The sequence below is a fragment of the Cohnella sp. CFH 77786 genome (assembly GCF_019400745.1).
Lineage (GTDB): Bacteria > Bacillota > Bacilli > Paenibacillales > Paenibacillaceae > Cohnella.
The window spans coordinates 57,672-115,342 of sequence record NZ_WJIB01000017.1 but is presented as its reverse complement, the minus strand read 5'-3'; the positions used below and the strand labels follow the sequence as shown (position 1 = coordinate 115,342).

Annotated in this window: 42 protein-coding genes and 1 pseudogene (1 of these 43 only partly in view); 33 read left to right on the top strand and 10 right to left on the bottom strand. The window is 59.2% G+C overall.

Annotated features, from left to right (window positions below; all coding sequences use genetic code 11):
* Nucleotides 1-230: 230 nt before the first annotated feature.
* Nucleotides 231-905, top strand: a complete 675-nt coding sequence (locus GE107_RS21480) for a GntR family transcriptional regulator (RefSeq protein ID WP_219642773.1) — start codon at nt 231-233, stop codon at nt 903-905.
* Nucleotides 906-1,003: 98 nt separating this feature from the next.
* Nucleotides 1,004-2,539: a gluconokinase gene (gene gntK / locus GE107_RS21475; RefSeq protein ID WP_219642757.1), complete on the top strand. Its 1,536-nt coding sequence runs from the start codon at nt 1,004-1,006 to the stop codon at nt 2,537-2,539.
* Between the two features lie 81 nt (nt 2,540-2,620).
* On the opposite strand, the gene GE107_RS21470 is transcribed toward gntK, so the two are convergent.
* Entirely contained in the window at nt 2,621-3,154 is a 534-nt protein-coding gene (locus GE107_RS21470; RefSeq protein ID WP_219642754.1) for a CBO0543 family protein, read from the bottom strand.
* Between the two features lie 208 nt (nt 3,155-3,362).
* Here GE107_RS21470 and rpoN point away from each other — a divergent pair, with 208 nt between their 5' ends.
* Nucleotides 3,363-4,670 (top strand): RNA polymerase factor sigma-54, encoded by a 1,308-nt coding sequence (gene rpoN, locus GE107_RS21465; RefSeq protein ID WP_255570735.1) that lies wholly within the window; start codon nt 3,363-3,365, stop codon nt 4,668-4,670.
* Here the strand turns inward: rpoN and ablB are convergent.
* Nucleotides 4,648-5,511, bottom strand: a complete 864-nt coding sequence (gene ablB / locus GE107_RS21460; RefSeq protein WP_219642749.1) for a putative beta-lysine N-acetyltransferase — start codon at nt 5,509-5,511, stop codon at nt 4,648-4,650. The genes rpoN and ablB overlap by 23 nt on opposite strands.
* Before the next feature lie 173 nt (nt 5,512-5,684).
* On the opposite strand from ablB, the gene GE107_RS21455 reads away from it, so the two are divergent.
* From GE107_RS21455 to GE107_RS21440, 4 genes are read left to right on the top strand one after another with little or no spacing between them, the layout of a single operon-like run.
* Nucleotides 5,685-7,019, top strand: coding sequence for an aspartate aminotransferase family protein (locus GE107_RS21455; protein ID WP_219642746.1), 1,335 nt, complete (start codon nt 5,685-5,687; stop codon nt 7,017-7,019).
* Nucleotides 7,016-7,735 carry a CoA transferase subunit A gene (locus tag GE107_RS21450; RefSeq protein ID WP_219642743.1) on the top strand — a complete coding sequence of 240 codons (720 nt, stop codon included), beginning with the start codon at nt 7,016-7,018 and terminating at the stop codon, nt 7,733-7,735. The genes GE107_RS21455 and GE107_RS21450 overlap by 4 nt, the downstream gene beginning before the upstream one ends.
* The gene (locus tag GE107_RS21445; RefSeq protein WP_219642741.1) at nt 7,678-8,346 is read left to right on the top strand and encodes a 3-oxoacid CoA-transferase subunit B; all 669 of its coding nucleotides are present in this window, start codon (nt 7,678-7,680) and stop codon (nt 8,344-8,346) included. The genes GE107_RS21450 and GE107_RS21445 overlap by 58 nt, the downstream gene beginning before the upstream one ends.
* Before the next feature lie 30 nt (nt 8,347-8,376).
* Nucleotides 8,377-9,645, top strand: a complete 1,269-nt coding sequence (locus GE107_RS21440; protein WP_219642844.1) for a peptidase — start codon at nt 8,377-8,379, stop codon at nt 9,643-9,645.
* Between the two features lie 757 nt (nt 9,646-10,402).
* Here the strand turns inward: GE107_RS21440 and kamA are convergent.
* The 3 genes from kamA to GE107_RS21425 all read right to left on the bottom strand — a co-directional run bounded on the left by kamA (nt 10,403) and on the right by GE107_RS21425 (nt 15,520).
* Nucleotides 10,403-11,827 carry a lysine 2,3-aminomutase gene (gene kamA, locus GE107_RS21435; protein ID WP_219642841.1) on the bottom strand — a complete coding sequence of 475 codons (1,425 nt, stop codon included), beginning with the start codon at nt 11,825-11,827 and terminating at the stop codon, nt 10,403-10,405.
* Between the two features lie 270 nt (nt 11,828-12,097).
* The gene (locus GE107_RS21430) at nt 12,098-13,573 is read right to left on the bottom strand and encodes a sigma-54 interaction domain-containing protein (protein WP_219642738.1); all 1,476 of its coding nucleotides are present in this window, start codon (nt 13,571-13,573) and stop codon (nt 12,098-12,100) included.
* Between the two features lie 105 nt (nt 13,574-13,678).
* Nucleotides 13,679-15,520, bottom strand: a complete 1,842-nt coding sequence (locus GE107_RS21425) for a lysylphosphatidylglycerol synthase domain-containing protein (RefSeq protein WP_219642735.1) — start codon at nt 15,518-15,520, stop codon at nt 13,679-13,681.
* A gap of 159 nt (nt 15,521-15,679) precedes the next feature.
* Here GE107_RS21425 and GE107_RS26765 point away from each other — a divergent pair, with 159 nt between their 5' ends.
* The 4 genes from GE107_RS26765 to GE107_RS21410 all read left to right on the top strand — a co-directional run bounded on the left by GE107_RS26765 (nt 15,680) and on the right by GE107_RS21410 (nt 17,709).
* Nucleotides 15,680-15,814, top strand: coding sequence for a hypothetical protein (locus tag GE107_RS26765; protein WP_255570728.1), 135 nt, complete (start codon nt 15,680-15,682; stop codon nt 15,812-15,814).
* Nucleotides 15,815-15,956: 142 nt separating this feature from the next.
* Complete coding sequence (gene glsA / locus GE107_RS21420) at nt 15,957-16,901, top strand: glutaminase A (RefSeq protein ID WP_219642732.1); 945 nt, start codon at nt 15,957-15,959, stop codon at nt 16,899-16,901.
* 107 nt (nt 16,902-17,008) lie between these two features.
* A complete protein-coding gene (locus GE107_RS21415; RefSeq protein WP_219642730.1) occupies nt 17,009-17,386 on the top strand; it encodes a MerR family transcriptional regulator in 378 nt (125 codons plus the stop codon).
* A complete protein-coding gene (locus tag GE107_RS21410; RefSeq protein WP_219642726.1) occupies nt 17,383-17,709 on the top strand; it encodes a thioredoxin family protein in 327 nt (108 codons plus the stop codon). Before GE107_RS21415 ends, GE107_RS21410 begins: the two co-directional genes overlap by 4 nt.
* Nucleotides 17,710-17,874: 165 nt before the next feature.
* Here the strand turns inward: GE107_RS21410 and GE107_RS21405 are convergent, their stop codons facing one another.
* Nucleotides 17,875-18,441 (bottom strand): DUF1259 domain-containing protein, encoded by a 567-nt coding sequence (locus GE107_RS21405; RefSeq protein ID WP_219642723.1) that lies wholly within the window; start codon nt 18,439-18,441, stop codon nt 17,875-17,877.
* A gap of 292 nt (nt 18,442-18,733) precedes the next feature.
* Between GE107_RS21405 and GE107_RS21400 the strand changes: the two are divergent.
* A pseudogene (locus GE107_RS21400) lies at nt 18,734-19,426 on the top strand (NAD-dependent epimerase/dehydratase family protein); the annotation flags it as partial.
* A 45-nt stretch (nt 19,427-19,471) separates the two neighbouring features.
* Here the strand turns inward: GE107_RS21400 and GE107_RS21395 are convergent.
* Nucleotides 19,472-20,293, bottom strand: coding sequence for a DUF2935 domain-containing protein (locus tag GE107_RS21395; RefSeq protein WP_219642716.1), 822 nt, complete (start codon nt 20,291-20,293; stop codon nt 19,472-19,474).
* A 388-nt stretch (nt 20,294-20,681) separates the two neighbouring features.
* On the opposite strand from GE107_RS21395, the gene GE107_RS21390 reads away from it, so the two are divergent.
* Nucleotides 20,682-22,874 (top strand): ABC transporter transmembrane domain-containing protein, encoded by a 2,193-nt coding sequence (locus GE107_RS21390; protein WP_219642714.1) that lies wholly within the window; start codon nt 20,682-20,684, stop codon nt 22,872-22,874.
* Nucleotides 22,874-23,395 carry a DUF1854 domain-containing protein gene (locus tag GE107_RS21385; protein ID WP_255570727.1) on the top strand — a complete coding sequence of 174 codons (522 nt, stop codon included), beginning with the start codon at nt 22,874-22,876 and terminating at the stop codon, nt 23,393-23,395. Before GE107_RS21390 ends, GE107_RS21385 begins: the two co-directional genes overlap by 1 nt.
* Before the next feature lie 421 nt (nt 23,396-23,816).
* On the opposite strand, the gene arfA is transcribed toward GE107_RS21385, so the two are convergent.
* Nucleotides 23,817-25,325, bottom strand: a complete 1,509-nt coding sequence (arfA, locus tag GE107_RS21380) for an arabinosylfuranosidase ArfA (protein WP_219642712.1) — start codon at nt 25,323-25,325, stop codon at nt 23,817-23,819.
* Between the two features lie 182 nt (nt 25,326-25,507).
* Here arfA and GE107_RS21375 point away from each other — a divergent pair, with 182 nt between their 5' ends.
* The gene (locus GE107_RS21375) at nt 25,508-26,425 is read left to right on the top strand and encodes an ArsR family transcriptional regulator (RefSeq protein WP_219642709.1); all 918 of its coding nucleotides are present in this window, start codon (nt 25,508-25,510) and stop codon (nt 26,423-26,425) included.
* Nucleotides 26,426-26,567: 142 nt separating this feature from the next.
* Here the strand turns inward: GE107_RS21375 and yyaC are convergent, their stop codons facing one another.
* On the bottom strand, nt 26,568-27,125 hold the full coding sequence (gene yyaC, locus GE107_RS21370; RefSeq protein ID WP_219642707.1) for a spore protease YyaC: 558 nt from the start codon (nt 27,123-27,125) through the stop codon (nt 26,568-26,570).
* A gap of 168 nt (nt 27,126-27,293) precedes the next feature.
* Between yyaC and GE107_RS21365 the strand changes: the two genes are divergently transcribed.
* Nucleotides 27,294-27,893 carry a hypothetical protein gene (locus GE107_RS21365; RefSeq protein WP_219642704.1) on the top strand — a complete coding sequence of 200 codons (600 nt, stop codon included), beginning with the start codon at nt 27,294-27,296 and terminating at the stop codon, nt 27,891-27,893.
* A 118-nt stretch (nt 27,894-28,011) separates the two neighbouring features.
* Here GE107_RS21365 and GE107_RS21360 read toward each other — a convergent pair whose 3' ends face one another.
* Nucleotides 28,012-29,502, bottom strand: a complete 1,491-nt coding sequence (locus GE107_RS21360) for a DHA2 family efflux MFS transporter permease subunit (protein ID WP_219642703.1) — start codon at nt 29,500-29,502, stop codon at nt 28,012-28,014.
* Between the two features lie 162 nt (nt 29,503-29,664).
* Between GE107_RS21360 and GE107_RS21355 the strand changes: the two genes are divergently transcribed.
* The 17 genes from GE107_RS21355 to GE107_RS21275 all read left to right on the top strand — a co-directional run.
* Nucleotides 29,665-30,534 (top strand): TetR/AcrR family transcriptional regulator, encoded by an 870-nt coding sequence (locus GE107_RS21355; RefSeq protein ID WP_219642688.1) that lies wholly within the window; start codon nt 29,665-29,667, stop codon nt 30,532-30,534.
* 314 nt (nt 30,535-30,848) lie between these two features.
* A complete protein-coding gene (locus tag GE107_RS21350; RefSeq protein WP_219642684.1) occupies nt 30,849-31,517 on the top strand; it encodes a hypothetical protein in 669 nt (222 codons plus the stop codon).
* A gap of 492 nt (nt 31,518-32,009) precedes the next feature.
* Entirely contained in the window at nt 32,010-33,866 is a 1,857-nt protein-coding gene (locus GE107_RS21345) for a cache domain-containing sensor histidine kinase (RefSeq protein WP_219642681.1), read from the top strand.
* Between the two features lie 99 nt (nt 33,867-33,965).
* Nucleotides 33,966-35,591 (top strand): response regulator, encoded by a 1,626-nt coding sequence (locus GE107_RS21340; RefSeq protein ID WP_219642678.1) that lies wholly within the window; start codon nt 33,966-33,968, stop codon nt 35,589-35,591.
* Between the two features lie 110 nt (nt 35,592-35,701).
* Complete coding sequence (locus GE107_RS21335; RefSeq protein WP_219642676.1) at nt 35,702-37,087, top strand: ABC transporter substrate-binding protein; 1,386 nt, start codon at nt 35,702-35,704, stop codon at nt 37,085-37,087.
* Between the two features lie 80 nt (nt 37,088-37,167).
* On the top strand, nt 37,168-38,061 hold the full coding sequence (locus GE107_RS21330) for a carbohydrate ABC transporter permease (RefSeq protein ID WP_219642671.1): 894 nt from the start codon (nt 37,168-37,170) through the stop codon (nt 38,059-38,061).
* Nucleotides 38,058-38,894, top strand: coding sequence for a carbohydrate ABC transporter permease (locus GE107_RS21325; RefSeq protein WP_219642669.1), 837 nt, complete (start codon nt 38,058-38,060; stop codon nt 38,892-38,894). The genes GE107_RS21330 and GE107_RS21325 overlap by 4 nt, the downstream gene beginning before the upstream one ends.
* A gap of 117 nt (nt 38,895-39,011) precedes the next feature.
* Nucleotides 39,012-42,587 carry a polysaccharide lyase family 8 super-sandwich domain-containing protein gene (locus GE107_RS21320; protein ID WP_219642667.1) on the top strand — a complete coding sequence of 1,192 codons (3,576 nt, stop codon included), beginning with the start codon at nt 39,012-39,014 and terminating at the stop codon, nt 42,585-42,587.
* Between the two features lie 280 nt (nt 42,588-42,867).
* On the top strand, nt 42,868-44,058 hold the full coding sequence (locus tag GE107_RS21315; RefSeq protein ID WP_219642836.1) for a glycoside hydrolase family 88 protein: 1,191 nt from the start codon (nt 42,868-42,870) through the stop codon (nt 44,056-44,058).
* A gap of 52 nt (nt 44,059-44,110) precedes the next feature.
* On the top strand, nt 44,111-44,992 hold the full coding sequence (locus GE107_RS21310) for a carbohydrate ABC transporter permease (protein WP_219642664.1): 882 nt from the start codon (nt 44,111-44,113) through the stop codon (nt 44,990-44,992).
* 12 nt (nt 44,993-45,004) lie between these two features.
* The gene (locus GE107_RS21305) at nt 45,005-45,835 is read left to right on the top strand and encodes a carbohydrate ABC transporter permease (RefSeq protein ID WP_219642661.1); all 831 of its coding nucleotides are present in this window, start codon (nt 45,005-45,007) and stop codon (nt 45,833-45,835) included.
* A gap of 17 nt (nt 45,836-45,852) precedes the next feature.
* Complete coding sequence (locus GE107_RS21300) at nt 45,853-47,418, top strand: response regulator transcription factor (RefSeq protein ID WP_219642659.1); 1,566 nt, start codon at nt 45,853-45,855, stop codon at nt 47,416-47,418.
* The gene (locus GE107_RS21295) at nt 47,415-49,145 is read left to right on the top strand and encodes a sensor histidine kinase (protein ID WP_219642656.1); all 1,731 of its coding nucleotides are present in this window, start codon (nt 47,415-47,417) and stop codon (nt 49,143-49,145) included. The genes GE107_RS21300 and GE107_RS21295 overlap by 4 nt, the downstream gene beginning before the upstream one ends.
* A gap of 2 nt (nt 49,146-49,147) precedes the next feature.
* Nucleotides 49,148-52,336, top strand: coding sequence for an alpha-L-rhamnosidase-related protein (locus GE107_RS21290; protein ID WP_219642653.1), 3,189 nt, complete (start codon nt 49,148-49,150; stop codon nt 52,334-52,336).
* Nucleotides 52,337-53,345: 1,009 nt separating this feature from the next.
* On the top strand, nt 53,346-54,809 hold the full coding sequence (locus GE107_RS21285) for an ABC transporter substrate-binding protein (RefSeq protein ID WP_219642650.1): 1,464 nt from the start codon (nt 53,346-53,348) through the stop codon (nt 54,807-54,809).
* Nucleotides 54,810-54,905: 96 nt separating this feature from the next.
* A complete protein-coding gene (locus GE107_RS21280) occupies nt 54,906-56,750 on the top strand; it encodes an ADP-ribosylglycohydrolase family protein (protein WP_219642646.1) in 1,845 nt (614 codons plus the stop codon).
* A gap of 16 nt (nt 56,751-56,766) precedes the next feature.
* A protein-coding gene (locus GE107_RS21275; protein ID WP_219642643.1) for a cellulase family glycosylhydrolase crosses the window boundary here: on the top strand, nt 56,767-57,671 show its 5' portion. It continues 1,222 nt past the right edge of the window; only the first 905 of its 2,127 coding nucleotides appear in the window; its start codon is at nt 56,767-56,769; the stop codon falls past the right edge of the window.

Here is a 57,671-nt window from a genome sequence, read left to right as displayed (position 1 = left end):
ATTTTAAGAGGTTTCCCCTTTCCGGTCCCTTTCGCGCTGGAAGCCGTACGAACGTTACTCGGCCGTCAAAACGTGACGACTAGATCCGTCGTACGCATTTCCTGATTCAGATAAGGGCTTCTGACAATGAGGTATACAGATCCGTCGGGAAGCGGTATGATGGGATAGCAAACTTGTATACAAGTATACACAGGCCGCCACGAATCGGATTTCACGGGAGCGCGTTATGGATGAGGCAATATCCGAAAGCATGGCTGCAGGGTGCGTCCTTCGGCGAATCGATCGCTTGCCAGCTGCGGCTGCAGATCATTGACGGTACGATCAAGGCCGGCGAAGTGATTTCGGAAAATAAAGTGGCCGCCGATTTCGGCATGAGCCGTTCGCCGGTCAGGGACGCTTTGAAAACGTTGTCGAACGAAGGGCTCATCCGCCTGGAGAGAATGGGCGCCATCGTGCTCGGCATGAGCCTGGGGGACGTCGAGGAACTGTATGACGTGCGCTATTTGATCGAGAGCTTCGCCCAGCAGCGGATCGCTGGCGAAGACAATGCGAAGCTGTTGGCTTTACTGCGGCAAACGATCGACAAGATGGAATTGGCCGTCAAGCATCAGGACGCCGAGACGTTTTCCTATTTGGATTTCAGCTTCCATGAAGCAATCGTCAAAGAGGCGAAGCATCGGAGAGTCCAGCATCTTTGGAACAGCATCCGGCAGATCGTGCTGACGGTAATGCTGATCACGACGGAAGAGGTATTCTCAGAGGGCGAGGCCCGGATCCTGTCGGTTATCGATAAGCACAGGACGATCCTCCGCGCGCTCGAGACCCGGGACGTGGGCGTGATCGGGCAAGTGGTGCGGGAATATTTCGCGGATTCCCGGGTTACTCTGCACATCAGTTTTCAATAATCAAGTCCTCGCCGCATGGCAAAATTTGCAGATAAGTATACAAATCGCTGAGCTTCGTCATGTAAGGAGCCCGGCTTGCGGGAAAGAAGGAATCAGCCATGTATATGATCGGAGTCGATATCGGCACGACCAGCACGAAGTCCGTGCTGTTCGAAGCAAGCGGCAAGGTCGTCGCCAAGGCGGACGAAGGGTATCCGCTGTTCACCCCGGCACCTTCGGTGGCGGAACAGGACCCGAACCAAATATTCGGCGCGGTCGTCCACACGTTAAAAGGGGTCATGACGCAAAGCGGAGCGAATCCGAACGACGTCCTGTTCGTCTCGTTCAGTTCGGCCATGCACAGCGTCATCGCCGTAGACGCGGAGGGCACGCCCTTGACCCGCTGCATGACGTGGGGGGATAACCGAAGCGCGGCGTGGTCCGACCGGCTCAAACGGGAGCTGAACGGGCACGAAATCTATATGCGGACGGGAACGCCCATCCATCCGATGTCTCCCCTTGCCAAGCTGATGTGGCTTCGCCATGAGTATCCCGAGCTGTTCCGTCCGGGGAACAAGTTTATTTCCATTAAAGAGTACGTATTCGCCAAGCTGTTCGGGCAATACGTGATCGACCATTCCATCGCTTCGGCCACCGGTCTCCTGAATTTGGAGAAGCTCGACTGGGACGATGAGGCGCTTCGGATCGCCGGCGTCTCCCGGGACCAACTCTCGCAGCTGGTACCTACGACGCACGCGCTTACGGGCATGAACCCCGGGTATTCGGCGCAAACGGGGCTCGGCAACTCGACCCCGTTTATCGTCGGCGCGAGCGACGGCGTGCTCTCGAACCTGGGCGTGAACGCGATCGCGCCGGGTGTCGTGGCGGCGACGATCGGCACGAGCGGGGCGATCCGGACGGTCGTCGACCGGCCGATGACGGATCCGAAGGGCCGGATCTTCTGTTATGCGCTTACCGGGAAGCATTGGGTCATCGGGGGGCCGGTCAACAACGGCGGCGTCCTGTTCCGCTGGGTCCGGGACGAGTTCGCGGCCGCGGAAGTGGAGACGGCGAAGCGTCTCGGTTCGGATGCCTACGATCTGCTTGCGCAGATCGCGGAGCAGGTGCCGGCGGGCGCTGAAGGCTTACTCTTCCACCCTTATATGACGGGGGAAAGGGCTCCTTTGTGGAACGCCAACGCGCGCGGCTCTTTCTTCGGCTTGACGCTGCATCATAAGAAGGAGCATATGATCCGCGCGGTGCTGGAAGGCGTCATTTTCAATCTGTACACGGTGCTGCTGGCGATGGAAGAGAAGATCGGCCGTCCCCGCAAAATTCACGCGACCGGGGGTTTCGCCCGATCGCCGCTGTGGCGCCAAATGATGGCGGACATTTTCGACCAGGAAGTGATCGTGCCCGAAAGCTTCGAGAGCTCCTGCCTCGGAGCGGCCGTGCTCGGCCTGAACGCGATCGGCCGGGCGGACAGCCTGGATATCGTCTCGGGCATGGTCGGCGCCACGCACGCGCACAAGCCGAATCCGGAGAACGCCCGCATTTATCATCAGCTGCTTCCGATTTTTATTTCCATTTCGAGGAAACTGGAAGAAGAGTACGAGGCCATCGCGCGTTTCCAGCAGAAATTGAGCCTCGGTTGATCGCAGCATCGAAGAGAGCCGGGATCCCGCGTGAGGGACTCCTGCTCTTTTCGTCTCCGCCCCGTCGCCCGGAGAGCGGTCCTACGGAGCGGATTGTTCGAACACGACCGGGAGCTTGAACAGCAGGCAGAACATCAACGTAAACAGGATAAAGGCGATGACGCCCCATAGCGGCCTTTTTTGATGCAGCCGCAGGAAGGGGAAAATGATGAGATCCAGGAACAAGGACCATCCGAAACCCCAGTTTCGGTGATGTTCGAATACGCCCAGCCAATCCGCCAGCCACTCGTGGGAAATAAAAATCGAGGAAAAAAGCAGGTTGTACAGAATTTGTTTGATCCGTCCGTTATCCGGATAACGGCTGAGAAAAATCATGACCACGAGCGGGTAGATGCAAATCGCGACCGTTGCATTCATGAGATTGTGCGCAAGATGGAGGGAAGGAGATTCGTAAGTCCAGAGATGGCGGGACTCCGTTAAATGGTTATAAAGGAAATCGCCCACCAACATCACGTAGATGGTCGCCCGGAATTCCGTGAAACGCCGCCAATCCGCCCATTTCAGCGCGGCGAGCAACCACCCGGCAAATCCGATCACGTAAATAATTTCAACCATAAGACCCATCCTGATCTCGCCTGAGGGCATGTAATCGTTAACGTTTAACATTCTCCCATAACAGGAAAATTATGCTTGATTTTGCGGGTGGCGCGAGTCTTCTCCCCGGACGGTTTCGCTTTGGCGGAATCCGAATTGGCACGAAACTTGCTAGGCTAAGGATGGACCATGCATAGCATGGAAGAAGGAACCGAAACGGGTGATCGCCATGTGCCCAGGATACGGCTACGGCATGCTGCTGCAGCAAGCCGCCAAATTGCATATGACGCCGAAGCTGCGGCAGGCGATTCGGATTCTCCAGCTGCCGACGCCGGATCTTCTGGAGACCATCCGTCAGGAGCTGGAGCAGAATCCGGTTCTGGAGGCCGTGGATTTGCCTTGGATCCCGGTCCGTCGCGGGCCGTCCGGTTTCGATCCGCTTCAACACGCCGCCGTTCCCGCGAAACCGACTTTGGAGCGGCATTTGGAGGAGCAGCTGGGGACGCTAAGCGGGATCGCTCAACCGCTCAAGCGGATCGTCCGATATCTGATCGGCAACGTCGATCCCAACGGCTATCTCGTGCTTCCGCTGGAGCGGATCGCCGAAGACCTGCGGATCGACCTCCGGCAGGTGGAGACCGCTCTGCGGATTCTGCAGGGCTTCGAACCGGCGGGCGTGGGCGCCCGAAGCTTGGCGGAATGCCTGCTGCTTCAGGCGCAAGCGATGCCCCGTTGCCCGGAACTGGTGACGCTGCTCATCCGAAATCATCTGGAGGACCTGGCGAAGCTCGGCCCGGCGGTCCTGGCCAAACGGCTGGAAGTGCCGCTTGCGGATTTGCGGGCTGCATACGGGATGATCCGAAGCCTGAACCCCCGCCCCGGGGACGCTTTCCAGCCTGCCGACATTTCTTACGTGATGCCCGATGTCCGCATCGAGCGGGACGGGGAGTTTTTCTCCGTCACCGTACTCGATGCGGCGGCACCCCGGTTGACTGTCCATGAAAGGTACCGCGCCATGGCACGGGAGAACGGAACGCCCCCGGAAGCGCGCAAATTCCTCGCGTCCAGCTTGAACTCCGCGTCCTTCCTTATCAAGTGCATCGAGCGGAGGCGGCAGACGCTGTGGCGGGTGACCCGGGCTATCGTGGAAGAGCAGGCCGATTTTTTCCACTATGGCGTTTCCCGGCTCAAACCGCTCGTCCTGAGGCAAATCGCCGACCGGGTCGGCATGCATGAATCCACGGTCAGCCGGGCGGCCGCGGGAAAATACGCCCAGACCCCGTGGGGAGTATTCGAGCTGGGCGATTTCTTCCCGTCCGGCTTCAACCAGGGGAGAGAGGACGCCGCTTCGGCGGCAAGCGTCAAAGAGCGGATCCGCGAGCGGATTCAAGCCGAAGACGTCCGCGCCCCCTTTTCCGACCAAGCGCTGGCGGATCTTCTGGCGGAAGAGGGAATCCCGGTGGCCCGCCGCACGGTGGCCAAATACCGGGAAGAGCTCGGCATCGCGAGCTCGGTCAGACGGAAGGCAAAATTTTGACCCACAGATTCATGTCTTCGAATTGGCCGCCGATGTCGCAGTTTTTCGTCAGCCGGCCGGAATACCGGTAGCCCGATTGCCGAAGCGCCGCGTTCATGCCGAAAGACATGGCCCTGGACAACGAATACGCGGAGCGGATGCGGCGCTCCGTGAGCTCCTCTTCCAGTGCACGGATCAGCAGCCGCATCAGCCCTTTGCCCCGGTAAGCCGTCAGGGTCGCGCAGTCCGTGATCTCCGCGTTGCGGCAGCTCGCGTTGATTTCCGCCGAAGCCGCGCTCACGATCCGCCCTTCGTGTTCATACACGTAAAAGACGGCTTTCCCGCCGACCGCTTTCGCGACATAGGCGGGATCCATGATCGGCGTAGGATACGTGCCGAAGACGCTGGCGTACAACGAGGCGAGCGTTTGCGCGTCCTCCTTCTCGGCTTTTCGCAATCGGCAGCCTGCTTCCGGCGCGTTCGGCTCCGGCTTGGGAGAGAGGGACATCACCCGTTCCAGGATCCGGTCTTCCTCGATCCAGCTGCCGCTCGTTCTGCGCTCCGCATCCAGGTAACAGGCCATGCAATAGGCGTCCCGCCCGTCGAAATACGCCTCGTAAATTCCCTCCAGCATATATCCCCGCGACAACAGCATCCTCCAATCCTCTTCGCGGGTTTTGATGAAAATTTTGGTGAACCCGTGCTCGCGCGCGAGATCGATCATCCTTCCGCAAATCGCTTCCAGGTTTCCCTCGTAGTCGTCCACCCGGAGCCTCAAGCTGACGGCATCGAGGCAATAGTGCAAGGCGTAGTCGCTCCCCGTCTCCCTGCAGTCGGTCAATCCCGCCGGTTTCGAAGCCATTCCGATCCCTCCTCATTTCCGCCGGGCTGGTTCCGCCCTCGGTCTTCTCTCTCCAATACGTGATTCTGCTGCCTATCGGATACGCAAAAACGGTGCCAGTCGATCGCCGCAAGCTGGCATAGTTTTTGCTAGATCCCATGGTCGAAGGGAGACCATGAATCGGGGGCGTTTCCATGGAACGGGAGCATCTGATCAAGCCGCTGTTGGATCGCCGGTATCCGAAGGTACGGTATGGCCAAGGCGCGTATCTGTACGACGAAGACGGCAAGCCGTATCTGGACGCTTGCTCCGGGGCGGTGACGGCGGGGATCGGGCACGGGGTAGAGGAAATCGTCGAGGCGATGCGGGAGCAAGCGGGGAAAGTCTCCTTCGTCTACCGCTCCCAATTCACGAGCGAACCGGCGGAACGGCTCGCGAAGCGGCTGAGCGACGCGGCCCCGGGCGGGGGCTACTGGTCGTTCTTCGTCAACAGCGGCTCGGAAGCGACGGAGACGGCCATGAAAATCGCCATCCAGCATTGGCAGGAGCGGGGGAAACCGGAGAAAACGGTAATTTTGTCGCGGCGGATGAGCTATCACGGGATTACGCTCGGCGCGTTGTCCATGTCGGGCCATCCGGTCCGGAGAAGGCGGTTTGAGCCTCTGCTGGAGGAGTGGCCGCTGGTCGCGCCCCCCTATTGCTATCGCTGCCCGATGGGCCGTACGTTTCCGGAGTGCATGCTGGCCTGCGCCGACGATTTGGAAGCCGCGATCCGGCGAATCGGCTCCGAGCATATCGCGGCGTTCATCGCGGAGCCGGTCGTCGGGGCGGCAGGCGGCGCGGTGGTCCCTCCCGACGGCTACTACCGGAAGGTGAAGGAGATCTGCGAGCGGAACGAAATCCTGTTTATCGCCGATGAGGTGATGACCGGAATCGCGAGGACCGGCAAGCTGTTCGGGATCGAGCATTGGGGCGTGGAGCCGGATCTGATCGCGCTCGGCAAGGGGCTGACCGCGGGATACGCCCCGATGGCGGCGGCCATGGCGAAGGACGGGGTGATCGAGCCGATCCTGCGGGGCTCCCGAGTCGTCATGTCCGGCCACACGTTCAGCGCGAACCCGTTGTCGGCGGCCGTCGCCCTCGCGGTTCTGGATTACGTGGAGAAGCATGATTTGGTGCAGGCGGCGAGGGAGAAGGGGGAGCGGTTGTTCGGGCGGCTGCGGGAAATGGCGGAGCGATGCGAAATCGTCGGCGACGTGCGGGGGCGGGGCCTTCTGCTCGGCATCGAGTTCGTGGCCGACCGCGGAACGAAGCGGATGTTTCCGCCGGAAGCGGGAATAACCGCCAAGGTTGTCGAGGTTGCGTTCGGGAAAGGTTTGCTCGTCTATCCCGCCGCGGGCGGCGCCGACGGAGCCGGAGACGCCGTCATCGTCGCTCCGCCGTTTACCGTGACGGGGGAGGAGCTGGATATCGCGGTTCGCCTGCTGGAGGAGACGATTCTGGAGGTGGCGAGGGAGGTGCGGGGATGAACAAGGTGAGAACGCTGGAAGAGGTGCTCGAATGGATCGAGGACGGCTGCGCCTTGATGTACGGCGGGTTCGGCGGCATCGGCACGCCTCCTGCGCTGGTGGATGGAATTCTGAAGAAAGGGGTCAAGGACCTGACCCTGATCGGCAACGACACCGGCTTCCCGTGGATCGGCATCGGCCGGCTCGTGACGGAGGGCCGGGCGCGCAAGGCCATCACGTCCCATATCGGCTCGAATCCGAACGCCGGCCGGCAGATGGAGGAGGGGACGCTTGCGGTCGAGTTCCATCCGCAAGGCACGCTTGCGGAGAAAATCCGGGCCGGGGGCGTCGGACTGGGCGGCATTCTCGTCGACGTCGGCGTCGGCACGATGCTGGAGGAAGGCAAAGGGAAGGTGGAAATCGACGGCCGCACGTATCTGATAGAGCCGGCGCTGACGGCGGACGTGGCGATCGTCCATGCGAGCCAGGCGGATCCGTTCGGCAACCTCGTCTACGACAAGAGCGGCCGAAACTTCAACCCCCTGGTCGCGATGGCCGGACGGCTGACGATCGCGGAGGCCGACGAGATCGTGCCGCTTGGCTCGCTTGACCCGGAGCGCATCGTCACGCCGGGCATTTTCGTGGATGCGGTCATACCGGGCAAAGGGGTGAATTGGATATGGGCATGGGAGAAGCAAGCCGCGACAGGATCGCGGAACGCGCCGCACGGGAACTGAAGGACGGCATGGTCGTCAATTTGGGCATCGGCATTCCGACGCGGGTCGCGGACTTCATCCCGTCAGGCGTCCGGGTCGTTTTCCATGCCGAGAACGGCATTCTGGGCGCGGGTCCGTCGCCCGTGCCGGGCGAAGAGGATCCGTTCCTCTGCAACGCGGGCGGATTCCCCGTCACCCTCGCGGAAGGAGCTTCCTATTGCGACAGCGCTATCGCATTCGCCATGATCCGGCGAGGCTGCATCGACATGACGGTGCTCGGGGCGCTGGAGGTCAGCCAGAGGGGGGATCTCGCCAACTGGATCGTGCCGGGCAAGCGGGCCGCGGGGATCGGGGGCGCGATGGAGCTCGCCCAGAAAGCAAAGAAGGTCGTCGCGGTGATGAATCACGTCAACCGCGACGGGGAACCGAAAATCCGCAAGCGGTGCGCTTTGCCCCTGACCGCGCGGGAATGCGTCGATCTTATCATCACGGACATGGCGGTGATCGCGGTGACCCCGGAAGGGCTCGAGCTGCGGGAGATCATGTCCCCTTATACGCTGGAGGAAGTGGTCAGCCGAACGGATGCGGAGTTGCGGATTCCGGAACCGGAGCGCATCGTGTATCTCCCATAGGGGAGGGGAGAGGTTGAGTTGAGCTGGAAAATGAGGATTCACGATTGGCTTGCGGCACATCGGGCGGAGGGGACGGAACTGCTTCGGCAGCTCGTTCGTATCCCTTCCACTCAGGGAAACGAGCTGGAGGTTCAGCGGCTCGTGGCGGAGCGGCTCCTTGCGGATCCGGGATGGGAAGTGGACGTATGGGAGCCGGACGGGGAGACGCTGACGGAGCACCCGGATTTCTGTTCGGAGCGGAATCGGTTCGACGGCAGTCCGAACGTCGTCGGGGTGCTGAGGGGAACGGGCGGGGGACGGTCGATTCTGCTGAACGGGCACGCCGACGTCGTGCCGGAAGGAGACCGGCAGCAGTGGCGGCGTGACCCGTACGGCGGCGAAGTCGCGGCCGGCAGGCTCTACGGTCGGGGCGCCTCGGACATGAAAGGCGGCACCGTGTCGCTGCTGCTCGCGGTCCGAGCGATCCGCGAGCTGGGGATCCGGCTCCGGGGAGACGTCATCTTCGAGAATGTCATCGAGGAAGAGAGCGGAGGTGCCGGAACGCTGGCGGCGATCGTCCGGGGGTACCGGGCCGACGCCGCTTTGATTCCCGAGCCGACGAACATGCGGATTTTCCCGAAGCAGCAGGGCTCCATGTGGTTCCGCATCACCGTCAAAGGGCGGTCCGCTCACGGGGGGACGAGGTACGAAGGCGTCAGCGCCATCGAGAAAAGCATGGCGGTGATCGCGAGTGTCCGCGAGCTGGAGCGGGCAAGGAACGCGAGAATCGCCGATCCGCTGTACGCCGGCAACCCGATCCCGATTCCGATCAACATCGGCGTTATCGAAGGAGGCAATTGGCCGTCCTCCGTGCCGGACAGGGTGAAGCTGGAAGGGCGGATGGGCGTCGCCCCGGAGGAGTCGCTCGGGCAAGCCCGGCAGGAGATGGCTCGGTGGCTGGCAGGATTGGCGGCGTCAGACCCCTGGTTCGCGGCGCACCCCCCGGTGTTGGAGTGGTTCGGCGCCAGGTGGATGCCGGGCAGCCTGGATCCGGGGCACGAGCTCGTTCGCGTGCTGTCGGACCAGTATCGCGAGGTGTTGGGGACGGAGCCTGTCATCGAGGCGTCCCCTTGGGGGACGGACGGCGGTTTGCTGACCTCGCTTGGCGGAACGCCTTGCGTCGTGTTCGGGCCCGGCCTCGCCCGGAAGGCCCACCATCCGGACGAGTACATCGAATTGGACCGGGTCTTCGAGGCGGCAGAAATCATCGCTTTGACGATCCTCCGCTGGTGCGGAACGGAAGAAGGCCTTGCCCGCTGAGCGATCGGCGGCAAGGCCGTTTTGTTGAAGCGGGGGCAGGCATTCTCACGATGATGCGCTGCAGAAACGGGAAGTCAACTTGGTCTTTTTCGGCGTATGGTCGCGTCAATATGATTTAGAAGGAAAACCTGCCGCTAATCTTCGCGTTTACGGGCGATTGGGGCGATTACAGGGAAAAATGCCCTCTAATTTCGATAAAACTGATTCAAATTAGAAGATAGACCAAATTTAGTTGTAATTTTTCCATCTAAATGGATGTCGGGACAAGATCATCTCATACTAGAGGGAGATTTTCCGTTTAATTTGGAGAGGGACGGTTTTCCGAGCGATTCTGCGATTTCGTTCCAACCTTACTGCGTGCACCGAATCCGGCTGTTTGTTCAAGCGATCGATTCAGATGGTGCTAAATTCACGATCCGAGTGCCATTCTCGATTCATGGGAGGAACGTCTTCGGGAAGCATGCAGCGCTTTAAATCGCTCCGCAAGACGCTCAGACCGTTTTCGGGAAGCGCCCGCAGCGCGCGAAACCGCTCCGCAAGACGCTCAGACCGTCTTCGGGAAGCCCGCAGCGCGCGAAACCGCTCCGCAAGACGCTCAGACCGTCTTCGGGGGAAGCCCGCAGCGCTTTAAATCGCTCCGCAAGACGCTCAGACCGTTTTCGGGAAGCCCGCAGCGCGCGAAACCGCTCCGCAAGACGCTCAGACCGTCTTCGGGAAGCCCGCTGCTCCCCACCGCCCCGCCGCGAGCCCGCCCGCCTTATTCCGCCGAAGGAGCTTGCTCCGCCAGCCTTGCTTTCATCAGCCGCTGCTTCATGGCGTCGCGCTTGCCCCGCAGGTCCTTCAGCGACGTATGGCCGTCCTCTTGCTCGTAAACCTTTCTCCTCCCCATCCGCCGCAAATTTTCCGGCACCAGGTTGAATTTTTCGTCTTTCATGAGGGAAATGATGCCCGTGCTTTCGGGTTCGCGCTCGATGCCGTATATTTCGTTGAAATAGGCGTCCGCGCGACCCGGCACGTAATGCTGGGGTTCGGGGTATCCGACGATGACGCCCTCGTAGTTGCGCAAGATGACCTTATCCTGGCTCTGGGAGATCAAATAGTTGGGCTGAAGGGCGATTTTGCCGCCGCCTCCGGGCGCGTCGACGACGAACGTAGGCACGGCGTAACCGGACGTGTGCCCCCGCAGCGACTCGATGATTTCCAGGCCTTTGGAGACGGGGGCACGGAAATGGCCGATCCCTTCGGACAGATCGCACTGGTAGATGTAGTAGGGACGGATGCGGATTTTCACGAGTTCGTGCATGAGCCGTTTCATGACGTGCGTGCTGTCGTTGATGCCCGCGAGGATGACGGACTGGTTGCCCAGCGGGACGCCCGCGTCGGCGAGCATGGCGCAGGCTCGTTTCGCTTCCTCCGTGATTTCGAGCGGATGGTTGAAATGGGTGTTCAGCCAGACCGGATGGTATTTGCGGATAAGGCTGCACAGATTCTCGGTGATCCGCTGCGGGAATACGACGGGGGCGCGCGTCCCGATGCGGATGATCTCGACATGGGGAATCTCCCGCAAATGTTTCAGGATATACTCCAGAATGTTGTCGTTGATCAAGAGCCCGTCCCCGCCCGACAGCAGCACGTCGCGCACCTCCGGCGTCCGGCGGATGTAATCGATCGCGTCGTCCATTTGCTTTTTGGGCACTCCCATCCCGACTTGGCCGGAGAACCGGCGCCGCGTGCAATACCGGCAATACATCGAACATTGGTTGGTCACGAGAAACAGCACGCGGTCGGGATAGCGGTGGGTCAGTCCGGGCGTCGGCGAATCTTCGTCCTCGTAGAGCGGGTCCTCCAGGTCGTATTTCGTTTTCAGAAGCTCGGCGGAAATGGGGACGGACTGCATGCGGATCGGGCAGCGCGGATCGTCCGGATGCATGAGCGACGCGTAATACGGGGTGATGTTCAGCGGGATCGTCTGCGTGGAGATGCGGACCCCTTCTTCCTCGTCGGGGGTCAAGTTCACGACTTGCTTGAGCTCATCCAGCGTTTTGATCGTATGCGTGAGCTGCCAGATCCAATCGTTCCATTGTTCGTCCGCCACGTCCTTCCAGAGCGCAACCTGTTTCCAATGCCTTTTGCTGCTAAGGGGGACCTTACGGGCTTCCCCCTGCACTTCATCGATGGACATGCTCATCTTGGAACACCTCCGGCGTGTTTGCCTGTTCATTCTCCGTAAATGCAAGAAGCGTGCCACATCCGGAGGTACGGGTACGAAAAAAAGGCTCCGAAAGGAGCCGAGGCGCGAAAAAGCGGAAAAACCGGAAAAACCGGGTTAGAGCGCGAGAATTGCGACCAACACCTGCTGCAGCCCGGAAAAACCGGGTTAGAGCGCGAGAATTGCGACCAACACCTGCTTCAGCCCGGAAAAACCGGGTTAGCGCGTATAGAGATGTCTAGGTTACGTGGGCAACTTGTCTCCCGCCGGTCTTCTGGAGATGCCGTAGCGGCCCAGCTTGTATTGCAGAGACTGGCGCTTGATCCCGAGGGCGTTGGCGGCCGCGCTGACATTGTATCCGTGGGATTCGAGCGCATGGACGATCGCTTCTTTCTCCATCCGCTGGATCCGGTCCGCCAGATTGACGCCCGCGGCTCCGGAAACCGGACCCTCCTGCGAGCGCGGAACCGCGGCGGAGAAAGGCTCGCCGGCCGAAGAGGCGCCAGTCCGCAGATAGGCCGGCAGATGGCACTCCTCGATGATGTCCGCGTCGAGCTCGACCATGTTGAAGGCCGATTCGATCGCGTGGCTGAGTTCCCTCACATTGCCGGGCCATGCATACGCAAGCATCCGATCCAACGCGGACGGGGAGATGCCGGCGATCCGGGTCCCGAACATCGGGTTTAACTTCTCGATGAAATGCTCCGCAAGCAGCGGGATATCCTCCTTGCGTTGGTGCAGGGGGGGAAGATGGAGGCTGATCACGTTCAGCCGGTAATACAGGTCGTGCCGCAGCAGCCCGCGCTCGAGCGCTTCCTTCGGGTCCGTGTTGAGCGCGGTAATGATCCGGACGTCGGTCTGCTGCTCCGACGTGCCGCCGATCCTCCGGACCATGCCGTCCTGAAGGACGCGCAGCAATTTGGCTTGCAAGTGCAAATCCAGGCTGTTCAATTCGTCCAGGAACAGGGTGCCTCCGCTGGCTTGCTCGAACAAGCCCGGACGGTCGATCGCCCCGGTGAAGGCGCCGCGGGCGGTGCCGAACATGATGCCTTCGAGCAAATCGCCCGGAACGGCCGCGCAGTTCTGCGCGACGAAGGGACGGTGGCGGCGGGCGCCGGCATTGTGGATGCTCTGGGCGAACAGCTCCTTGCCGGTCCCGGTCGGTCCGCAGATCATGACGGGCGAGCCGGTGCGGGACGTTTTTTTGGCGAGCGCCAGCGCCTCCGCGAACGGAGGGCTTCTCCCGATCAGATCGCTGAACTCGTAGCGCGCGGTTCCTTTCGTTTTCGTATCTTTCTGCTTGACTTGGTAGAGCTGGTGCCGAAGGTCCAAAATTTGGTCGTGCAGGTGGACGATCCCCGTGATGTCCTTGGCGACTTCGACGGCCCCGACGATTTCGCCCTTCTCGAAGAGCGGGTACGTGCGGTTGATGGTCGTGATCCGCTTGCCTGCGACGTTGTAGTAAGTTTGGATATGCTCAGGAAGCTCCTGGCCCGACCGCAGCGCTTTGGCGAGCGTGCTGGTCTCCTGGGTCAAGGAAGGGTAGAGGCGGAAAATGTTCTGTCCCAGCACCTGCTCGCGGTCGAAGCCGTCCATTTCCCCCATCTTCTCGTTGTAGAAAACGGTGTTTCCTTCGCGGTCGATGAAGTGGACGCCTACGTCCACGATGTTCAGAATCTTCTCGAAATAAGGGGTTACGAAGCCGTTCCGATCGGACATCCTGCCACCTGCTTTCGCTGACGTAAGGATCGTGGACTGGCTGAAAATACCGATTCTAGCTGCTAACTGTCATTATACAACATCGGGGCCCGGACGCGCATGCGGTCAGGGCTCTTCCCCGATTTCGCCGAACTGCCCGAATTCCACCGTCAGCGCCTGCCGGTGCGCGAATCTCCGGAAATCCTCCAACGCCTCCACGATCAATGCCCGGTCGCCTTCCGGGCGGCCGATGACGACGAGACGGTCTTTGTCGCGGGTATAGGGAATGAGGACGCGGCCTTCCAGAGCGCGATACAGGGAGCGGCCGGTTCCCGCCCGGCGAGCCATCCTGAGCAGCGGAACCGCCAAGATCGCGAGCGATGCGGCCGCCATGACGGCAACCGTGTCCCCGCCTGGATTCGCGAACCGCGCCGAGGCCATGTCCATCAGCGTCCCGGGACGGGTTCCGATGCCGATCAAGAAAAAGACGAATACGCAGACCAGCGTGATGAAACCCCAATGGGCGGCGTTCTGCGCTTCGTAGGGGGAGGTTTCCCGGTAGAAGTGGCGGCGGGACACCCAGAGCAGCAGGCAAATGCCCAGCAGGACGATCGATTCCCCGTAGTCGAACGGATTCGTGAACGCGAACAGGGAACCGGCGGTGAGCAGGCTCAGCGTCCACCAGTACGCGCGCTGGACCCGGTGGGTGATTCCCCAGGACAGCACGATCAGGAGGAGCCCGATGACGACGCTGAGCTGATGGGACAGCAGAAGCAGCGGGGCGGACAGCAGATCTCCCCCGATCCGCAGGCGGGTCAGCAGGTGCGGCACCGCGGCGAACAGCAGCAGGAGGAAACCCGCGGCGAATACGAGCTTGCTCAGGGACCAGGAGCCGATTTTGCCGCCTGTCCGGAAGGGAGCCGGCCCGTTCCAGAGCCGCTGCCACGGGTTGAGCACGTTCTCCAGATTTTGCACGTTGGCTTCCGCCGGTTCCTTGCGATTCATCAACGTGAATTCGAACGCGGCCGCCACGAGGCCGATGACCCAGGGCGCGAGGTAATACAGGAGCCGGAACATCACGAGGACGGCCGCCGCTTTCCCCGGATCGTGGCCGAGCAGGCCGAGGCCGAGCAGCGCCGTCAGGTCGAACCCCCCGATGCCGCCGGGAGCCATGCTGACCAGCCCGGTGACCGCGGATACGGTATAGATGCCGAGGCCTTGCGCGGCGGTGAGCTCCGGCAGCAGCAGTCTGGCGATCAGCCAGAACGTCAGGCCGGCCATGACCCATTCCAGCAGGGAGACGCCTACGGAAGAAGAGATGGTCCCCCAGTCCATCCGTCCTTTGTCGCGGTTGAACCATTGGGAGACGAGCCGGGATCTTTGCAGCAGGATGAATGCGGGCAAGTAGAGGGCATCCGCCCACACGACGTAACGGATCCACGGATGCGCCCGCAGCACGGCGTCCATGGGCAGGAAGCCGAACAGACCGGCCCATGCCATCAGCGACAGCCCGGTAATCGTGATGGTGGACAGGAACGCGACGGAAGCCGCGATCGTCGGCATGGGGATCCCCCATTTGCGGTAGAGGATCGTCCGGAGCCCCGCGCCCGCGATGCCCGCGAAACCGATCACGCTGTTGGAAGTGTTGGCGATCCAACCGTAACGGAAGGCGGCCCAGGCGGGGATCGGAAACCGGAAATGTTTGCGGATAATCAGGTCGTAGCCTCCGATGACCGCGACGGACAGAAGGGAGAACGCGAACAGAAACAGAAGGACGGACGGCTTCATGTCGCGGATGAGCTGCAGGGTCGCGCCCCAATCGATGCGCCGGAATTCCTTGCGCCCCTGCGCGTAGACGAACGCGATCACCGCCGCCGGGACGAGAAGCTGAAGGATTTTATACCGGTTCATCCACTGGAACGCTTTCGAATTCGTCAGTTTCGCGATCATGCCTTGGACACGTTTCATGGTTAACCCCGTTCGGTAAATTTTGCCTCTGCCCTTAACAGGTTTCCCATTCGAGGGCATGTTCAAAGCTGGGTGATCAGATTTGCCGATTTTGTAATATTAGCACATTGCGGCATTGAATATGATCCGTGCGAATGTCGTTTGGAGGTCGTTCCAAAAATGGGCAAAATATGGGGGGTGGCTGCGATGCCGGAAAGAAGCTTGAACCTACAGAGCGCGGCGGTATGGCAAAATCGCGGACATCGGAAGCGGCACGTCAGCGCGGGGCTTAGCTGGCTCATCTCGCCGGCATGAGGGCGGCCTGGGGCATTCCGATTCCGGCTATTTTCGGCGTCTTCTTCGCGGCCATTCTCTTCGGCGCCGCCGCTGTGTTATGCTGAAAAATAGATATGCAAGGCGAGGATCCGGACTGGTGAAACGGCAGAGGAGGAACCCCATGACGTCGAACTCCGAAATGGAACGGTTAAAGCGATCGTTGCCGGAGTGGGTGGAAGAAAGCCGCGGACAAGCCGCCTTCGGAGCTGCGGCTTCGTATATCCCGGAGCTGGCCAAGGCGCCGAACGATGCTTTGGGCATCGTCGTGCTCGGACGGGATGGAGATTCCGCCTCTGCGGGCGATACGGACTTGGCCTTCACGCTGCAGAGCATCTCCAAGGTATTCACGCTGATCCTCGCCCTGATCGACCGCGGGGAAGAGGCGGTGTTCGCCAAAGTGGGCATGGAGCCGTCCGGGGACAATTTCAATTCCATGCTGAAGTTGGAGCTGGTCGAGCCGGGGATTCCGTTTAACCCGCTCATCAACGCCGGGGCGATCGTCGTCTCCTCTTTGATCTCGGGGAACGGACCGGAGGAGAAGAAGGAACGGATCTTGAATTATTTCCGGGAGTTGACCGGGAATGACCGCCTCGGCATCCATTCCGGCGTATATCGGTCGGAATCCGAGACGGGACACCGGAACCGCTCCCTGGCTTATTTCCTGAAGGAAAACGGCGTGCTGGACGGCGAAGTCGAGGACGTGCTGGACGTCTACTTCCATCACTGCGCGATCGAAGTCAACTGCGCCGAGCTCGCCCGAATGGCGCTGCTCATCGCGAACGACGGCAGGGATCCGCTCACCGGAACGGGGATCCTGCCGCGGCGTTTCGTGCAAATCGCGAAAACGTTCATGACGACATGCGGGATGTACAACGCGTCCGGCGAATTCGCGATCCGTGCAGGGCTGCCGGCGAAGAGCGGCGTGTCCGGCGGCATCCTGGCAGTCGTGCCCGGCCGGTACGGCATCGGGCTCGTCGGCCCGGCGCTGGGCCGGAAGGGAAACAGCGTCGCCGGGGTGCATCTGCTGGAACGGATGTCGCGGGCGTTCGATTGGAGCATGTTCTGAGGGGCGGGATATGGCGGAAAGGTGCCCGTTTCTTTTTTTTCGCTTGACCCTCACGCCAATGTCAGGGTTTAGAATGGAAGCATCCGGCAGGAAGGGGGAGACGAGGGTTGAAAATCGGGGAATTGGCGGATCGGACGGGAGTGAGCATCCGCTCGCTGCGTTATTACGAACAGCAAGGATTGCTGGCGCCTCTGCGGCAGGAGAACGGATACCGGGAGTATTCGCTGCTAGCCGTAGACCAGGTTCGGACGATCCAATTATATTTAAACCTTGGGCTGTCGACGGAAGAAATCGCGGGGTTCCTGCAATGCGTGCTCAAGAACAAGGAAGCTTTTTGCGAGGAAGTGCTCCCGGTTTACCGGCAGAAGCTCGCGGATATCGACGAGCAAATCCGGCTGTTGACCGGAATTCGGCAAAACCTGATCGACCGCATCGACTCCATCCTGCAGGAACGAACCCAAACCGGTCAGGAGGAACGAAAATGAGCGTATTCGAAGTGAACGACGAGACGTTCGCCGCGGAAATCCGCCCGCAGGGCACGACCCTGGTGGAATTCGGCGCGGTCTGGTGCCCGCCTTGCAAAGCGCTTCTGCCGATCCTGCACGAATTGTCCGCCGAGCAAGGGGACGGCGTTCGCGTGCTCAAGGTGGATTGCGACGAATCTCCGGCGACGGCAAGCCGTTTCGGCGTCATGTCGATGCCGACCGTCATCGTGTTCCATAACGGCGAACCCGTCGAGAAGCTGGTCGGCTTGCGTCCCAAAAGAGCTTACGAGAACGTGCTGGCCAAGTACACCGTGACGGCGTGACGATGCCGGGAAGGGGCCGACTCCGATCGGCATGTCCCCATCGCCAAAAATGGCTGTCCTCATGCAGAACGAAATCTGCCATGACGGACAGCCTGCTTCATTATTGCCCCTCCATGCCGCTTCCCCTATTGCCGGTAGTACAAGCTCCGAATTTTCGGCCGACGATTACCGTTTCCGCTTTTTCACGCTCATGAGCGTCGGACCCCAAGACCGGCTTGTCCCGTACGAGCTGCCCCCGCCGTGGCGGCTGCATCCGCAAACGCCCCATGGCTTCATAGCGCTCATAGAGCGGCTGCCCCCGGCCGTGCCGGTCGGTTCAACAATTCTCGTCGTCAGCACCCGGAACGCATTGGCCACCTTCCTCGCGAAAGTAAGCGGAGGCTCGACGGACTTGAAGTGGATATACATCAAACGCGGATTATCGAACAACCAGTGGTTGTGAAGCGCGGTGACTTCGATTCCTTGGGCTCTCAAAACGGAAATAAACGGATTGATCTCCTCCTGAAGGATGACGGTTTCGCCCAAGTTGAGCGCATTGCCACGCCTGTCCAAATCCTCGAACGAAAACAGGGCGGCGAGGGCAAGCGCGGATCTTGTCCTGCGGCCTTGGATCAGGGGGCGCAGATTGTTGCGGATTCGGGTCACGGTGCAAACGCCGTTAACGACTTCCGCGGTGCCGCCCAGGATCGCGGCGAATTGCCGGCAAAGCATATCGGGTGTCATCATGGCCATTTCTTGTATCTCCTCCTAGGATGGACTTTGTATAGAATATGTCCCCTCCACTCCCTTTGATTGTTGGATTCAACCATTTCAAGAAAAATAGAGTATTTTCTATGAATGGCTAATAGATTATCCTGATACGAACACTCCCATGATATTTCCTCTACATACAAAGACCCCGACCCCCAAGGCCGAAGTCCGGATCCATAAGGCGCTTATGAAGTTGAGGCTGAAGTTCTACTACCGTTAGTAACTTCGAGGTAACCAAGGGAAGTAAAATTGCGTACTTCCGCGGTTCCAGTTTAATTCGAGGGACGATTTCCGGAAGTTGAACGTGGAAGGGACTTATAACGTCTATGAAGCTTCGCTGAGATGCGGGGTCGAGAAAGTGCTGCTTTGCAGCACGATGGGCGTCTATGGCGATAGCGTTAAAGCGGACGACGATCGTGTAGCCACGGTGACGGAGGACCTCCCCTCTCTGCCGGGCGACTTTTACGGATTAACCAAAAAGCTGTGCGAGGAGATGGGGGAATTCCATAGCCGCCGTCACGGCATTCAAACGATTGCCTATCGGCTCGGAATGTTCGTGCCGGATCCGTTCGTTCAGTACGGCTTCCGCTTGCTAAAAGGGGGCGTGGACGACCGGGACGCGGCGCAAGCGTTTTTGCTCGGCCTGGAGAATAAATCGATCACTTTCGATTCGTTCAATATCATGGCGGATGTTCCTTTCTCCAAAGAAGAATTTAGAACGTTCAGCAAAGAACCGGTTGCTTTCATGGAATCCAGGTTCCCCGGGGTTTCGGATTTAGTCGGACGGCACGGCCGGGAGATCGGTGAACTGCTCCAGATGTGGGGATTCACCTATTGGTCGATCGACAAGGCGAAGGAATGGTTAGGTTATCGGCCGGTTCATAATTTCTGCGAATTCTATACCGCTTTGCAAGAAGGCAACGAAGCTTACTATCCTTACGCGAACTATCCTTGGTGGGGGATATAAGAAGGCATGGAACCGATCCAACCCCGCAGTTGAGGGGAGGATCGGTTAATCATGCTCCAAATCGCGCATGGAAACGGGCGTTCCGGTCAAATGCCGTTCGAACATGTCAATGATGAACAGGAATCTCTCCGCTTCACGAAACACATGATCGGCAAGCAGGGGGTGGATGATGCTTTTGATTTTACATGCGTTTATCAAGTCTCTTGCCGTCTGTTTAAAATCGCGCAGGGATTTGACGGATACCCGGTTTTGATCCAAAAATTGATCGAGAATCGGCACGCTTTGAGATTGGGGGCGCATGGATTCGATATCCCTTGCTTGGAAAAGCAATTGGTCGAAATCGTGACTGAATTCATTCGCTTGATCCACCAGTTTCCGTTCGGACGGATCGAGCAAATGGCTGATGAACTTCGCATGGTCGGCCATAATCCGCAAGAAAAAGACATTTTCGTCAATGATGGCATCGGGCAAGGGCTCGAGCTTTCCTAGATTCAATTCCGCCAATCGATTTCTGAAGTAGTTCGCTTCTCTGCTGACATGATCGACTAACAAGGGGAAGTTATTGGCTCCGGGAAGTTGACAAGTCAATATCAACCCCAATACTTTTCTCTTGAACACCCAAATATGGGAGACCGCATTGTGAACCTCCGAGTTGAATCTTATGATCGCTTGAGGATCCGAATCCAGGGGCAGCGTGTTGGCTCGATTCTCAATCGCTTCGAAAATCGCAATGAATTGGTTGGCCTCGTTGATCAATTGCGTATCTTCGGCTCTGAATCCCAACCTCAGGAACAGGGAATGTTCTTTCATAATGCGGGACCAAAAACGGATTTCATCCAGGGAACGCGTTACGAATTCATTCGCCATAACGGCACGATTCCTCCCCTAAGGAACAGGTATCCTCGTTCAACCATATTCGGGGAAGCATAGATTCATTCGCGAAGAAGCATAGGGGAACGCAAATGAGCGAGGGCACGTTCGGCGTGCTCTTTTTACGAAATAAAATTCCGAAAATAACGATGAATAAGGATGGGGAACTTCGTTGTGAGTGGCTGGCGATTCCCGTATACTGAAGGGAGGTCTGTCATATTCTGGATAGAAAGGGGTTGTTCGACATGCGGTACGGAATCAAGGTGAATCGCCGTTAACCGAAAATCGCCCCGTACGATCTCCACCTACAACCGCATCGGTTTGCTGGGAGCACGGGCGCAGACGTTCGTGTTTTTATTTTTCTCTCGTAAAGGCGGATGCTTACATGTCGATAGAACGTACGCTTCCGGAACGGATCCGGAAGCGATTGTCCGGGGAGCCGGTCTTCAGCGTCCAGGCGGATCTTATGTTGAACGGGCATTTCGGCGAAATGTGGCTGGCGGTCACGGAACGGGAAATCACGTTATGGGGCGCGGAAGACGAGCCGTCGTACCGGCTGGATGCCCGCGAGCTGACGGAAGCGCGGGCGGTGAACGGAATCGGCGGCGGCACGCTGCTCGCCGATACGAAGAACGGGCCGGTCGTGCTGTCCCGGTACACGGCCGCGTTGTCCGCGGCATTCGGATTCGCCGCGAAATGGCTGACCGCGATGGCCAAGGGAGAAGAGCCGCCCCTTGTCTCGAAGAAGGAGTTTCCCCGCTATTGCCCGAGTTGCGGCAATCCGTTGTCGGAAGGGACGCAAACCTGCCCGATCTGCAAGAGCAGCGGCAAAGTGCTTAGGCGCATGCTGCGTTACGCCAAACCCTATAAAGGGAAAATGGCTATCGCCGGGCTGCTGCTCGTGTTGACGACGGTCGTCGAGCTGATTCCGCCTTATTTAACCAAAATCATGATCGACGACGTCCTGCAGCCGAAAAACGCGGGATCGGCGCTCTTGTGGGTCGTGCTCGGGCTCGGCGCCACCTCGTTTATCATGTCCGTCATGCAAACCGCCCGGGGATTGATCGGAGTATGGGTCGGCTCCAAGCTGATGGGCGACTTGCGGAACGACATTTACCACGCTTTGATGCGGTTGTCCCTCGCTTTCTTCGACCGGCGGCAAACGTCGCAGTTCGTCGGGCGGGTCAACAGCGATTCGGAAGCGATGCGCCAATTCATGACGGACGGCGTCATTTGGGTCAGCGCGGAGTCGCTGCGGATCGTCGCCATTTTCGCAATCATGTTCGGACTCGATTGGAAGCTCACCTTGTTCGCGCTTTTGCCGATGCCTTTCATGATAACCGTTTCCATGACCCTGTGGCCCAAGATCGGCAGGCGTTGGTATCAGCAGTGGAGATCGATTTTTCGCCTGAATGTGCTCGTCGGGGATTCGCTTCAGGGGATCCGGGTCGTCAAGGCGTTCGGCCGGGAAAAGACGGAAATCTCGCGTTACGCCGAAGCCAACCGTGAGCTCGTCCGGCACAATATCCGCATCGAAGGCTTGTGGCAGGGGATATTTCCGCTGTTTTCCTTCATCGCCGGCGTCGGCACGCTGCTGATTTGGTACAACGGCGGATCATCCGTCATTCGGGGCGAACTGCAGCTTGGGGTTTTGATGGCGCTCATCTCGTATCTCGGCATGTTGTTCGCACCTCTGCAATGGGTGAGCCAGATGATCAACTGGGCCAGTCACGCCATCGCGGCGGCAGACCGGGTTTTCGAAATCATGGATACGCCGTCCGACGTGCCCGATGCCCGCGACCCGGTTCCGATCGGCACGATCCGGGGAGAAGTGGAGTTCGAGCATGTCACGTACGGCTACGAAAAACACCATCCCGTTCTCAAGGACATCAACTTACGGGTGAAGGCCGGAGAAATGATCGGGCTGGTCGGCCACTCCGGTGCGGGCAAGTCCACGTTCATCAATTTGATTTGCCGGTTTTACGACACGGATGAAGGCCGGATCCGCATCGACGGCGTCGACCTGCGGGGTATCGGCCAGACGGACTTGCGCAAGCAGATCGGCGTCGTGCTGCAGGAGACGTTCCTGTTCGACGGCACGATCGCCGAGAATATCGCGTACTCGAAGCCGGACGCGACGCCGGAGGAAATCATGCGGGCCGCGAGAATCGCCAACGCTCACGATTTCATCGTCCGGCTGCCGGATGGCTACGATACCCGGGTGGGCGAACGCGGCCACCGGTTGTCGGGCGGGGAGAAGCAGCGGGTTTCCATCGCCCGCGCCATCATCCACGATCCGCGGATCCTGATCCTCGACGAGGCGACCGCTTCCGTCGATACGGAAACGGAGCGGCAGATCCAGGAAGCGATCTCGCGGCTCGTGAAGGGAAGGACCACGTTCGCCATCGCGCATCGGCTCTCCACGCTGCGCAACGCCGACCGCCTTGTCGTGATCGAGAAAGGGAAAATCGCGGAGGTCGGCACCCACGAGGAGCTGCTCGCCCGAGACGACGGCGCTTACCGCAAGTTGGTCGACGCGCAGAAGGAATTGTCCAGAATCAAGGGGGTCGAAGGCTGATGCAGGACGGAGGTGCGGGACAGATGCAGGATGCCTATGAAATCCGGATCATCGAGCCGGGGCAAGCGTATTTCAGCCGCGGGCCCGGCGGCGTGTTCCAAGGCGTCGTGGACGGGAAGTCGTATCCTGAAATCGTCGTCTACCGAGTTTTCCCTTTTCGGTACGCCTCGCAATATATCTCGATCCGGGACGGCAAAGGCGAGGAGATCGGGATCATCCGCGACATCGGCGAGATGGACGAGGAGAGCGCCAAGGAGCTGGAGCGGGAGCTGGGGTTCCGGTATTTCCTGCCGAGCGTGACGAGGGTGGACAGCGTGAAGCAGAAGTCCGATCTGTGGCTGTGGGAGCTTCAGACGACTCTGGGACCGACGAAGCTCGCGATGCGGAACCTGCACGAGCATATGCAGTTTCCGGGCGGAGGACGCATTATCTTGACGGACGTGAGCGGCAGACGCTGCGAAATCCCGGACTGGCGCAAGTTGGACAGCCATAGCCGCATGCAGCTCACGGACGTGGTCTAGGGGCGCGACGGCGAAGAAACGAAAGAGGGATAGGGGATCAGACGCAAGCCGCTGATCTCCGATCCCTCTTTTTTCGTAACCGACTGCAACCGGGAAAAACCCGGTTAGAACGCCGCAAACGAGCGAAGCGTCCGCTGTAACCGGGAAAAACCCGGTTAGAACGCCGCAAACGAGCGAAGCGCCTGTTGTAACCCGGAAAAACCCGGTTAGAACGCCGCAAACGAGCCAAGCGCCTGTTGTAACCCGGAAAAACCCGGCTTGAAGGTCGTCCCTCGGCCTTCCCTAAGACGTCGGGACCGTCTTGCATCGCCATTCGCGAGACATCGGATCTCCGCAAGACGATCAGATCGTCTTCGGGAAGCTCAACGCGCGCGAATCCGCTCCGCAAGATGCCAAAACCGTCTTAACGGAGCCGTCTCCATCAAACCGTGCGCAAGCGGATTACGTTCCAGGACGCCTTGTTCAGCAGCGCGGTCACCTTCGAGCCGTCCGCGGCCGCACCGCCTCCGGCACGCGGAGCGACCCGCTCCGGATCGGCCGAAGTGTTGACCGCCTTCAGGTCGGCGTTCTCCAGCACCAGATGCTCGATAACCGAGCAATCGCCGAAGCTCCGCAAATCCGCTTCGAACAGCAGGGCATCGTCCAAGCTGCGGTTGACCGCGAAAATCGTGATTTCCCCGTTTTCTTCGTTATGAACGGCGACGCTCTCCAGGTATGGAACGTCGGTGATTTCCTTCGTGTCGTACTTCGGCGATTGCACGAGCGGGACCAACGCTTGCCCGCGGCCGTAGAGGGAGGCGTGGAGGTAAGGATAGTAGATCGTCTGCGCCCAAGCCGCTCCTCCATTCTCCGTCATGATCGGGGCGATGACGTTAACGAGCTGCGCAAGGCACGCCATCCGCACGCGGTCCGAGTTCTTGAGCAGGCTGATCAGCATGCAGCCGACGACCAGCGCGTCCTCCATCGTATATACGTCTTCCAATTGCGGAGGCGCGATTTGCCAGGGCTCGATTTTCTTGTCCGCATCGTTGGAATGGAACCACACGTTCCATTCGTCGAAGGACAGGTACATCTTCTTCTTGCTGCGCTTCTTGGCTTTGACGTAGTCGCAGATCGCGGCGACGCTGCGGATGAACTCCTCCATCTGGACGGAGCGCGCGAGGAACGTCGGCGTGTCGTTCTCGCGGTTCCCGTAGTATTGATGCAGCGACAGAAAATCCACGTGTTCGTACGTATGGTCGAGGACGGTCGCTTCCCATTCCGCAAACGTGGGCATGCCCAAAGCGGAACTGCCGCAGGCTACGACCTCGATTGACGGGTCGACCCATTTCATGACTTTGGCAGCTTCTACCGCTGCGCGGCCATACTCGTCCGCGGTCTTGCGCCCGATCTGCCAAGGACCGTCCATCTCGTTGCCCAGGCACCAGGTTTTGATGTTGTGCGGTGCCTTGTAGCCGTGGCTGATCCGCAAATCGCTCCAATAGCTGCCGGAAGGATGGTTGGCGTATTCGACCACGTTGCGGGCATCGTCGATGCCTTGGGTGCCGAGATTGATCGCCCACATGACGTCGGTGGCGGCCGCCTTGGACCAATCCGCGAATTCGTTCAAGCCGAAGAGGTTCGGTTCGACCGTCCGCCAAGCAAGATCAAGCCTTCTCGGCCGGTTTTCGACCGGGCCGATGCCGTCCTTCCAGTCATAGCCGGAAACGAAATTGCCGCCCGGATACCGGACGATGGGAACGCGCAGCTTGCGGACCAAATCGAGCACATCCCGGCGAAACCCGCGCTCGTCGGCGGTCGGATGTCCGGGTTCGAAAATCCCTCCGTAGACGGCTCTGCCCAAATGCTCGATGAACGAGCCGTACAGCCTGTCGTCCACTCGGCCGATCACGAAATCTTTGTCCACGATCATTTTGGCGGAATGAGACATAACGACAATGTAACCTCCTTAAAATAATAGGAATATTAATTTAATAATGCAAAATGCTTAATTAAATTAAACAATAAGTTGATTCAAAGTGCAATACGCGGATAAATAATGATATTGCGATATTTTAAAATTACATCTATATTAATTTAAATGAACACGCAGGAAAGGGAGCATCCACGAACATGACGATCAAAGCGAACACGGACCGCAAATGGCTTCCCTTATACGAGGCGCTGGCTAGCGAAGTCCGGCTTCGTATCCTGGACGTGCTGGCGAAACGGGAGCTCAACGTCAAAGAGATCGCGGCGAGCCTTGAGCTCAGTTCGGCGATCGTGACGATGCATATCCGCAAATTGGAGGAAGCGGGGCTCATCGGCACGCGGCGGATCCGGCGGGATGGCGGAACCCATAAGCTGTGTTTCCTGAAGGAAAAGGCCGTCGAGATCGATCTGCCTGCCGCCGGCGGAGAACGTGCGTTCCGGGAGCAGTCGATTCCGGTCGGACATTATACGGCCTTCGAAGTCTATCCGACCTGCGGGCTTGCGACGAAGGAGAAAAAGATCGGCTTGTTCGACGACCCCCGCTATTTCCTCGATCCGGAGAGGGTGAACGCGGCGATTCTGTGGTTCGGCAGAGGATTCGTCGAATACAAGACGCCGAATTACCTGCATCCCAGCCAGAAGGCGGAGGAACTGGAGATTTCGCTTGAAATTTCCTCGGAAGCGCCTGGAGTCAGCGACCATTGGCCGTCCGACATCCGGTTTTATTTCAACGGAGTGAAGCTTGGCACTTGGACGAGTCCCGGCGATTACGGGGGCAAGCAGCGTGGAAGGTACACGCCGGAGTGGTGGAGCAGCGATGTGAACCAATTCGGGTTGTGGAAAACGGTACGCGTGACGAAATCCGGAACCTACGTGGACGGAATGCGCATTTCGGATACGACCTTGGCGGATTTGCGCCTGGAGGAGCATTTCTGGACCTTGCGATTCGCGGTGGAGGAGGATTCGGAGCACGTGGGCGGCTTAACGTTGTACGGTGCGGGATTCGGCAATTACAACCAAGATATCCGGCTAAGGGTGTATTACGGCGAAGAAGGCTGAAAGAAGGGGAAACAGGCGACGGAGCGCGGAGTTCAAGCCGTTCAAAAACGCGCTTGGATCGTACCGTACGGATTCAAGATACGGAGTCGCCGGGAGAGTAAAGACCGAGCGCGGGAATGACGCCGGGCCCAAGGGCCCGGCGTCATTCCCGGTTTACGGCGCGATAGAAGCCTTGCGCGATGAGTTCGGCCATCCCCATCACCAGATGAAGCCTCGTATTCTGCAGGACGAAATATTCCATGAAGCCTCCGATATTGACGACGCCGGAAATGTGGATGTCGCCCACGGGCGGAAGCTCCTTGTTGACGCCTGCACCCGGACGGATCGGGCCTTCCCCGACATGGATGGTGCCGACGCTCGCGGCTTTGCCCAAACAAGCATCCACGCCGACGATGAAGGGTTGACGGTATCGGCTGCGGATCAAATCGAGCGTGTCGCCCAAGTTCACGGCATGCACCGGCTCCTCCAGCGTCCCGAACAGGTCGAAGGAGGGAGACTTGAATTTGCTCAGGACGGTGCCGGTAATCGGACCGAGCGAGTCGCCCGTCGACCGGTCGGTACCCAGGCATACGACGACGATCCGCCGATTGGCGGGCAGCCACTTCGTATAGCCGCTGATCCATTCCGCGAGCTGTATCGCCGCGGAGGGATCCGTATAGTCGACTTTCAGCGGCGTTTGTTGCTTCGGCGCCAGGTTCATGCCATCACCTCAAGGCATTCGTAGTAGGTTCTATCCTATATGATACATATTGTATCACAAAAGTCTGTCGTTTTTCGTTGCCGGATTTCGAATATTCTCCTTTTTGTTTCGACACGATGGGGATCCCTCAGGCTATAATAGGGGTATGCAGGCCGAGGAGGATTAGGGATGCGCAAGAAAGTGACAATCAATCGGAAAGAAATGAACGTCGAGTTCAGCGGCTATTACGATTCCGCGCTTGGCGATTTCCTGTTTACCCAGGTTATGTGCGACGTGTTCATGCCGGGCAACGAAGTGGTGCCGATCGCCGCGGAGAAGGAACAAATCAAGCGGGTGCTCGAGGGTTTCAAGAAGAGGAAAGCGTTGTACGGCGAGGTGCGAAAGGAAGCGGTGAAGGGCAAGTCCTATTACGTGATCACGCCCACGATGCGCTACGATTTGGAGTGGCTGCTCGGAAAGAAGAAGGTCATCCTATCCAAGGACAAGCCGCCGGTTTACGTGAGCGAGGTCGCGGATTCTCCATCGGAGCCATTCGAGGTTACGGGGGGGAGCAAGGCGCCCGAATACGCGGATAAGCGCAGGAAGTACTTGGAATCGGAAGGGTTTCGGCTCAACGAAGCCACGAATAATTGGGAAATCGGCTCGATCCGCTTTCCGGACGCTTTGGTCGGCAAGCCGGCCACCGACGAAGAGTTCGTGCAGGGGATGGCCCGGCTGCTCGAAGCCGACCGGAAGAGCGTCCGCGGCAAGAAGCCGCAGCGTTCCTAAGGAGGAAGAGGGTGCGGAAGGCACCCAATAGGGAGAACTCTCCTAAACGAGAAAACGTCAGGGTTCCCGAAAAGGGATTCCTGACGTTTTATTGTTGCGGAGTCGTAAGCGTCGATGCTTAATGTCCCATCATCATCGACGGATCCGGCTTCTCCGCGCCCGGCTTCCAGCCTTCCTGAGGTTCCGCCTTCGGCTTGCGGAGAATGATGCTGAGCGCAACGCCGAGCAGCGCGATGCCGGTCGACAGCAGGAACGTGTCGCCGTAAGCGGCAACGAGCGCCTCCAGCGGGTTGCCGTTCTGGCCGGCGTCCGCCATATGGTCCGTCGTCCGTGACGTCAGGAACCCGGTCAGTCCCGCGACCGCGAACGAGGTCACCACTTGCTGCGCGGCCGTCGTGAGCGGGGTGACGCGGCTGACGAGATGTCGCGGCGCGGCATTGAGCACATGCGTGTTCAGCGCCATCATCGACAAGCCCATGCCGGACCCGATCATGAAGAGCGGGATCAGGATCTGAATGAGCGGCGTATCCATCTGCATGAACGACAGCATGAACAAGGCGCCGGCCACGACGGTCAGCCCGACCAGCGCGAGGGGACGGGCGCCGATCTTGTCGAACAGGCGTCCGCCGATCGGCATGAAGAGCATGGAGCCGATCGCTTGCGGCAGCATGATCAATCCCGTTTCCAGGGCCGTATAATGTTTGACGGATTGCAGGAAGACCGGCATCAGGATCATCGCGCCGAACAGGGCGATTTGCACGGTCCAGACCACCAATGTGCCCCGGGTGAAGTCGGAAGAACGGAACACGCGCAGCTCCAGCAGCGGCTGCTTGTGGCGCAGCTCGACGAAGATGAACAGCAGGAGCGCAACTCCGCCGACGATGAGACCGGTCAACGTCTTATCGGACGTCCAGCTCGTGCCGCCTTCGCTGACCCCGTAAGCCAGCATCGAGAAGGCGATCGGAGCCAGGATCATGCCGAGTACGTCGAGAGCCGGCGCCCGGTTCTGTTCGATCTTGGGCAAATACTTGATGCCGACCAGAACGGCGACGACGCCGATCGGCACGTTGATCAGGAAGATCCACTGCCAGGAAGCGTACTCGATCAGCCAGCCGGAAAGGACGGGGCCGAGAGCCGGAGCGGCGAGCATCGGGATGCCGAGCATGCCCATGACCGCACCGCGTTTGTCGGGCGGAGCGAGCCGGAAAATCATCGCCATCCCGATCGGAGCGACCATTCCGCCGCCGACCCCTTGGATGACGCGGTACACGATCAGCTGTTCGATCGATTGAGCCGTCGCGCAGAGCGCAGACCCCAGCGTAAACAAAGCGATCGTAATCAGGAAAATGCGTTTGCTGCCGAATTTGTCGGTCATCCAGCCCGCGAGCGGAATGACCGCGGACAACGCGAGCGTATAGCCGGTAAACGTCCACTGGATCGTGGACAGCGTGCTGTTGAACTCGCTTTGGAACTTGCTCAGGGCGACGTTCACGACCGTGCTGTCCAGAATGACCATGATCATTCCGATGATGACGGCCAGCAGCGGAGCGATGATCGCTCTCATCGAGAACGGTTGATCGGCGCCCGCGGATGAGGCTTGAGCTGACATTGGCGTATACCTTCTCTCCATTGTTTTTTGGCTTCGATGATGTACAATAGGAGCGTGAGGCCCTTTTGTGACTCATCGTTTCTCTATAAAACCCATCGGTCACGATCCATTGTGCGCTACGGACGGTCGAAAGTCAATCCCTTTTATTAGGAGGCAATTCCCATGAGTTTGCTGAAGCAGAAAATTATGGAGTCCGCCATGCGATTGATCTCCGAGAAGGGCTACGAATCGACGTCCATTCAGGACATCGCGAACGATTGCGGCATCGCCAAAGGGTCGGTTTACAAAATTTTCGAATCCAAGGAAGACCTGCTGATCGCGGTGTTCGGTTCCCTCCTCGAGCGTATGTTCGACGAGACGGAAGCCATTTTGTCAGACGAGGAGCTGCCGCCGCGGGACCGATTGATCCGGAGCACCAGGCATCAGTTGAACTATTTCGAGGAAATGAAATTCAGCCTCGGGGAGCTCCAGGAGCTTCCCTTGAAAGACCATTCCAAATTTATGTCCGCTTGCCACGAATGGAGAGGGCGGCAATTGGAATATTACAAGGAAATGCTGCTGACGGCCTACGGGGCGAAAATCGAACCCCGGGTATGGGACCTCGTCATCGTCTATGCTTCGATCTTGAAAGTGCTGACCATGTTCCCTCACTCCGTCAACCAGCCGCTGAACCACGAACACGCGGCCGCGTTCATCGTCGAACGGTTGGACGATATGGCCGCGGGACTCGCGGTATCCAAGCTCGAGCCTCTGCTGCCGGAGTCGATGATGGAGGAATACGTGCTTGCGGGTTCGCCGGCACCGGCCGGGCAACGCAAGGAGGAGCTGTTCGAGGCATTGATCGCCGCCGTACAGGAATTGAACGTGCCGAACGGACGAAGGGAAGAGCTGATCGAAGCCGCCCGGCTGCTGCGCGACGAAGCGGAGAAAGAGGAGCCGCGGCGCATTCACGTCCGGGTCCTGACGGACTTCTTGCAGTCCCAGCATGAGTTGAAATATTGGGTGAGCCAGTTGAACAAGCTGCTTGGCTGATAAACGGTCAATACGGCGGGGAAAGGGTCCGTTCGATTGTGCGGGCTTTTTTGCGTTATCCGACGGTGCCTGAGGCGGGCTGCAGGCCATCCTGCATGCGTAAAGACTGAAATGTAATGATCAATTTTGGTAAGTCTCTAATCTTTTGTAGAGTAAAAACTATGGCGGCATATATAGGGGATAGCAGTACCGCAGCAGCTACTGATCGTCGTACCGGGAATATAAACATGTCTATTTATGCCAACGCTGGTGATACCTAGTCCCATACTTTAAACTTAACCGCGCAGTAATAATCATGGAGAAGGGGATCTGCCATGTACCTTTTCAAGTCCAAGAAGACGTTGGTTATTTCAATCGCTGCGGTGGTCGCTGCTTTAACGACTTCTGCAATTGCGGCGTTCGGAGCGGGTGAAGATCCAGCGGTTGTGCAGGCCAATGAAACGCATAAATTCATTCAGGAAGAGAAAAGGCAACTGGATGAGACATTGAAGAAACAGGCCCCACAGAAATACCCGAACGGGCTTGAGACGGAAAACAACAGCAGTCCCGCCCCTGAAAGCATGAACATATTTGATGGAACTCTGGAAAACAAAGATGAAATGGAGAAAAAAATCAATGATTTACCCGAGGAGAAAAAGAAAGCGTATACCCGGTGGTCAGAACGTGGCGGAATAGATTTCGGTTACTATAAGAGAAAAATCCAAGAAATCATAAACGGAGTCCCCGAAACGAAACGAATTTCACTGACAGAAGTGAAAGATATTATCGCGAACAAAAAGGACTTTAAAGATCAAATAGCAGAGTTGGAGAAGCTTCATGGTACTCCCGATTATATCGGAGGCAGCGGCTTATCGCATATCGAATATTGGTTGGACGAAGAAGGGAAAGACAAAGTCGTCGTACTTGAAAATGGGCTGATTATTTATTTTGATAAGTCCAACAAGAGAGAAATACTCAACCGACCTGAACTCATGAATCAATAAACGAGCATCTAGGTAAATGAAAATGTAATTGTAGAGGCCGAACGGCCTCTTTTCTCTTTCGCGCGCCTAGCAGCCAAGTTTGGCACAACTTGCCGGTGCGAGTCCGGCCGAGGTAAAAGCCAAGTCGCCTCGTACGCCTTCGAGCACCTTACCGGGCCGCTTTATCTTGTTGGGAAGCGGGATCGGGCAGCATTTTGGATACGGTTAGCAGCCTCGCCCATCCATTTCTCGAATAAGACGCGAATTCCCCCTCTAACCTTCCTCCGGCAGCATTATGATTAAGTTGGTGAATGATGAGGAGGCTCGTCTTGAGTTAGACTAAAAAGGTTGGAAAATTCGTTATACTCGAGGTTCATTCCCGGAGTCACCAAGAAATAATCGCATGCTTGAAGATCCATTCGCCTGGAGCGCAACCTACCCTTAACAGTGGACGGCCTTGGTGCCGCACTTTATAATGCAAGCATAAATAACCGATAAGCGGGTGCGGCGTTCATGAAAAGCGCGATAGCCAGGATCCATCGCTTCGTTTTCGAGCTCAGCCTGTTCAACAAACTGTTTTACGGCATCATTCTGATCGTGCTGTTCGTGCTGGTCATGTCCAGCTTCGCTTCTTACTCTTATTCGCGCAAAACGTATGAAAAGCAAGCCATCGAAAACGCCGAGCGGCTCGTGAACGGATTCAACGCGGGGTTCGAGGAATACCTCGACAGCGTGGACCGGATCATCATGTCCATCTATGCGGACGTGGATGCCAGCGGCAGCGGGAGCGGCACGACCCTGAAGGAAGTGCTGTCGACCAAAACGTATGCCAGCCTTGCGGACGAGTACCGGGGACTGCAGGCCGCGAACGCGTTCTTCCAGCGGCTGATGAACCTGCGGAAGGACTTCAATTCGCTGTACCTCTACGTCTCCCCCGACAAGCAGTTCTCCTACTCCGTTTACGGTGCCAACAAACTCTCCTACGATCCGACTTCCGAAGACTGGTACCGGAAGACGGTCAAAGCGAACGGAAGCACGGTCATTTCCGGACCGCATCTGCCTTATCAACTGAAGTACGACAAGCCGGTCATCTCGTTCTCCCGGCTTCTCAAGCGTTTCGACACGGGCCTGAACCAGGCTTACGGCGTCATCCTGATGGACTTCTCGATGGATTCCGTGAAGAGCATCGTCAACCGGGCGGACATCGGCGAGTCCACCGGCATCGTCCTGCTGGACGAAACGGGACGGATCGCCTATACCGACCACGGCTCCTTCCAGGCGGCCGATTTCGAGCCTGGCCTGCTCACCCGGGTGTCCCGGGAGCAGGAGGGCAAATACCTGGCGACCGTCCGGGGAACGAAATATTGGATCGCCTATCGGACGATCGAGGTCACGGGATGGAAGTCGATGACCCTGACGCCTTATTCGGAAATCCAGAGGGAAGGCAACCGGCTGCTGCTGTTCGACCTTGCGCTCGCCATGGCCGCCCTGCTGTTCACGGTTCTCGTCACGTACGCGTTCACGATGTTCATTTTCAAACCGGTGCGCGCGCTCAAATACGGGATCGTGCAGGTCCGGCAGGGCAACTTCGATTTCGAGCTGCAGACCCGCTCGCAGGACGAGCTCGGGCTGCTCGTGCTCAGCTTCAACCGGATGGTGTCCACGATCCGGACGCTGATCCGCGAGAAGTACGAGGAGCGGCTGGCCCGGCAGAACGCGGAGTTCAAATATTTGCAGACGCAGATGAATCCCCACTTCATGTACAACACGCTTCAAATCATCAACGGCATGGCGATCGTGAAGGACGTGCCCGACATTTCCAAGGTGTCCAGCTCGCTCGCCAAAATGCTCAGATACAGCCTCAACATGGACCAGGGATCCGTCACGCTGCGGGAAGAGATCGAGAATGTCAAGTGGTACTTGGACATCCAGAAAACCCGGTTCCACGAATATTTCGATTATGAGATTTTCGTGGAGGAGGACGTATACGACTGCCCCGTCATCAAGCTCATCCTGCAGCCGATCGTCGAGAACGCGTTCGTGCACGGGATCGAACCGAAGGGGGAGAACGGGAAAATCCGCATCACCGCCGGGCGGAAGGAAGGCATCCTGCGGATCGAGGTCATCGACAACGGGGCGGGCATGGGACCGGCTGAGCTGGAGCGGCTGCGGAGCGCCATCGACGGTTCCGGGGCTGCGGACGGGGAGACGCCGGAAGGCGGCCATAACCGGATCGGGCTCAAAAACATCCAGAACCGGCTGAGGCTCAAGTACGGTCCGGCCTACGGCTTGAAATTGGACAGCGTCCGGAACGAATGGATGCGCGTCATCGTGGAAATTCCGGCGGAACCGGAAGCGGCGAGAGTTTGAGCGGGGAGAGTTTGCTCTTGCAAACTCCCTATTAGACGTCAAACTCCCAAAGAGGTGAGAGTTTGCTCTTGCAAACTCCCTATTAGAGGAGGATGAACGATGTTCAAGGCGATTATCGTGGACGATGAGGAGTGGACCCGGCTCAGTCTGAGGAAGCAAGCGGACTGGGAGGGGCTTGGGATCACCCTGGCCGGAGAAGCGAAGAACGGCGAAGCCGCGCTGGTATTGATGGAATCGTGCAAGCCGGACATCGTCATCACCGACATCCGGATGCCGGTGATGGACGGAATGAAGCTGATGGAGCGGCTGAACCGCGATTATCCGTCCGTCCTCATGATCGTGATCAGCGGCTATTCGGAATTCGAATACGCGAAGAAGGCTTTATCGCTGCACGCGTTCGATTACATCCTGAAGCCGATCGAAACGGGACCGCTCATGGACACGCTTAGACGGGCAGCGGACAAGCTGGCCGGGGAAAGGAACAGCCGGGATCGCGCCGCGCGGCTGCAAATGACGGCCAACGCGGGCGCAGAGCTCTCCAAGGAGAAGTTCCTTACGCAATGGGTGCAGGGCGAACTCGCCGGGGAAGAGGACATCCGCAGAGGTTTGGCTGCGCACGGTATCGCCGAAGACGGGGGACGTTCGGCCGTTCTGGTCGCGGTTGCCGAAAATTTCGACAGCATGGCGGAAAGGTACTACCGGCTGGACAAGGGACTGACCGGGTTCGCACTGGCGAACGTGATCGGCGAGCTCGTCCATCGGCACTTGCGGGCGATCGCGTTCCGGCATTACGGCAAACCGAACGAGATGATCGTGATCGTTCCCCTGAACACGATGGACGACCGGGCGGGCATGGAGCGGATCTATTCCGGCTGCCGGCAGATCGTCCTGGAGGCCGAACGGGCCGCCCGGTTCAAGGTTCTGATCGGCATCGGCAGCGAATTCACTTCGCTGGCGGACGCCGCCCGTTCCTACCGGCAAGCTTCGGTTGCCGTACAGAACGCGGGAATCGTGGACGCGTTCTCGTCCATCGTGCATATCGACGAAATCTCCTCGCGGAACGAATACCTGATGTATCCGGGCGACAAAGAGAACGAGCTGCTCTATTACCTGGAAAACCAGTACAAGGTCCAGGCGCTGGAGCTGATCGGCAGCGTGCTGGAAGAGCTCAGCGTTGGCGGCACGGCGGTGCATCCGCAGAGCGTCCGCGATACGGCTTCCGGGCTCGTGCTCGCCGTGAACAAGGCGCTCAGCCGGTATCATACCCGGCTGGAGAGCTTGCTCGACGTGCCGAACGCGGCGGAATACGTGACGGGAGGCGTGCCGACGATCGGGACGATCCGGGCCCGGCTGGAGGAGGCCGTCTCGAAGGCGGTGGACGCCATCGCGGAAATCCGCAAGACCGGCACCCGGCGGACGGTATCCGAAATCGCGGAGTACCTGGACCGGAATTTCCGGGAAGAGGTGTCGCTCGGAGGCATCGCGGAACGCTGGTTTCTGAATCCCGCCTATTTGTCGCGGATATTCAAAAACGAAACGGGATCCACGTTCGGCGAATATTTGACGAAGCGGAGGATGGAGGCGGCGGTCAAGCTGCTGCGCGATCCCGGGCTCAAGATGGGCGACGTCGCCGAAATGGCGGGGTACCCGAACGAAAAATACTTTTTCAAAAAATTCAAAGAATACTACGGCTGCACCCCGTCGGAATACCGCGGACGGATGTAAAAAAAGTATACCGAAAACGGTAAAACGCGGTGACTGCCAGGCGGTGCAAGCCCTTCTATAATGAGATCGTACCCATGAAAGCGTTTCATAAAACAAGGAGGGTAACCCACATGCAACAGAAGAAAAAATGGGGGGCATTGGCCCTGGCGCTCGCGCTGACGGGATCTCTGCTGGCCGGCTGCGGCAAAAGCGGCGGCGAGGAATCCGGGAGCAGCGCTCCGGCCTCGGCTTCTCCGTCTTCGTCCGCATCTCCGTCGGATTCGGCAAGTCCGTCATCCGCCGCTCCTGCCGAGGCCGTGACGCTGAAGTACATGACCTGGGACTATTCGGACCGCACGAAGTCGACCGATGCCTTCATCCAGGCCGTGAAGGACAAGTTCAACATCACGATCGACATGCAGAACATTCCGACCGACCAATACGCCACTTCGATCAAAACGAAATTCGCTTCGAACGACGTTCCGGATCTCGTCCAGGTGCACGGTCTCGACCAGAACCTGTTTTCCGGCGCGGAGAAACTGACCATCGACCCCGATAAATTCGCGGATCTCTCCGATTTGCCGTCCGTTTCCGAGTTTCTGCCCGCGGTGATCGAGGCGCGCAAGAAGAACGTGGCGAACAAGCTGTTCTACGTCCCGGTTTCCACGAACGTGCTGGGGGTCATTTACAACAAGAAGGTGTTCAGCGACAACGGCATCGCGCTGCCGACCAACTACGACGAGTTCGTGGCGGCGTGCGAGAAGCTCAAGGCAGCCGGCGTCACGCCGATCGCGGGCGGCTTCAAGGATGCCTGGGTCACGCAAATCATTCCGTTCATCGCCTTCGGCCAATACATCAACGCCAAGGACATGTCCATCCGCGAGAAGCTCGCCGACGGCTCGCTGAAATACGCCGACATCAAGGCTGACGTGACCAAAGTGCTGAACGTGCAGCAGGAATGGGCCGACAAAGGCTACTTCCAGAAAGGCTTCCTCGGCACCGACATCAACGTTGCGAGCCAGCTGGTCGGAACCGGCAAAGCCGCCATGCTGATCAACGGGACGTGGCAGTACAAAGCGGTCCAGGACGCCGATCCGAACGCCCAAATCGGGTTCTTCGCCCTTCCGCTGAACGCCCCGGGCGAGAAAACGGCCGTGCCGACGATCTCCGATTCCGGATTTATCGTCAGCATGGAGAGCAAGCATGTCGACAAAGCGAAGGAAGCGCTCAACTATTACTTGAGCGCCGAGAATCAGACGCGGGTCATCTCGGATTTGAACGGCATCCCGACGAACACGAAAGTGAAGGTCGATTCCCCGTTCGTCACGGAAGTGCAGGCGGCCATGGCCGCAGGCGAAGTGCAGCCGGATTTCTGGAACGCCGGCGGCTATTACCGGCCTTCGGGATCGGCGTTCCTGATCGACAAGGAAATGCAGAACCTGCTCGCCAAGGGAATCACGATCGACGATTTCATCGCGAAGTACGATGCCGAGAACGCGAAAGTGCTGAAGAAATGACCATATAAGCATCGAAATGGAACCGGCGGCGCTTGATCCTCGCCGGTTCCATCGCTTAAGAAGAGAGGAGGAGACGGCGGGTGAACACCCTGTTCCGCAACCGATGGAAAGCCGAGCTCCAGTGGCTGCTTTTCCTGGTTCCCGCGCTCGCGTTTTATCTGGTGTTTATTTTGCTGCCTACGCTCAGCTCCACGTATTACTCCCTGACGGACTGGGACGGGATCAACAGCACGTTCGTCGGTCTCGCCAATTACAAGGAAATGTTCGAAGACAAAATGATCCTCGCTTCGTTCCGGAACACGGCGCTGTACACGGTCGGCATCACCGTGCTGCAAAACGGGCTCGGGCTGCTGGCGGCGCTGCTGCTCGTCCGGAAGTTCCGCGGGGTCAACTTCATGCGGACGATGATTTTCCTGCCTTATATTTTCAGTTCGCTGCTCATCGGCTACGTCTGGGGCTTCATCCTCGAGCCGAATATCGGTATCGTCAACACGTTGCTTGGCGCGATGGGGCTGGACTTCCTGCAAGCCGGATGGCTCAGCGAGCCCGGGATCGCGAGATGGATGATCGTGCTGATCACGACCTGGCAATGCTTGGGATACTCGATGGTCATCTTCATCGCCGGGCTGCAAGGCATTCCCCAAGAGTTGTACGAATGCGGGGATTTGGAGGGCGCAACCGGCTTCCGGAGATTCCGCCATATCACCTTTCCGCTCATCGCCCCAGCGTTCACCATCAGCGTGACGCTGACCCTGATCGGCGATCTGCAGCTGTTCAACCAGATTTACGCCTTGACCGGCGGGGGGCCGGGCTACGCCACGGAATCGGTCGCGACGATCATCTACCGGGTCGGCTTCGGAACCGGAACCCAGTGGGGCTACGGAGCCGCGCTCTCCATTACCCTCTTCGCGGTGATTCTCGTCCTGACCGTCATTCTGGTCACGTTGCTTCGCCGCAGGGAGGTGGAGCTATGAACGCGTCTCTCTCCGAGAAGAAGCTGCCGGCCGTATGGGCGGGTTTGCTATGGATTCTCACGGCTTTGCATATTTACCCGATCTTGCTGGTGCTCCTCTCCTCCGTCCGGACGAAAGCCGATTTGGCCGCCAGCCCGTTCGGCTTGCCCAAGCAGCTCACGTTCGAGTATTTTGCCACGGCCTTCCAAACGATGCATTACTTGCGCTCCTTGTTCAATACGGGGCTCATCGCTTGCTTGTCCGTCGGTTTATGCGTCGTGATGGCGGCCATGGCCGCTTACGCCATCGTCCGGCGAAACAACCGCTTCTACCGCGCCATGTACATTCTCTTCCTGGCCGGCATCATCATCCCGTTCCAAATGACGATGATCCCGCTGTACAAGGTGCTGCAAACGTTCGAGCTGATCAACACGTTCCAAGGCGTCATTTTCATCTATATCGGGTCGCTCGCGCCTTTCTCCGTGTTCCTGCTCTGCGGTTTCGTCAAAGGCGTGCCGCGCGAGCTGGAGGAAGCGGCGCTGATCGACGGCTGCGGCAGGTACCGCACCTTCTTCCGGATCGTGCTGCCGCTGCTCAAACCCGCGGTGACCACCGTCTCCGTGCTGAACGTCTTCTACGTGTGGAACGATTTCCTGCTTCCGATGCTGTACTTGTCGGACTCCAAGAAAATGACGATCACCGTGCAGCTGGCTTCTTTCCAGGGACTGTACTTCAACGATTGGTCGCTCATCTTCGCCGGAGTCTGCATGATCGTGCTCCCTATGCTGATCATCTACTTGATCGCGCAGCGCTTCATCATCAGCGGCATCACGGCCGGAGCCGTCAAGGGTTAAGAAGACGGCCGCGCGCGCCCGAATCGACGCTGTGGAAGATTGGCTTCGTAAAATGGGGAACCGACGGGATAGCGGGCGGATTTCAAGCTGACTTTTTCGAGGAGGCAGGGACGTTATATGGGGCAAAAGAAGTGGTTCGCGGCGGGCGTCTGCATCACCATGCTGGCATCTTTGTTCACGTTCTCCGGCTCATCCGCGGCGGCGGACATCTATGACGGCATGCGGGACGCTTATCGCGCCCTGCTTGCCGGGGGTTCGGGCTTCGACCCGTCGGATCCGGATATCGCCGCGAAGGTCGAACAGATCGAGGACGCCGCCCAAGGATATTGGGAAGCGATGGACAAGAGCGCTGCCCGGACGTACCTATGGAGCGACCTCAGCAGCGGCGCGAATGGCTTTCATGTCCGGGATTCCTACTGGCGTTTGCGCGCCATGGCGCTCGCGTACCAAGTCCAGGGCTCGGCGTTTCAAGGAAACGAGTCTCTCGCGGCGGACATCGCTGCCGGGTTGGAATGGCTGAACGCCCATTGGTATTCGACCTCGACGGGGGAACCGGGCAACTGGTTCGAGTGGAAGATTTCGATACCCTTTTATTTGCTGGATACGGCGGCTCTGATGTATGACCGGATTCCGGCAGCTTCGCTGAACAGCTATACGGCCGCGGTCGACAAGCACCGGCAGCCTCCGGGGTCCGGTGATGCCAACGGTTTGTGGGGGACGAAGGTTTTGCTGCTGAACAACGTCCTGAAGAAGAACGGATCGGCGCTCGGTACGGTAAAGTCCACGATCGAGGATGCGTTAAAGTACAGAAGCACTTACGGGAACGGCTTTTTCGACGACGGCTCCTACATTGACCATACCGGCACGAACAGTCCGAACACGCCCGGCTATCCCGGCAACCCGTATAACGGGGGGTACGGCAGAGGCTTTTACAAATCGGTTGCCGAAATGATGATGCTGCTGTCCGGAACCGCTTGGGACATCAACCCCGCGGAGAAACAGGTGATCTGCGAATGGACGTTTAACGCGTTCGAGCCGTTTCTGTACAGGGGCGGCGTGATGTCCTTCGTGCAAGGCCGGGAAATGTCGCGTCCCGAAGCCCAGGAGCACCGGATCGGACACGAGATCCTTGAAAGCGTTATCTGGCTGTCCGCCTCTGCGGATGCCGAGAACAAGTCGCGTATGGAAAGCATGATCAAGTACCAGATCGAGTCCGACACGTACCGCGATTTCTACCGGGACGTCTCGATCTATACGATCGCCAAAGCGAAGGCGATCGCGGCATCGGCCGTCTCGCGCGGCGATTTGACGCTGCACAGGACGTTCGCGAGAATGGACCGCGTCGTGCACAGCCGCCCGGGTTATGCATTCGGGGTGGCCATGAACGGACACGTCATCAATTACGAGCAGATCAACGCGGAGAATCTGCACGGCTGGCATTACGGACAAGGAGCTGTGTATCTCTATAACGGAGACCTGGATGCCTACGACGACGAGTACCATCCGACCGTCAACGCCTATCGCTTGGCGGGCACGACCGCCCAGGCGGGCAAAGCGTCGAACTTCAACCCGAACCAGAGCAAATGGGCGGGAGGGGCGGATTTAGGCGAATTCGGCGCCGCGGGCATGGAGCTGAAGCCGGACGCCGAATCGCTGCAGGCGAAGAAATCGTGGTTCATGTTCGACAACGAGATCGTGGCGATCGGCTCCGATATTTCCGCCGCCGGCGGCCTGGCCGTGGAAACGACCGTGGAAAACCGGAAGCTGAACGCAGCCGGCACCAACGTGCTTACGGTGAACGGAACGGCGAAGGGGACGGAGCTAGGCTGGTCGGAGACGATGACCGGCGTCCGCTGGGCTCATTTGCAGGGGACATCCGCCGGCGCCGACATCGGGTACTTCTTCCCGAACGTTTCGACGCTTAAGGCAATCCGGGAAGAGCGCAGCGGCAAGTGGTACGACATCAACCGGAACGCCGGCACATCGGGAGATCTTGGGCAAATTCACAAACGCAACTACTTGACGATGTGGTTCGACCATGGCGTCAATCCGACGCCTTGCAGCTATGCTTACGCGTTGTTGCCGAACATGACGAGCGGGCAGGTCGCCGCTTATGCCGCCGCCCCGGAGTTCACCATTCTCGAGCAGTCGGGCGACGCCCATGGCGTGAAGGAAAGCGGCCTCGGCATCACCGCGGTCAATTTCTGGAACGATGCCGTCAAGACCGTCGGTCTCGTGACCAGCAACCGAAAATCCTCCGTCATCGTCCGGGAAAGCGCAGACCAGATCGAGGTGGCGGTCGCCGATCCGACGCAGCTGAATACGGGCGCGATCGAGATCGAATTGGGCAGGCCGGCGCGCGGCATTCTGGAAACGGACAGCCGGATCACCGTGACTCAGCTCAGCCCGACGATCAAAATGACCGTGAACGTGAACGGCGCTTATGGCAGAACGATGCTGGCGAGGTTCGGGCTATCCACGGGCAACCCGCTGCCGAAAGCCGCGAATCTGGCTCTCAACAAACCGGCGACGGCCAGCAGCACGGTGAACGGAGGCGTATGGAACGTCGCGCGCGCGACCGACGGCCAGCGGTTCTCGGGCGGAACGAGCAACGGCTGGACCAGCAACGCCAGCTTGACCGTGAATCACGCGGAATGGTTTCAGGCGGATCTGGGCGCCGTTTATTCCGTTGATAGGGTCGACCTGTATCCGAGATCGGACAGCGGGAACGTCGGTCAAGGCTTCCCGGCAGACTTCAAAATCCAGGTTTCGGCGGACGGAACGAACTGGAACGCCGTCGTCAGCCAAGCCGGCTATCCTCGTCCCGGCAGCCAGGCGCAATCGTTCGTATTCCCGAAGACGGACGCCCGGTACGTCAGGGTGCTGGGAACGAACCTGCGTCCCAATCCTTCCGACGGGGGCCTATTCCGGATGCAACTGGCGGAAGTGGAGGTCTATGAAGCCGTCGACGTTACCCCTCCGGTGACGGTACACGAGCTGCAAGGCGAGTTTCATGACGGTTGGTACCGCGGGACCGTTATGCTGACGCTCTCCGCCGAAGATGCGGAATCCGGCGTCGCCGAGACGGTATACAGCTTGGACGGAGGCCGGGATTGGATTCCTTATCTGGGTCCGATTACGTTCTCGGAGGACGGCCGGCATGCCGTCTCTTATCGCTCGACGGATTACGCCGGCAATGCGGAAGAGACGACAACCGCCTTGTTCTCCTTGGACGGGACGCCGCCGGCCATCGAGGTATTCGGCGCCGCCGATTATACCGTCGAACAGCAGGTGAGGATCACTTGCTCGGCAAACGACCCGTTGTCCGGCGTCGCCGGCGACCCTTGCTCCGTTCCGCTTGTCGATGTTCCCGCGTACGAGCTCGAGCCGGGCGATCACGAAGGATCGGTGCAGGCGGAGGACCGGGCGGGGAATGCCGGGAGCGCGACGTTCCGTTACTCGGTCGGCGTAACGCCTCAGAGCCTGATCTCGTTAACGGAGCGGTTCGTATCCGGAGAAGGAGAACAAGGGCTGGAACGCGCGCTCGCCGGCAAGATCGAAAACGGCCGGTTCGAGGCGTATATTCGCCAAGTATCCGCGCTGGCGGGGGATAAAATCGGTGAGCGGGAGGCGTCCGTTCTGACCCGCTATGCACGCGTGATGTCCGGCGGTCAAGCCGATGCCGGCGGTTAGCGATGTGATGGATACCACGCGCCGCAAGACGGTTAGAGCGTCTTCGGGGAAGCCAAAGCCTCAATTCCCGTTTGGTTCTTGGTTGGTGGTTCTTGTCGCCATAGAAAAGTAGAGCAGCGGGTCCCTTACCGCTGCTCTTGTTTCGATCGGACGGAGAAATCGCGCAGTCCCTGAAGTCGCGACAGTATTCCTGAGTTACGAGGGGCGTTCAGCCGGCAGGCGGGGTGGTAGGATGAGAAGGAGATTCCTTGATTACAGACGCCATGATGGGGGAACCGCGATGAAATCCGTCACGTTGGAACCGATTCGACACCTGGAAATGTGGAAGAAGCCGCCGAAGTGGAACCGTGGGTTCGCCGAAGAGGCGGCAAGTTTCGTACTGGCCAAGATCGACGCCAATTTGCAAACGTTTACGGAAAAATTTCCGTCCGCCAGCAGCGTCGGACTTGTTTATCGGCCCGAAGGAAACGAAGGCTGGACGACCGGTTTTTGGACCGGGATGCTGTGGCTCGCTTACGAGCTGACCGGCGACGGCAAATACCGGCGCACCGCGGAGATCCAACTGGAGGATTTCCGGGAGCGGGCTTTCCGACGGCTCGGTACGGATACGCACGATCTCGGTTTTCTCTACACGCTCTCCTGCGTCGCTGCCGTCCGTCTGACCGGTAACGAGGAAGCCCGGAGAACGGCGCTCGAAGCGGCCGACCTGCTCATGGAGCGCTATTTCGACAAAGCCGGCATCATCCAGGCTTGGGGCGACTTGAACGATCCGGCGGAGCGGGGCCGGATGATCGTCGACTGCTGCATGAACTTGCCGCTGCTGTACTGGGCATCGGAAAAGACCGGCAACGGCGCATACGCGCAAGCGGCCGCCCGCCACGCCGAACGGTCCGCCGCCTGTCTCGTCCGGGAAGACGCGTCCACGTACCATACATTCTACATGGACGTCGACAGCGGAGCGCCCAAGTACGGCCAAACCCATCAAGGCTACGCGGACGATTCCTGCTGGGCCAGGGGCCAAGCCTGGGCGATTTACGGCTTTCCCCTGAGCTATCGGTATACCGGCGACAGGCCGCTTCTGGAGTTGACCCGCCGGCTGGCCCATTACTTCCTGAACCGGCTTCCGGATGACCGAGTCGCGTACTGGGACCTGATTTTCACGGACGGTCCGCAGGAGCGGGACAGCTCCGCCTCCGCCATCGCCGCGTGCGGATTGCTGGAGCTGGCCGGCCATCTCGAAGCGGCGGGCGACGAGTCCGGCGAACTTTACCGCAATGCCGCGCTTCATACGATGCAATCGCTGTCGGAACATTACACGACGAAGGGCGATTCGTTTGCCGGCGGCATCCTGAAGCACGCCGTGTACAACAAACCCCGCGGCATGGGCATCGACGAGTGCTGTATCTGGGGCGATTACTTCTATCTCGAAGCGATCGTCCGGACGCTGAAAGACTGGAGGCCATACTGGTGACGAAAATCGGATCATTCGAACTCTGCCGAGCAGATAGAAGGGGGCAACGAACATGAAATTTTTCGCCAAATTCGGTCCCGCCTATTTGATGCTGCTGCTGCCCGTCGCCTGTTTCGCCCTGTTCTCGGTCTACCCGCTGCTGTGGGCCGTGAAATACGTTTTTTACTATTACGACGGCTTGTTCACCGAACGGTTTACGGGCTGGACCAATATGAGCCGTCTGATGAGCGATGAATTGTATTGGCAAAGCCTGTGGAAACAGGGCTTGTTCGCGCTGAAGGTGCTGATCGAGCTGCCTGTCGCTTTCCTGCTTGCGCTGTTGCTGCACAGACAGACCCGCGGAGGAAACGTGTTTCGCGCCGTCTTCTTGATGCCGTATATCCTGCCGGGGACGACGATGGCGATGGTGCTGTATCTGCTGCTGAATCCGTACAACGGGGACCTGAACCGGCTGTTGCTCGCGCTTGGGGTGGTCGATCAACCGGTGCAGTTCCTGGCGGTCGGATGGACCGCGTTCCTGAGCGGGATCGGGCTCGACGCCTGGCAAAACTTCGGCATCAACATGCTCTTCTTCCTCGTGGGCCTGAGCAGCATCCCGAAGGAAGTGTACGAAAGCGCGGCGATCGACGGGGCGAGCGGATGGCAAACCGTCCGTTCGATCTCCCTCCCGATGATGGGACGCATCCTGCAGATCATCCTTTTCTTGTCGATCCTCGGCACGCTGAAATCGATCGGGCCATACCTCGTTCTGACGAACGGAGGCCCGAACTATGCGACCGAAAATACGTTCCTGTACATTTTCCACCAGTTCTTCAGCGGGGCCGGCAGCGTGAACTACGGATACGGAGCGACGGTGGCGGTATTCACGGCGATTCTGCTTCTGGCGTTGTCCGTCGGCTATTTCCGTCTGACCAAACGAATGGATTACCACTGAGGAGGGTGCGCGTTGAAAAGGACCAGATCCGCCATTCGCTACGTTTTCCTGATCGCCGCCGGCGTGCTGACCCTCATTCCGATCGCGTACGTGCTGCTCAGCTCGTTCAAGACGAATCAGGAGCTCATTTCCGGTGGCTCCCTGCTGCCGCGGACCTGGACGTTCGACAACTTCCGGGAAGTGTGGCAGGAGCTCAATTTTTCCCGCTATTTCTACAACTCCGTCGTCTTCTCCGTGATCGGGGCGGGGGCCGTCGCGTTGATGGGCGCCATGGCCGGGTATGTTTTCGCCAGAACCGATTTTCCGGGAAAACGGCTGCTGACGGCCGCGGTGCTCGCCGTCATGTTCATCAGCCTCGGGCCGATGACGTTGTACCCCCGGCTCGAGCTCGCCGTGGAATGGGGGCTGAACCGGCACATCTACACGATGCCGATCGTCGGGATCTACGGCATCGGAGCCAGCCTTTTCCTGTACGAGGGGTTCGTCCGCTCGCTGGGCAAGGAAATCGACGAAGCCGCCGTCATGGACGGAGCGGGCTATTTCCGGAGGTTCTGGCGCATCGCCTTTCCGCTCATGACGCCCATCACGACCACCTTCTTCCTGCTTGAATTCATCCAGGAATGGAACAATTACGTGTTCCCGCTCGTTCTCAGCTCCGGCAATCCGGAGCTCAAGACGCTGACGGTCGGGGTCGTCGAAATGCGCAACATGGGGGACGGCGCTGCTGCCTGGAATTTGCTCATGGCGGGCTCGGCGATCTCCATCGTCCCCGTGCTCGTTCTGTTCCTGTTGCTCAACCGGAAAATCGTGGAGGGTCTGGCGCAGGGAGCCGTAAAAGGGTAAGGCAAGGGGGGGCCGACATGTGCAAGGTGCTCATCGTGGACGACGAACATTACATCCGCGAGCGGTTGCAGAACATCATCCCTTGGCATGAATACGGCATGAATGTCGCCGGCCTGGCGGAAGACGGCGCGGACGGCTTGGCGAAAATCGCCGCGCTGCGTCCCGACATCGTCATCAGCGACATCCGCATGCCGGACATGAACGGACTCGACATGATCCGCCGGGCGCTCGAACGGAGTCCGGAGACCAGATTCGTCGTACTCAGCGCGTACGGCGAATTCGAGTTTGCCAAGCAGGCGATCCAATTGGGCGTGTCCGACTATTTGCTGAAACCGACGCAGCCTTCCGAGCTGCTTGACGTATTGACGAAGCTGGTCGACCGGATCAACCAGGAGAAACGGAAACAGCGGGCCGATACGCTTGCCGATTCTTACGGCCAGGCGATCACCGCTCAATATATCCACGAACTCGCTCTCGGCCAGCACCCCGGTTACGGGTGGGAGGAAGAGTATGCGAACGTCGGCTTGGGTTGGCTGCTCCAAGGCAGCCTTCGGCTGCTTCTCGTGACGATGAACCGTTCCGGGTCCGGCTTGCCCGATAATCCCGAATCGGTCCGCACGATGCAGTTCGCCGTGCAGAACGTCATGTACGAAACGCTGTCCGGGCAGGAAGCGATGTGTCCCGTCCGCATCGCGGCGGGGCGTTGGCTCATCGCGGCCGGCGGATCTCTCTCCGAGCCCGCGGCCTTCGATTTCGCGCGGGAGCTGCATGAGAATATCCGCCGTTATACGAAGCAACGGGTGATGCTGCTCGTGTCGGAGCCGATTGGCGGCGTTCTGGAAATGAGCGGCGCGTTCTGGGAAATGGAGAAGGCCGCGGAGACGATCGCCACGAGCGAGTCGGAACCGGTTCTCGCCATGAGCCGGCTGCGGGAAGCGGAGGGGTGGATTTCCTGGAGCCAGCCGGCGCACGAGCTGATCCGTTGGGTTCTGGAAGGCGATGCCGAGAAAATCAACCGTTGGATCGGCGAATTGACCCCGTCGTTTCTGGCGTGGGACCTGGAGGCGGCGCGCCAATGGTGCTACGAATGGCTCACGAGCTTACGGGAGCTGACGAAGCATCGCGGAAACGACGACGGAGGGGGAGAAGCGGAGGGCGGCGGGCTCCGCATGCAAATCGCGAGCCAGCCCCGGCAGAAGGAACTGCTGCGGTTTTTCGGGAGGGAGGTTCACCGCTGCCTGAAAACGTGCCGTTTCGAAGGCCCCCACCCGTTGATCCGGGCGGCGATGGACATCATCAAGCGGGATTACGGCCACGACATCCAATTGGCGGCGATCGCCGAAGATTTGGGCTTGTCCCCGGTCTACCTGAGCGAGTTCTTCAAAAAGGAAACCGGCGTCACGTTCCGGCATTACCTGCTGCAGGTCCGCATGAACGAAGCGGCCCGCCTGCTCAAGGATCCCCGGCTTAAGGTGTATGAAGTGGCGGACGTGGTCGGCTACCGGAAAGTCGAGCATTTCGTCAAGCTGTTCAAGAAGGAGTTCGGCATGACGCCTTCGGAGTACCGGGGAGCGCTCGTATGAAGCTGCCGACGCGGTTTCGGCTTCGGCTCCCGAACCGGAGGCTGCACCACCAATTCATCGCGCTCATCTTCTTCTGCATGCTGATTCCGGTCGTCGCGGTCGGCTCGGTCCATTTCGCCATCACGTCCAATCTCTTCTCGGCCCAGCTGGAGGAGAGCTCGGAAACCCTGCTCTCGCAAACCGCCGGGCAGCTGGATCAGATGTATCGCGACTTCAAGACGGTGGAGAGGCAGTTTCTGCAAGACGAGAAGTTCATATCGATATTCGCGGGGGGCGATCCCAGCGTGGCGGTGCAGGTCGTGAACGCGGCTTTCCTGTCCGACGGAATCGCCAAAGCCGGTTACGTCAATCCGTCCTTCCAAATCTCGGTGCTCGCGGTCCATCCCCATTATTTGTCGGCCTTCGGCTTGCCGGTCCACTCGGACGCGGCGGCCTTGGAAGACGTGAAGCGACGGGCGGGCAAGGCGCTCAAACGATTTTTCCTGACCGGCGACGTCCAGGGGAGGCAGTCGTTCCGTTGGATGGCGCCGTTCGGCAACGTCTTGACGGGAGAGCTGTACGGATGTCTCGAAATCCGGGTCCCATACGCCGTCATGAGCCGTCTGCTGGACGAGATGGCGGCAAGCGGGCAGACCCAGATGCTCCTGCTGGATCCGGATGGCCGGGAATCCGTTCGGCAGTCGGCGCCGCCGATCCGGCCGGACGCGAACATGATCGCGGAAATCCTCGCGGCCGGGCGATCGCCGCTGCGCCCCGCTTCCCATCCGGAATTATCCGCTTTCAAGCGAACGATCGGCGATGAATGGGTGCTGGCGGGAATCATTCCGCGCGAGCACATCTTATCGCCGCTCCACCGCGTGCAGCGTTGGACCATCGGCATCGTGCTCGCGCAGGTGGCCCTGACGCTGCTGCTGGCGATCTCGCTGGCCAAAAGCTTCTCCAGGCCGATCCGGCGGCTGGCGCTCCTCGTCGCAAGGAAAAAAAGCGAAGGCGCGGATATCGTCATTCCGAAGGTGGAGCGAAGCGACGAAATCCGTTCGTTGTACGACGGAATCCGGGACTTGCTCCAGGAAATCCGGCAGGAGCAAATCCAGAAGAAGGAATACCAGCTTCGCATGCTGCAATACCAGATCAACCCCCATTTTCTGTACAACAGTCTCGATTCGATCCAGTGGAAAGCGATCGAGCACAAGGACAAGGATTTGACGGCCATGATCACGAGCCTCAGCTTTTTTCTCCGGCACGGCCTGAATCAGGCGGACGTGGTCGCCGTCAGGGAAGAACTCGGACATCTGAACAGCTACTTGCTGCTTCAGCGGATCCGGTACCGCGATCAATTCTCGGTGGATATCCGCGTGGACGACGAGCTGTTGGGCCAGCAAATCCCTAAGCTGTCGCTCCAGCCTCTCGTGGAGAACGCGATCCGGCACGGCATGAACCGTTTATCGGGCGGGAGCCGGATCGAGATCCGGGGAGAGCGCGTGTCGGAGGAGCGCTTCGCGCTTAGCGTACTGGACGACGGCCGGAATTTGGACTTGCAAAAGGTGATTCAGCTGCTGCGATTTCCCGAAAGGGACTCGTCCTCCTTCGGCATCCGCAACGTGCATGAGCGGACGAAGCTGTACTTCGGGGAGAGTTACGGCTTGTCCGCCCGCAAGACGGAAGAGGGGGGCACCCGTTTCGATCTGGAGCTCCCGTACCGTCAATCGGACATAAAGGATGGTTAACGATGGTTAAAGAGATGAAAGCGGAAGAGTTGGTCCGATCCCCGCAACTAAAGGGGTATCCGAAAAGCCAGGAGATCGTCCGATTCCGTCTTCGGTTTGCGCTTGCTGACGGATGGAAGGGGGGGGAGCGGGGGTGCCCCGTCCGAATCGCCGCGGATGCCCAGTATGTGCTGTGGGTGAACGGCCGTCTCGTCGGGCAAGGTCCGCACCGGAATTTCCCGGATACGCTGATGGCGGACGAGTATGAGGCTGGGGCTTATTTGCGCGCGGGGGAAAATGTCATAGCCGTGCTCGTGCGTCATCTCTATCTGGATACGTTCGGTTATTTGCGGGGCGAGCCGGCCTTCGGCTTCTGGGGGACGGCGGGGGGCACGGACCTGACGACCGGCCGCGCGGCTTGGGAATGCCGTTCGGAGACGCGGTACGAGGAATTCGCGCCAAGGGTCAACATGCATTTGGGGCCGTCGGAAGAGCAGGATGGGGACGCCGAGGAGAGCTGGGTGAGCCGCGCGGCGGAAGACACGGAGGTTGGCGCCGAAGAAGGCGCCGGCTGGATTCGGCCGGTGTCCTGCGCGGATCGAGCGAGAAAGGTGCTGTCTTGTCCGGTCGCTCCCTTGGTGCGGAATACGCGGGATTTGTCGCGCGATGCGGAGCTTGCGGGGACGTTCGCGGCGCTGCCTGCGATCGGCGGGACGCTGTATGCTTATACGCCGGACGTGGACGTGAAGAACAAGGCGATCGCCGTCCGACTCCGGATCGAGGACGAAGGGGATTCGGAAATAAAGGAAGCCGTTCGTCTCTGCATCGAGGACGAAGGGGATTCGGAAATAGCAGAAGAGGGAGCCGTCCGTCTCCGCGCAGGGGACGGTGGGAATCCGGCAGCGGCGGAAGCGGGAGCCGTCCGTACGATCGGGTACAGGGGGCTTGGCGCGTGCCTGATTCGCGAGGAGGGGTCCGTAACGGCGGATCACGCCTACGGCCACCATGCCGCAGAGGGGCGGTTCGAAGTCGGCGTCGCGGAGCTTGCGCGCGGCGTGCTGCTGTATCTGCTGGACGCGGAATATTTGTTCGTCGGGGAAGGAAGCGGGGAGCCTTCTCTTGAGGTGCTCGGCTATCATCCGATGCGGGACAGTTTCCTCCAATTCGATTCGTTCGCGGACGCGCCGCCCGGATTGGATGCTTTACTGCCCTGCGGGCAGGCGGTTCAGCTGGTGCCGGTCAAGAAAACCCGCCTGTTCGGCTGGGACCGGATGCGCGTGAAACCGGCCGAGAAGACCAACCTGCCCGGTCGGGATCGGATTCGTATGCAGGCAGGTGATGGTGGTGAAATTCCCGCTTTGCTGCCCGGTTTGGATCGGATTCATATGCAGGCAGGTGATGGTGGTGAAGTTCCCGCTTTGCTGCCCGGTTTGGATCGGATTCATATGCAGGCAGGTGATGGTGGTGAAATTCCCGCTTTGCTGCCCGGTTTGGATCGGATTCGCATGCAGGCAGGTGATGGTGGTGAAATTCCCGCTTTGGATCTTGACCGCGGCGGGCTGCGCTTGTCCGGCGAAGGCGCCGTGCTTCGGCTGCACCGCTTTTCCTTCGGCCATCTGGAGCTCGATTTCGAAGCGGAAGGGGGGCCGGGATCGGATAACCTCGTCGAGATCGGATACGGGTACGATACGGATGCCGACGACCTCCCTTTCGTATTCAACTGGGACCGCTTCCGGTGGACGGGCGGTTCGGCATCGTTCCGCAACCGGTTTACGCCCCGGGGGTTCCGGTACCTGTTTCTATCGACCCATAGTGATGTGACGTTGAAAGGCATCCGGATTACGGAAGCGCTCGCCGCCGAGCCGATTGCGGAGCGGTTGGGGTTCGTACGGACGGACGATCCGCTGTGGAACCGAATATGGGCGACCGCCAGGGAAACGCTCCGCTATTCGCGGACGGACGTCATCGCCTCCGACTCATTCCGGGAGTTCTGCGCCTGGCTCGGGGACTCGCAGCATATCGCTCTGAACTACTATTACACGTTTTTCGATCCCGCTTTCATCCGATACACCTGGGACTTGTACGGACGGAACGCGGACGGAGAAGGACGAATGTTCTCCGTCGTCCCAGGCTATATGAAGTTTCATTTGCCGGTCTGGACGTGGCAGTATTGGCTCGGCGTCCGCAACCATTACTTCTATACCGGGGACCGGGCGTTTCTCGAGTCCGCGTGGCCTGTTTGTACGGCAACCTATGCATTTTTCGAAAGATTCAAAACCGATGAAGGACTGCTGCGCGATCCGGAAGGCTGGGCAATCGTCGATTGGGCTCGCATCGATTTCGGGGGAGAATCGTTCGTGCTGAACGGGCTGTACCGGCGGGCGGCGCTTGCGCTGGCTGAGCTTGCCGAAGCGCGAGGCGACGCGGAAGGGGCTGCGCGTTTCAGCGCGTCGGCAGAGCGGGTGAGGGGCGGTTTGGCGCATTCCCGGTTTTTCGACGCGGCGAAAAACCTGTTCCATGACGGGATCCGCGACGGCAAACCCGTCGATACCTTCTCGCAGCACGCCCAACTGCTTGCCTTCGACATGGGGCTGTGGGAGGAAGACGAGTTAGGCGGCGTGTGGGAGCGGGTGAACGATCCGGAGCTGGAAATTTGGACGATCGGAGAACCGAGCTACCACTGGGCGGCGGATATTCTCCGCGCGAGCCGCGATCTCGGCCGGTTTCTGGCCGACATACGGGCGGCTTACGCGTGGCGGGCGGAGCAGGGCGTCGCCTGCTTCGGGCATACGCATCCGGGCAACCGGCCGGGACGGTCCGCCGGCAAGCAGCGGTCGCCTGCCCACGGATGGGCATCTTGCCCCGTCTATCTGAGCGGCGCTTACTTGCTGGGAGTGCGGCCTCTGGAGCCGGGGTACGCAGCGGTCGAAATCGCTCCCCGGCCGTTACTCGGCGGAATGAGGGAGATGGAAGGGCAGGTGCCGACACCGCACGGGCCGGTACACGTGCAGTGGCGGCTGGAGGCGGACGGCAGCGGCACGTTAGCCGGCATGGTCCCGACCGGCATGCCGGGCATCGTGAGCATGAGCGGTTTCGGAAGCGACGCGCGGGTCGAACGTGCGGCGGGGGCAGAAGCGGTTGGCGACGGAAGCTTCCGGTTGACAGGGGGCCGGGAGTTCGAGATTCGATTTCGGAAAAATCATCCTGCTTGATTAATGGGAAGAGGCGATACCGCAACGAAGGTCCGGTCCGAGCGGCCGGGGTTAAGGCACTAAGTACCTTAATTCGTCCGGAACCCCGCCTGGGCGCCTGAGTTAAGGCACTTTGTACCTTAATTCGTCCGGAATCCCGCCTGGGCGCCTGAGTTAAGGCACTATGTACCTTAATTCGTCCGGAAAACCGCCTAGGCACCTGTGTTAAGGCACTATGTACCTTAATTCGTCCGCAATCCCGCCTAGGCGCCGAAGTTAAAGCACTATGTACCTTAATTCGTCCGGAATCCCGCCTGGGCGTCTGAGTTAAGGCACTTTGTACCCTAATTCGTCCGGAATCCCGCCTGGCCGCCGGAGTTAAGGCACTATGTACCTTAATTCGTCCGGAACCCCGCCTGGGCGCCTGAGTTAAGGCACTTTGTACCTTAATTCGTCCGGAATCCCGCCTGGGCGCCTGAGTTAAGGCACTATGTACCTTAATTCTTCCGGAAAACCGCCTGGGCGCCTGAGTTAAGGCACTATGTACCTTAATTCGTCTGGAATCCCGCTTGGGCGCCTGAGTTAAGGCACTATGTACCTTAATTCGTCCGGAAAACCGCCTAGGCGCCTGAGTTAAGGCGGCACTATGTACCTTAATTCGTCCGGAAAACCGCCTAGGCGCCGGAGTTAAGGCACTATGTACATTAATTCGTCCGGAACCCCGCCTAGGCGCCTGAGTTAAAGCACTAAGTACCTTAATTCATCCGAAATCCCGCCAAGGCGCCTCAGTTAAGGCACAGGCACTATGTACCTTAATTCGTCCGGAATCCTCCTGAGAGCCGGAGTAACGCTACTTTCTTGCACAAATTCATCCGGGGGCTCATCGAGAGCGGCAACCGTTTCAGAATATACCGTCAATTTTGTAGCAAAACAGCCAGTAAACCTGAATTTCGGGTGGTTCAGGCAATCGATGAAACCGCTTTATACTGAAACTGCAAATCCAACATAAACAACCGAAGGGGATGAAAGCATGTCGTTCTTGCAACGCGGATGGAAAGCGGCGGGCATCGTGCTCCTCGCTGCAGCGGTCACGATCGCCGGTTGCGGCAAATCCGGCGGCAGCGGTGAAGCCTCGCCCAGCGGCAGCTCGGGCGCAAGCTCCACGCCGTCGGCCTCGGCCTCTCAATCGCAGACGCCGGCCAAAGAAAAGGTAGTCATCGAAGTTTGGACCAATTCGCGACACGACAAAGACGTTCGGGAGGCGATGGTCAAGAAGTTCAACGAAACGAACGACAAGAATATCCAGATCGACTACAAAATTTTCACCGACAACTACAACGACCAACTCAAACTCGCGCTCAATTCGGGTCAGCTGCCGGATCTCATCTACAATTTCCCGTCCTCGCTGTCCGATGCCAAAATCGCCATGGATTTGACGCCTTACATCACGCCGGAAATGAAAGCGCGCTTCTCGCCCGCGGCGTTCAACCCGCCTCCATGGGTGGGCGGCATCGAAGCCGTGCTCGAGAACGCGACGACCTTCAAGCTGGTCTACAACAAGGATCTGTTCCGAGCCTCGGGCCTCGATCCCGAGAAACCGCCGGCGACTTGGGACGAGATGCGGCAATACGCCAAGACGATCACCGAGAAGGGCGGCGGCAAGAAGTTCGGTCTCGGCCTTCCGCTGAAGCAGACGGTTTTCTGGAACTATTATGTGATCGTTCCGGCCGCGTTGTCCGGCGACAATCTGGGCCGCAACGGCTTTGACGCCACCAAAGGGGAATACGATTTCTCCAAGTATGCCAAGTACATCCAATGGTGGATCGACGTGAACAAGGACGGCAGCATTTTCCCCGGCATCGGCACGTACGACAACGACATGATCCGCGCCCAGTTCTCCGAGGGCAACGTCGGCATGCTTTCCGCGGCGACATGGGACATCGGGGTGTTCAACGACCAATTCCCGGCCAAAATCGATTGGGGCGTGGCGGATTTCCCGACTTGGGACGGCAAAGCCGGCGGAGGAGTTCCGTACGAGACGGGCAACGGCTGGAACATCAACAAGGACACCAAGCATCCGGAGGAAGCCAAGGCGGTCTGGGAGTTCTTCCTGTCGGACGAAATGTTCGTCGAGCTTGCCAAGAAAGGGCTGGGGTCCTACACGAATTTGGCGGCCCAAGACAAATCGATCCAGCCGACCGATCGCAAAGGCGTAACCGGATTCCTCATCAACGACAAATCCAAAGACTATCCGTTCTCGCCGAAACTGGACTATTCGTTGGTCAACCCGCCGCCGAAAGTCGGGAACATCGACGTAGGCGCCGGCGCCGCGATCTTCGATGCGATGAACCAAGCCTTCTTGACGGGCAAGGATATCGACAAGCAGATGAAGGAACTGGGCGATGCTTACAATCAAATCCTGAAAGCCAACGTAGACGCAGGCAAAGTCGACATGAACAAATACGTCGTCAAAGATTTTAATCCGTTGAACTGAACGGATGCGAATAGACACCCCCTTCAGAAGTCGGCCGCGCGCTTCAAGGGGGTGTTTGTCCGAAAGATCCGTATATAAGGAGGGATCGGCCTCGAAATGGATGGCTTAAGCGAAGAAAAGTATTACAAAACGGTGTACGGGGGATGGCTCGGCAAAAACATCGGGGGCACCCTCGGCGCGCCGGTGGAGGGCCGGAAGGAAAGGCTCGGCTTGACCTACTACCCGGTATTGCCGGACGGCCCGCTCGAGAACGACGATCTCGATTTGCAGCTGGTGAATTTGCACGCGCTGGAGCAGTACGGCACGCGTCTCACCGCCCGGCTCATCGCCCAGGAATGGCTTGAGCACGTCTTCTTCCCCTTCGACGAGTACGGCTACGCGCTCGCGAATCTGAGGCGGGGGCTGCTGCCGCCCGTAGCGGGATTCTTCGATAATCCGTTCGCCGATTGCATGGGTTCGCCGATCCGCTCCGAGATTTGGGCGATGGCCGCGCCCGGCGCGCCGGCCGTGGCCGCCCGATACGCTTATGAGGATGCAAACGTCGATCATGCGGGCGGCGAGGGCGTGTACGGCGAAATGTTTTTCGCCGCGCTGGAAAGCGCGATTTTCGCGGAGACTGATCGGGACCGGCTCATCGCGATTGGTTTGAGTTTCATTCCGGAAGTTTGCCGAACGGCCAAAGCGGTGAGGGATTTGCAGAAATGGCACCGGGACGGCAGCAGCTGGACGGAGGCGAGGGAGCTCGTTCTCCTGCATCACGGCAGCGACAACTTCACCGACGCTCCGCAGAACGTGGCGTTTACGATCCTGGGCTGGCTGTACGGAGAGAGCTTCGAGGACGCCATCCTCAAGACGGTCAACTGCGGCTACGACACGGACTGCACGGCCGCGACGCTCGGCGCGATTCTCGGCATGATCGGCGGTCCCGAAGCGCTGCCGGTGAAGTGGACGAGACCGCTCGGCGACAAAATCGTGGTCAGCCCGCCGATCAAGGGATTTCCCGTGCCGGCCGATCTGAACGAGCTTACGCTGCGGACGATGCGTATAGGCCGGCAGGTACTAGCCTGCTGGGGGATCACGCCCGGCGCCAGCCATTGGCATCCGGACGACGGCATCCGGGCGCTTTGGCGGGAAGACCCGGGGCGCAATCGGTGGCTGCTGCCGGAGCCGTCTTCCGAGCCGCTCGGACTCGAGCTGCGGCTGGACTACGGAGCCGGCGGCCCTTCCATCGGAGCGGGCCGGGAGAAGACGCTCGCGTTCACGCTGGTCAATCATTCGAGGGAATCGTGGCAAGGACGGTTTTCGCTGGACGTTCCGGCAGGCTGGGAAGCGGGGGCGGATCAGCCGATACGGCTCGGTCCGGGCGAAAGCGGCTCGTTTCCCATGCGGCTGCGGTCGGGAGGGTCGAGAGCGCCTTCCTACCGGCTAACTGCCCGGATCATCCGGAATCATGATCAAGCGGTCTGGCATGAACTCTCGGTTCCTTTCAGTCTCGTGGCGGCCCCGGAGTGGCAGATAGGCGGGCCGGACGGGACATGGCGGGATGCGGTTTTCTCCGGGACCCGGCTGGAATGGGAGCAGCTCCCGGGCTCGGAAGAGGCAGACGGGATCTACCGGGCGCGTACGCGGCTCACGGTTCCGAGCGGCCGGACGATGAGGCTGATCGTCGCCTCGCGAACGCCGGTCAAGGTGCAATGGAACGGCGAGACCTTGATCGAGTCCGGAGACGGCGAGGAATGGATGCCGGCATTCCATCGGGCCCCGGCCAGTCAGCGGTTCGAACGCTTCGTGGAAGGCGGAAGCTATCTGCTCGAAATCGAAACCGTCAAGAACGGCCGGCCGCTCGAAACCCGAGTGCTGCCGGTGGCCGGAGGCGAACCGTCGATGGCGGGACCGTACTTTTATTTTACGGATACGTTGTTTACGGGATTTTACGATTAGAGGAGGAGAATGAGGGATGAAGCGGACGGCACGACCTGTACGGATCCGGATGTTGGCGGTTTGGATGGCCTTATCGTTGGGACTTGCTGGAATGTGGACGCCCGATGCCCCGAAGGCGGAAGCCGGCGGAACGTTTCAGCCGACCGTCGTCAGAGGGTTCAACACGAGCGCGTTCACGGGTTTGGCGAGAGCGAAAGACGTTTACGGGGCCAACGTATTCCGGCTGCAGCTGACGCCGAGAACGGAAGCGGCCCGCAGCGGAGTGAGCATTTCGGTCGCTTGGCAGCGCCAGCTCGAGAACATGGAAGGCGCGCTCAAGGATGCCGCCCGGCTGGGCATGTACGTCATCGTCGACCTGCACGAGCCGCCCCTCGCGAACCCGGCGCTGAAGACGAACTCGGACGCTTTCTGGTTCGACGACGCCAACAAGCAGCTGCTCATCGACTGCTGGAAGGAAATCGCGCAGCGTTTTGCGCCTTATCGGAACAACATTTGGGGTTACGATCTTCTGAACGAGGCCTATAACTATTCGGAATTGCCGCTGGCCGCGGCGAACTGGCCGGTTTGGGCGAACGAGATTACCGACGCGATCCGGGAATACGACCCGCAGACCCCGATCATATACGAAGTTGGTCCCGGCGCGCTTCCCCGCGGTTTTATCGAAAACCAATGGATCGATGCCGGCCCTCCGTTCCCGGTGAAGTACCAGGGAGAAATTCCGCTCATCCAGGACGATAAGGTCATCTACAGCGTCCATATGTATAATCCGTTTGCCTTCTCGCATCAAGGCTTAAGCACGTTCAACAAGGCGCCCGTCACGACCGACTGGCCGGACAAATACGCCTATCCCGGCGTTATCGGCGGGAAAATGTGGGACAAACAGGCGCTCCTCGATGACCTGAAGCCGGTCATCGATTTCCA

Coding starts and splice junctions, on each gene's coding strand:
- GE107_RS21480 (WP_219642773.1), top strand. CDS start 231: ATGAGGCAATATCCGAAAGCATGGCTGCAGGGTGCGTCCTTCGGCGAA.
- gntK (WP_219642757.1), top strand. CDS start 1,004: ATGTATATGATCGGAGTCGATATCGGCACGACCAGCACGAAGTCCGTG.
- GE107_RS21470 (WP_219642754.1), bottom strand. CDS start 3,154: ATGGTTGAAATTATTTACGTGATCGGATTTGCCGGGTGGTTGCTCGCC.
- rpoN (WP_255570735.1), top strand. CDS start 3,363: ATGTGCCCAGGATACGGCTACGGCATGCTGCTGCAGCAAGCCGCCAAA.
- ablB (WP_219642749.1), bottom strand. CDS start 5,511: ATGGCTTCGAAACCGGCGGGATTGACCGACTGCAGGGAGACGGGGAGC.
- GE107_RS21455 (WP_219642746.1), top strand. CDS start 5,685: ATGGAACGGGAGCATCTGATCAAGCCGCTGTTGGATCGCCGGTATCCG.
- GE107_RS21450 (WP_219642743.1), top strand. CDS start 7,016: ATGAACAAGGTGAGAACGCTGGAAGAGGTGCTCGAATGGATCGAGGAC.
- GE107_RS21445 (WP_219642741.1), top strand. CDS start 7,678: ATGGGCATGGGAGAAGCAAGCCGCGACAGGATCGCGGAACGCGCCGCA.
- GE107_RS21440 (WP_219642844.1), top strand. CDS start 8,377: ATGAGGATTCACGATTGGCTTGCGGCACATCGGGCGGAGGGGACGGAA.
- kamA (WP_219642841.1), bottom strand. CDS start 11,827: ATGTCCATCGATGAAGTGCAGGGGGAAGCCCGTAAGGTCCCCCTTAGC.
- GE107_RS21430 (WP_219642738.1), bottom strand. CDS start 13,573: ATGTCCGATCGGAACGGCTTCGTAACCCCTTATTTCGAGAAGATTCTG.
- GE107_RS21425 (WP_219642735.1), bottom strand. CDS start 15,520: ATGAAACGTGTCCAAGGCATGATCGCGAAACTGACGAATTCGAAAGCG.
- GE107_RS26765 (WP_255570728.1), top strand. CDS start 15,680: ATGGGCAAAATATGGGGGGTGGCTGCGATGCCGGAAAGAAGCTTGAAC.
- glsA (WP_219642732.1), top strand. CDS start 15,957: ATGACGTCGAACTCCGAAATGGAACGGTTAAAGCGATCGTTGCCGGAG.
- GE107_RS21410 (WP_219642726.1), top strand. CDS start 17,383: ATGAGCGTATTCGAAGTGAACGACGAGACGTTCGCCGCGGAAATCCGC.
- GE107_RS21405 (WP_219642723.1), bottom strand. CDS start 18,441: ATGGCCATGATGACACCCGATATGCTTTGCCGGCAATTCGCCGCGATC.
- GE107_RS21395 (WP_219642716.1), bottom strand. CDS start 20,293: ATGGCGAATGAATTCGTAACGCGTTCCCTGGATGAAATCCGTTTTTGG.
- GE107_RS21390 (WP_219642714.1), top strand. CDS start 20,682: ATGTCGATAGAACGTACGCTTCCGGAACGGATCCGGAAGCGATTGTCC.
- GE107_RS21385 (WP_255570727.1), top strand. CDS start 22,874: ATGCAGGACGGAGGTGCGGGACAGATGCAGGATGCCTATGAAATCCGG.
- arfA (WP_219642712.1), bottom strand. CDS start 25,325: ATGTCTCATTCCGCCAAAATGATCGTGGACAAAGATTTCGTGATCGGC.
- GE107_RS21375 (WP_219642709.1), top strand. CDS start 25,508: ATGACGATCAAAGCGAACACGGACCGCAAATGGCTTCCCTTATACGAG.
- yyaC (WP_219642707.1), bottom strand. CDS start 27,125: ATGAACCTGGCGCCGAAGCAACAAACGCCGCTGAAAGTCGACTATACG.
- GE107_RS21365 (WP_219642704.1), top strand. CDS start 27,294: ATGCGCAAGAAAGTGACAATCAATCGGAAAGAAATGAACGTCGAGTTC.
- GE107_RS21360 (WP_219642703.1), bottom strand. CDS start 29,502: ATGTCAGCTCAAGCCTCATCCGCGGGCGCCGATCAACCGTTCTCGATG.
- GE107_RS21355 (WP_219642688.1), top strand. CDS start 29,665: ATGAGTTTGCTGAAGCAGAAAATTATGGAGTCCGCCATGCGATTGATC.
- GE107_RS21350 (WP_219642684.1), top strand. CDS start 30,849: ATGTACCTTTTCAAGTCCAAGAAGACGTTGGTTATTTCAATCGCTGCG.
- GE107_RS21345 (WP_219642681.1), top strand. CDS start 32,010: ATGAAAAGCGCGATAGCCAGGATCCATCGCTTCGTTTTCGAGCTCAGC.
- GE107_RS21340 (WP_219642678.1), top strand. CDS start 33,966: ATGTTCAAGGCGATTATCGTGGACGATGAGGAGTGGACCCGGCTCAGT.
- GE107_RS21335 (WP_219642676.1), top strand. CDS start 35,702: ATGCAACAGAAGAAAAAATGGGGGGCATTGGCCCTGGCGCTCGCGCTG.
- GE107_RS21325 (WP_219642669.1), top strand. CDS start 38,058: ATGAACGCGTCTCTCTCCGAGAAGAAGCTGCCGGCCGTATGGGCGGGT.
- GE107_RS21320 (WP_219642667.1), top strand. CDS start 39,012: ATGGGGCAAAAGAAGTGGTTCGCGGCGGGCGTCTGCATCACCATGCTG.
- GE107_RS21315 (WP_219642836.1), top strand. CDS start 42,868: ATGAAATCCGTCACGTTGGAACCGATTCGACACCTGGAAATGTGGAAG.
- GE107_RS21310 (WP_219642664.1), top strand. CDS start 44,111: ATGAAATTTTTCGCCAAATTCGGTCCCGCCTATTTGATGCTGCTGCTG.
- GE107_RS21300 (WP_219642659.1), top strand. CDS start 45,853: ATGTGCAAGGTGCTCATCGTGGACGACGAACATTACATCCGCGAGCGG.
- GE107_RS21295 (WP_219642656.1), top strand. CDS start 47,415: ATGAAGCTGCCGACGCGGTTTCGGCTTCGGCTCCCGAACCGGAGGCTG.
- GE107_RS21290 (WP_219642653.1), top strand. CDS start 49,148: ATGGTTAAAGAGATGAAAGCGGAAGAGTTGGTCCGATCCCCGCAACTA.
- GE107_RS21285 (WP_219642650.1), top strand. CDS start 53,346: ATGTCGTTCTTGCAACGCGGATGGAAAGCGGCGGGCATCGTGCTCCTC.
- GE107_RS21280 (WP_219642646.1), top strand. CDS start 54,906: ATGGATGGCTTAAGCGAAGAAAAGTATTACAAAACGGTGTACGGGGGA.